Genomic DNA, 40,458 nt, shown 5'->3' on the forward strand with positions numbered 1-40,458 from the left:
ATTAGTAGTACTTTTCGGCATGACTTTCGCAAAACTTAAGGCTGAAGTTGATAATCTCCGCCCGGCGCTTAGTGCTGAGGGCTTGATGCTTGTGGACTTATTCATGCCATTCTGCGAAGCTCAGCAAGCGACGATAAAGAAGCTTGAAGATAAGTTAGCGGTTACTAGTGGCAATAGTTCCAAGCCGCCAAGCAAGGATGACTTCAAGCCTACTAAGGCAAGGTCTCTACGGGAAAAGTCGGGCAAAAATCCCGGCGGTCAATCGGGGCACAAAGGAAGCAAGAGCCGCCTGATCGACAATCCCGACGAGATTATCCCCTACACGATCACCGCGTGCCCGGGCTGCGGATCTAACTTATCAGGAGTATCTCCGGATGGTTTTATTCGCAAGCAGGTGGAAGATATTCCACCGCTAAAAACGATTGTTACCGAGCACAGGATTGAAATCAAGACCTGCCCATGCTGTGCCATCCAATGGCAGGCAGCTGGTTGCCCGGAAGATATCAAGCACGAATTCCAGTACGGCCCCAGAGTCAAAGCGATCAGTGTCTATCTATCAGCTTTTCAATTCATACCTGCTTTTCGGACCAAGCAGTTACTGAAGGTTTTTGGCGTAAACTTGAGTACCGGAACGCTGGACAACTTTCGCAAGAGTGCTGCACGCCAATTACCGGAGTTTCTGGAGACGTTACGCTTTTCCATAATAGCATCCCTGTGCGGCTTTTTTGACGAGACGGGTATGAAGGTCAAAGGTATCGGACACTGGGTACATGTGGCGGCAACGGAATTGTTCAGTTTGTTCATGATTCATCCCAAGAGAGGACGTGAAGCACATGATGAGATGGATGTGCTCACTTGGTTTGAAGGAATCCTGCACCGGGATGACTATCACTCTTATCATGCCTATCCCCAAGCCACTCACTCCTTATGTGTTGCCCATCTGCTACGTGACCTTATCTATGCTATTGATCGGGATAAACAGGGAGAATGGGCCGATCCCTTCATCAAACTTTTGCTCCAAGTAAAGCGACAAAAAGTCGAATCCTCCACCAGTGTCGTTGATCGCCGATGGCAGGGCCGCCACCGAAAAAAATACCGCGAGCTCCTTGCGATCGGGCTGAAGCAAAATCCTCCGGCCGTTAAAGAGGACGGGAGTACGCGCGGGCGAACAGCTCAAACCAAAACGGTGAACCTACTGCTGCGACTAAGAGACAATGAAGACGAAGTGTTACGTTTTATGACGCATGCATTGGCTCAGTTTGATAATAATCAGGCGGAAAGGGATCTGCGCATGAATAAGGTCCGTCAAAAAGTATCTGGAGGCTTCCGTTCGCTGGTCGCCGCCCAGGAATTTATGGACATTCGCTCCTTTGTTGCTACTGCAATAAAGCGGCAGGCGGACCCGGTAGAAGAACTCGTTAACCTCTTCACTCCGGGAAATTGTGACTATATGAGGCTGGCTCGACACCCTGAATAGTTACGTTGTAAGTTCTAATACCCCAAGTCTTGCCATAGCGGCCCGGACTTACCCCCCACTCGTTCCGAACCACGCTGAAGTCGACTTACAGTATCGAAACTTCCGACTTAACCCACTAATCTGTGTCATCTAAATAATCAGCATAAAAATCGGAATAGGCGTCAAATAAATAGTCGTGAAAACCCCAACCAATATTACTGGAGTCACTTACGACTTTACCTGCTCGGTAGGCAAAGTCGTTAAGCAAATTTTCTTTTCTCATCAGCTTCAATGCAGTAACATAAGTTGTCTGCATACTCAAATAAAACCCCTCGTCAATATCACCAAATTCGTTCGTAAACTTCACACCAGTTTCAACGTAAAAGAGCAATAAATCTGCAACTAGTTCAACAGATGGTTTATTTTTTTTTAGTCGCTAATGGCTTGTTTTCCATCCTTCAGTTTGTAGCCAAAACCACGCTTTGGATAGAAAGCTTCAAATACTTTATCACGGTACTTTTTAAAAAGTTCCAAATCATTTGGCTGAACGTAAAAGTCAAAAAACTCTTTAGCCGATTTGTTATTTTTATACAAATCGACAATTAGGTTTATAAGTTTATCCTTATCAAGTTTTTCAAGTTCCATTTTGACTTCTCTCAGTCCCATATTAATAATTTTGTACAATCGGCCTAGGATTTGAAGTGTTGCCCAGGCGGTGTATGGCATCAGGCAAATGGGAGGTTCCTCAGCACGGACAATGATCAGCCAATAACCAAATCTATGCTTTCCTCTCCGCCCATCCAAATCTTCAGGCTCAAAGCCATGGCCGATCACGCTTTTGCTCTTACTTCTCCAGCTGGAAGCTGCTGAGCCTTCGAGGAGATTCGGGCAGCAACTTGCGGCCCGGCTCGTTCCTTACAAGTGAGGGGTAGTGGTGGCTAACTACCCTATACCCCCAACTATCAGGAAGCAAAAATCCCAACAAGCTCTTATATCACACCATACTACCCTACCCCTCTACACCATTCAAACGTAGTTGCAAAATTCCAGGCGGATGGGAATCTTAACGATGACCAACCGCCCCCGGAGGGGTCGAACCTTAATAACCTCGGATGTAGGATGCAACGCCTCCGTAATCCGGGGAGAGGAGGAACGGAAGATACACCGCATCCAGAATCCTAGGCACTCAGAGGCAGACCACCGCCAAGCGCAGTAAATCCATCAATGGGCAGAAACGAACCTCCGGTCCAAATAGTCAGGCTAAAGCCGCGACAATAACCACAAATAACTCCCTGGGTAAAAAAAGGACCACCAGTCCAAACATCCAGGTAACAGCAACTACTTAGTGCAACCTTAGTGCCCTTAGTGATATAAGTGGTTCAAAAAAAGAACTGCGCAGCAGCCAAGGTCGGGCTGAAGCCGCCCCGATACCTTCAAAAACCCCTACCGCTTCCCCCAAACCTCATGAATCGGCACCCCTTTGCTGCTCAAGCCCCGGTGCACCCAATCCCCGTTTTTGAGCGCAAAGTCGAAGCTGAGCTGCTGCCCTACCCTACTCGCATCCCGGCTAAAAAATTCGATTTTCTCAATGTACAGGCCATTCTCATCGGTGGTGTACCGCCCGCCGCCAGTGCCCATAAACTGCCGGGTCTCGGTGTTGTAAGCGATCCACTGAAAGCGGGTGCCGGAGAGGATTTTCATCGTTTTGCGCGGACCGCTCCGGCGGGCACTGAGGTCTTGCAAAGTTTCCCCCTGCATCCGGCCGATGATTTCCCATGCTCCGGCCAGCGCGCCCGGGGCGTTGTCGTCTACACGGGTCCAGACCTTGTCCTGGTTGAAAATAAGCACATCACCCGTAAGCTGGTAGGGCATCGTAGCAACGCCGCCCACCTGCAGGGAGTCGGAAGAGTCAAACTCGTACGTGATGCTGAACTTCTCCCAGTCGGCCCGCCAGCTGCCACCCAGGGTGGCTATGAAGTCTCCATCCTCCGGGTTATAAGCCGCCATGCTCAGGTAACCATCGGCAATGATCATGCTGAGCTTGGAGTTGCGTCCCTGCCCGTCAACGAAGTCCGACTCCCAGGCCCCCAGAAATTTAGTGGCGGCAGACTGGGCCAGCAACGGGCAAAAGCCGCCAAAAAGCAAGCAGAAAAACAGAATAGTACGCATGGTTTGCCAGAATTTACGGAGCAAAGGTAAGCCATCCTCCAAAGCAAAGAACCACGCTCGGCCCATACTTAGTATCTTTGCGGTGAACGAAAAGTATTTTCTCCCGTTACGCAGGTATAGCCTCTCCCCTTCGGTAGAGCATCCTCCAACGGTACACGCAATTATCTTCCCTTGGGTTTACGTAAAACAGCTCGCCTCATCATCTACCGCTTCCGCGAGCGGGGCCTCGAAGTGTTCCTGCTCAATAAGTCCGACGAATGGGGCCTCCCCGGTGGAGACCTAGACATGGAATCCGGCCAGGACCTCATTGAACTGGAGATGAGCGACGAAAGCGAACACGCCGTTGCCGTCGAAGGCGATTGGCACGAAATCCCCTCTCTCAAGCAGATGCTCTTCGAAGAGTCCGCCGAATTCGCCGAACGCCTTAAAGACCTCGAAGCGGGAACTTTCGTAAGCATCAAAGAGGCCCTGAAGAGCAGACTCACCCCGGGCCAAATCACCTTCCTCCGCGAACTCCGCGAAGTGATCACCGACCGCAATTCGGTCCGCGACCTTTAGCCGTAGGCTGCTGCGAAACCCCACTTTTTCACCACTATGGCATTAAGGGCACTGAGCTACACTAAGGGCTTAAGTCAGCAAGAACACCGTGAGCGGTTCAACAACCCCTGACCCCGGTAGGAATACCCATCCTCCCTCCTGACCCCGGTAGGGGTACTCAGCTTCCCTCCTGACCCCGGTAGTCGTAATTCGCAACGCGCAAATCATAGACGGCTTGGGTACTCAGCTTCCCTCCTGACCCCGGTAGGGGTCGAACCTTAATAACCCCGGATGAAGGATGCGAAGCATCCGTAATCCGGGGATCCCCCACAAAGCTCCAGCAGGAAGTCATACCAAACACCACTCACCCAGCCAAAGCCTCCAAAACCCCAAACCACCCCCCGTCAGTGATCAATGCCCCCTCCTCCATCAGCAGGAATAGATCCTGGTCGCGCCCAATCGGCAGGTAAGCCCGTTCGGCGGCGTACAGTTTGGGGCGGACGCCCGCCGACCTCAGACGCGCAAACAATTCCTTAGCGGGAAGGTCTTCCTGCGTAAAGTCGAAGCTCGTTTCCTCCGGGAGAAACACGCCCCGCATCTCGATCTTGTCCGGCCCCGTTTTGTAGGTCCGCAAGTCCTGGGGACGGACGTGCAGGAGGTACTCCACTTTATCAATCACCCCGGCGAAGATGGTCTGCGAAAACTGCAGGATAAAACCTTCGGCCCGTTCCGGGTCGGCGGTCTTCATTTTTTCCCAACTGCCAGCGTCAATGCCGTGGACGCTCAGGAATTTGACGAACTGAGGTTTCAGTGGCAGGAGTTCCTCCAGGGTGAGGCGACGAAATTTGCTTTCTTTCATGGAGGGGCAAACATAATAAGTTTGGTGTAGTTTTGCCCTTCGGGTGGGCAATTCCCGGGAGCTAAGCCAACAACTGACCGTTTGTTGCGGTTCGGGGAAATTGACCGCCCGCAGAAATTGCCCTCCGTACACGATACCCAACTGAGAAACTATGTTTGAATTACCCGATTTTGGCAGTGGTGCCGTCTGGCTTTCCATGCTGACCCTGACTTTCCTTGAAATCGTTCTGGGCATCGACAACATCATCTTCATCTCCATCGCTTCCGGGAAACTGAAATCCGAGGCCGATCGGAAACGGGCGACCAACATCGGCTTGATCCTGGCCATGGCAATGCGCATTGCCCTGCTCTTCGGGGTCTCCTGGCTCATTTCGCTGGAAGAACCCTGGCTGGAGTTCGACTGGGGCTGGGCCGAGGCCGGCTTCAGCGGCCAGTCTCTGATCCTCATCGCCGGGGGCATATTCCTCCTCTACAAAGCCACTTCCGAAATTCACCACAAGCTGGAAGGGGATGAACATTCCGACGGCGACCCCGGCACGAGCAGCAAGGCCGCCAGCCTGCAGTCGGTCATCGTTCAGATCACCATCATCAACATCGTCTTCAGTTTCGACTCCATCCTTACGGCCGTGGGGATGACCAACGGCATCGTCGGTGCCCTGGTCATCATGATCGCCGCCGTAGTGATTTCCGTGCTGATTATGATGCTTTTTGCGGTACCCGTCGGCAATTTCGTCAACCGCAACCCCACCATCCAGATGCTGGGCCTCAGCTTCCTCATCCTCATCGGCTTTATGCTCGTGGCGGAGGGCGCACACCTCGGCCACCTCAAAATCTTCGAAAGCGAAGTCGGCACCATCCCCAAAGGCTACCTCTACTTCGCCATCGCCTTCTCGCTGCTCGTCGAATTCCTCAACATGAAGATCCGTCCCGCCACCGAGCCCGGTAAGCAGGTAAAACTGAACACTTACGCTCAGGAGGCGGCCAAGCCCGACGGTCCCTTGTAGCACAGGTGGGCGCTGTCGCAGGTGCAAGATTGCGTAATAAGGAGCAAGGATTGTCTTTGGAGAAGACGGCCCTTGCTCCTTGTCCTGACTCCCCCCATCGGGGGGCCGGGGGGGAGCACCTGCGACCGCGCCCTCATCAAACGGCTGTAATGGTTAAAGAAACGTTAGGATAGGTTCCGGAGGTTAAACCAAGGCAGGTTGCATCCGTCCAAGCAGGGTACCAAACAAAAAATACCAATATGCGTACCTTATTCTTCAGCCTGCTGCTGTTTTTTGCAGCCACATTCACCCTTTCTGCCCAAGGTGCCGAGCGCCCGGGCCGCGACAAAGTCCAGGACCGCGTCGAAAAAATGTACGGCAACCTGAACCTTACCGACCTCCAGAAGCAAGAGATCAAAGCCCTCTACCAGGCGGAAAGAGACCAGCGCAAGGCAGAGCACAAAGCCTTCCAGGCCAAAGTTCACGCCCTGCTGACGCCGGAGCAACTTGAGCAGCTCAAAGCCAACCAGGCTGCCGCCATGGAACTCCGCAAAGCCCAGGGCAAGCCCACCCGCGAAGGCATGCAGGAGCGCTTCAGCAGCCTGAACCTCAGCGAGGAGCAGAAGGCTCAGATCAAAACCATCATGGAAGAAGGCCGGACGGGCGACCGCAGCCCCGAAGCCCGCAAGGCCCGGCAAGCCAAAATTGAGGCCGTCCTGACGCCCGAGCAGCGGGCCCAACTACAGGAAGAGCGCAAAGCCGCTATGGAGACCCGGCGGAGCCAGGGCGGCGGTCGCGGACCTCGCGGTGGCCAGCGCTAAGCACCGGAACACATCCCGATTCAACGAAAAATGCCCGGGCGACTGTGAAGTCACCCGGGCATTTTCTGTTAGTGGGAAGGAACTGGATTATTTATCGACGAAGGTGATCGCTTCACCGGTTTTGCCGGCGCGGCCCGTCCGCCCCACGCGGTGGATGTACACATCGTAATCCGTCGGGGCTTCGAAGTTGATGACGTGGGTGACGTCGTCGATGTCGAGGCCGCGGGCGGCAACGTCGGTTGCGCAGAGAGCACGGATTTTGCCGCGTTTGAAATCATCGAGGGCTTTTTGCCGGTAGTTCTGGCTTTTGTTGCCGTGGATTTCGTCGGCGGGGATGCCTTCCTGCTGGAGCTTTTTGGTCACCTTTTTCACACGGTGCTTCGTCTCGGCAAAGATCAGTACCCGCTTGAGCTCAGGCTCGCGCATGAGGCGGACCAGCTCGTCGAGTTTGTTTTCAGGGTCCACGTACCGGACCGTCTGGTTGATGTGTTCAGCGGAAGCCTCTCCGCTGCTCACCTTGAAGGTGACGGGGTCGGTAAGGAAGTGATCGATGAGTTTCTGCTGCGACTTATCAAGGGTGGCGGAAAAGAGCATCGTCTGGTCGCGCTGGCCCATTTGGTCGGCCAGGAAAACGACGTCTTTCTGGAAGCCCATGTCGAGCATCCGGTCGAACTCGTCGAGGATGAGGACGGAAGCTTCTTTGAGGTCGATCTTGCCCTGGCCGTGCAGGTCCTTGAGGCGACCGGGCGTGGCCACGATCAGGTCGTAGTCGCGCTTCAGCTTCTGGATGTCGGTATTGATGTTGCGGCCGCCGATGAGGGTCAGGGAGGTGAAGGTCATGCCCTTGGTGAGGGTGATGAACTCCTGCTCGATCTGGAGGGCGAGCTCGCGGGTGGGGGCCAGGACGAGGGTCTGGAAGGGTTCATCCTTCAACAGGGCATCGATGATGGGGATCAGGAAGGCGCCGGTTTTGCCAGTACCCGTAGTCGCGATGCCCATGATGTCCTTGAGCTGCACGATGGCGCTGAAGGCTTTTTCCTGGATTTCGGTGGGGGCCTTGAAGCCCGCCGCGCGCAGGGCGATTTTCAGCTTGGGGTGGAGGTCCCAGTCGTCGTACTTCGTTTCGGAGACGTAGGTAACGTCTTTCATGGGCACGGCTTCGTGGACCATGAGGTGGGCGTCAATGGGTTTGTAGACGTGGGTTGAGCGACGGTCGCCGCCGCCGCGGGGACCGCCGGAAGGGCGGGATCCACCGCCGCCGTTGCGACCGCCTGCTGGTCGGCTACCGCCGGGTTTATTACGACGGTTAGCGGGACGGCCCTTGGTGGCGCCGCCTGAACGAGAATTTTCCATAAAAAGTAAAAGAGGAGGGAGGAAAGCCGAGAACTGTGGGATTACATCACGCTCGGGCGTCCTGAAATTGGATGGTTGTGGGGTCGGAAGACACAAACCGCCGGCAGCAATCCACGCGCATAAATACGCGTTCGCCGGAATTTGGTGCAAAAATAGGGCTTTCCAGGCACATTAACAAGTAAAATGACAAAGACTTGGATAATTAGCGTTTAAACGGCCAATTCAGAGGGCGCAAGGTGAAATAAAAAACCCACACGCGCCCCCGGAGTGGTTTGACTCCTCGACAAAAACATGGTTGGGATAGCTGGGCTGGTTCGGTAATCCCCTTGTCTGCCACGAACCGGGGTCCGTTTGAGAAACCTGACAAGTCAAAGGTTTTGAGGCCCGCCCTAGACAGCCCTAAGTCACTTCCCAATTTAGATAAAATGTAGGGTCAACCAAAATTTCGGAGCGACGTGTGGTTGGGGGTTATAACGCGGCGGGGGGCTTTTGGTTTTGGTTGGATCCGGACCTCTGGTCCGGCTTTTCTTAGCCCATGGAGTGACATGGAGTTTTGCTTAGAGTTACCTGGAGTTTGGAGAAGTGGAGATGTTTCCCCGAGACCGGGCCAAATCTTAGTGCTCTCAGTGCTCTTAGTGTCCTTAGTGTTTCAAAAAAAGAGCGAAGCTCCAAAAAAACCAGTGGTTCAAAAAAGAACGAAGCTCTTCCTTCCTCATACAACGCTCCAGGGCCCAACGACGTCCTTTAACTGACATTTAACTGACCCCCAGGTGGCAGTTTCGTGACATAACCAGTAACTTTACGCTAAACTCCCAGCATATGCACCGTTTACTTACCCTCTTTGCTATTGTTTCCCTGTTTCTGCTGACCGCCTGTTTGCCGGAGTCATCCACGATTGACGCTCCGCGGGTAGATGGGTTCAGCGACCCCGACGATTTGCGGTTCAATGATGAGGAGTTTGCGACCTTGAGTGCCCAACTCAACATCCCCCGGGAAATTCCCCAGCCCATAACGCGTTTGCCGCAGCACATTGGCAATTCTACGGGGATGAGTGAACTGCTCACCTCCTCTTCCGACGCCCGCAAGGCCCTGCTGGGCCGGGTCCTTTTCTACGACAAGCAACTCTCCGCCACGGGCGAAACCAGCTGCGCCACTTGCCACCTGCAGGAAAAGGCCTTCTCCGACGACAAAGCCTTTTCCGACGGCATCAACGGTGCGGTGACCAAGCGCAACTCCATCGCCCTGGGTTCCGTACCCACCTTTGCCCCGGCGGTGAGCGGTTACGGCAGCTCCGACGACGGCGAGAACCGGGCCGTGGAAGGCCGCGTAAAGTTTTTCTGGGATGAGCGCGCCGCCACCATCAAAGAACAAAGCATCGCCACCATCCAGGACCCCATCGAAATGGGCAAAGACCTGCACCAGCTTTCTTCCGAGCTGCGCAACCAGGAGATTTACCGCATCCTCAGCGTCAAAGCCTTCGGTACCGCCGACCTGACGCCCGACCGGATCACGCTGGCCCTCGAAAAATTCACCGCCTCCATCATGTCCATGAACTCCCGCTTTGACGAGCTCGTCGACGCTGAACAACGCGGACAACAACTCAACGGGCGATTTACTGATTCAGAGCTGGCGGGGCGCCGACTCTTCCTGGTAAACTGCGCCAGCTGCCACAGCCCCAGCCTGACGGAGCCCTTGGTTCCCGTGGCCAACAACGGCCTGGAAGTCACTTACGCCGACCAGGGCGTAGGCGGCAGAACGGGCAGCCCCTTTGACAACGGCGTCTTCAAGGTTCCTTTCCTGCGCAACGTTGCGCTGACCGGGCCGTACATGCACGACGGCCGCTTCGCCACCCTGCGGGAAGTTATTGACCACTACAGCGACGGCATCCAAGACCACCGCAACCTCCACCCATTGCTGCGGGACGCGAACAACCGTCCCCGTAAGATGCGCTTCAGCGAAGCCGAAAAGCAAGCCCTGCTGGACTTCCTGGCGATGACGACCGACGAAAGTGTGCTGCGCGATCCCGCGCTGGCGGATCCTTTCCGGTAGCCAAATCGCGCCACTTAATGGGGCAAGGTTTCGTAGGTACGGCTAATTTGCCTTTATTTGGCCCCGCAGGTTGCGGCAGCGCTGGGCGAATGTTCTCCCCGGTTGCGCTAAACCGCCGTCTTGCCCACCCGCCATGCTTGCCCACCTTACCTCCCCTACCCTTTTGCTGAGTGAAAGTAAAGTCCGCAGCAACCTGCAGCGCATGGCCGAGCGGGCTGCGCGACACGGCCTTGACCTGATCCCCCACTTCAAAACCCACCAATCGGCGACGGTGAGCGCCTGGGCGAGGGAATACGGCGTTCGGGAGGTCACCGTGACCAGCCTGCGCATGGCCCAAGACGCCGTAGAAGCGGGCTGGAAGCGGATCACTATTGCCATGCCGCTGAACGTGCGGGAGTTACCGGCCCTCGCGGAGCTGGCCCAACGAGTCAATTTATCGGTTTTTCTCACTAACGCGGTAGCCGCCGAGGCCTTGGCGGCAAGGCGGATTCCGGGGCTTCGCTACTTCATTGAAGTGGATGCGGGCTACGGGCGCTCGGGAGTCCCCTGGGACGCACGGGAGGAGATTGAAGGCATCGTAGCGGCGGCCGGGGAAGCGGGCTTCCGGGGATTTTACGTGCACTCCGGCCATACTTACGCGGCGGGCGGAGCGGCGGAGCTGGCGCGGGTCCACCAATCTTTACTGGACATCATCGTGCAAATGCGGGAAGGCTTTGGGGGCCGGCCCCTGGAATTTGCCGTGGGTGACACGCCGGCTTGCAGTACGCAGGAGGATTTCCGGGGGGTAACGAGCATCGGCCCGGGCAATTTTTTCTACTACGACCTGGTGCAGACGGAGCTGGGGGCCTGTACATTGGAAGATATTGCCGTTTGCCTGGCGGTGCCGGTCGTGCAGGTGATTCCTGCACGGGGCGAAGTCATCGTCCACGGTGGCTGGGTGCAGTTGGGGGCGGATCGCCTGCCGGACGGGCGTTACGGGGCCGTGGTTCGGCTACAACCCGACGGCACCTGGGAGGCCCGGGTAACGTCGGGGGCGTACGTAAAAAAACTGAGCCAGGAGCACGGTACCTTAGCACTGCCAGCTGCTTGGCTGGCGGAAATGAAACCGGGTGATCTGTTGGGGGTCTTACCCGTACACGCCTGCGCCACGGTGCACGGGATGCGGGCAACGGGGGAAACAGTGGTGGTACCCTGAATGACAAACGCTCTGCCACAGCAACCTGGGACAGAGCGTGTAAATCGCGTTGAGAGACGCTATGTACGCCCAAATTAATACATTCATAGATAAAATAAAAACAGAAATGAGGGAAATGACATCGACCGACGCAGATACAGGGGCCGAAACAAAATTAAAAGGTGATGAACGACCCAATATTACCGTCCAAAGGATTAATTTTTTATCCTCCCCCCGCAACATCAGCACGGCATTGATGTACAGTTTCGCGCAACACCCCGAAGTAGCGGTGGTTGATGAACCCCTGTACGCGCACTACCTGCGGCACCAGACGACCGTAGCCGAGCATCCGGGTCGGGAGGCCGTATTGGCCAGCCAGGAAAACGATGGCGAGAAAGTAGTGGCAGCCATGTTGAACGACGACTACGGAAAACCCTGCGTCATCTTCAAGCAAATGACCCATCATTTAATCGCCCTCGACCTGGCATTTTTAGACCGGATGCAAAATATCCTGCTCATCCGCGATCCCCGGGCCATCCTCAGTTCGTACGGCAAAGTAGTGTCGGAGGTGAGTGCTCAGGACGTTGGCATCGGGCAACAACACGAGCTCTACCACACTCTGAAGGCAGCGGGTAAGTTAACGGCCGTGGTAGACAGTGCACGCTTGCTCCAGAATCCCGCCGGGGTACTTTCGCGGCTCTGCGCAGCCATCGGGATAGCATATACCCCTGCGATGTTGCAATGGCCAGCCGGGCCGCGGCCCGAAGACGGCGTGTGGGCCCCGTACTGGTACGCCAACGTGCACGCCAGCACCGGCTTTCAGCCCTACGTTCCGAAAGACTACCCCCTCCCTCCCCACCTGGAAGCGATTGCCGAAGCCTGCCAGCCGCTCTACGCCACGCTTCTGGAGGCGGCGTTGTAGAAGCTTCCGTGCACTTCTTCAGAATAGCTTATTCTTGTCGCCAAAATCGACGCGCTTAAGGTGCATCAACATTTAGTTTACAACCCATGCTACAACAATTCAATGCTGCCAACCGGGACATCCTGGTGTACATCGACGGGGAACTGCTGCACCGCGACGCGGCCAAGGTGAGTGTATTTGACAGCAGCGTCCAGGGCGGCGATGCGGTGTGGGAAGGCCTGCGGGTGTACCGGGGGAAAGTCTTTACGCTGGAGGCCCACCTGGACCGGCTTTTCGATTCGGCCCACGCCATGCTTTTCCGGGGGATTCCCAGTCGGGAGGAAGTAACCCGGGCCATCTACCGCACGCTGGAAGCAAATGACATGACCGATGGGGTGCACATCCGCCTGACGCTTACACGGGGACGCAAAATTACCTCGGGCATGGACCCGCGTTTGAACCAGGAAGGTTGCACCCTGATCGTCCTGGCCGAACACAAACCACCCGTGTACCCGGCGAGCATCAGGCTCATCACCACCAGCGTGCGGCGGAACAGCCCAATGAGTGTAGACAGCAAGATCCACCACAACAACCTGATCAACAACATCTTCGCCAAAATCGAGGCCAATAACGCCGGGGCGGACGCAGGGTTGATGCTCGATAAAGACGGCTACGTGGCCGAGGCCAACGGCGTAAATGTCTTCTGTATCCGGCGCGGAACGGTTTACACGCCCTACGCCGATTACTGCCTGCCGGGCATTACCCGGGCTACGGTGATGCGCCTGTGCCGCGAAAATGGCATCCCCTGCGAGGAAAGACGCCTTTCACTGACCGAGTTTTATACGGCCGACGAAGTATTCACCACCGGCACCATGGGTGAACTGACGCGGGTAGACCACATCGACGGAAGGGAAATCGTCAATAAGCACGGCAGATCGGTGCTCGACCGGCTCCAGGAGCTGTTTCGGGCCCTGACGGAGCAGTAAGCGGCCTTCTTTTTTTTGCGGCTTATAAAAAACTTATCTTACGCAGCCTGGCTAAAGAGGGATAGACGTCATTCAGTTGGCCATTCCCTGCTCCTTATCCTTACTGTGAGCACCTGCGGCCGCGCCCGTAGAAAACAGTTTCCCGGAATAACAAAAACTGCGTAAGATGGAAAATAAAAGCAACGAAACCTCTACTGTAGCGGCCTTACTGGCGAAGAAAAAGACCCTGCGGACCATCGTCATGGTGCTCTCCCTGCTGATTTTGCTGTACGGTATTTACTTCGTAGCAAAGCTCGTGGCGGGCACCTGGGAGGCTAACAACACGCTGGGGATCGTTGGGCTCGGTGTTATTGTGGTTGCCCTTTCGCTGGTCACGACGCAGTTGACGACGGTGGAAAAAGAACTGAAGGAAAGGCAGGCGAAGGAATAAACCCCGGGCTTAGGCCCCCTTACAGCAGCGGAAAAAATACCGCCTGAGGACATCCTTTATCCGGCGATCCCGTAGCTTTGTCGCCTCCGGCCTGACCGGAAGGCAAAAGCCCACTACCCGATGCATTTAGTTGCCCCATCCCTGCTCGCCGCCGATTTTCGCCGCCTCGACCAAGCCATCGCATTGATCAACGACAGTGAAGCCGACTGGTTCCACCTGGACGTGATGGACGGCAATTTCGTGCCCAATATTTCTTTCGGACAGTTCATCATTGAGCAGGTGGCCCGGGACGCGAAAAAGTACTGCGATGTTCACCTCATGATCGAGCAACCGGAGCGCTACATTGAGAGTTTTGCCAAGGCGGGTGCGCAGGGCATTACGGTGCACGCCGAGGCGACCAAGCACCTGCACCGCGTCGTCCAGCAAATCAAGGAAGCGGGTTGTAAGGCGGGCGTTGCGCTGAATCCCCATACGCCCGTTAACGTCCTGGAAAACCTCATCGAAGACCTCGATCTGGTGCTCATCATGACGGTTAATCCCGGCTTCGGGGGGCAGAAATTTATTTACCAGAGCATCCCGAAAATCCGGCAGGCGCAGGAGTTGATCACCATCCACAACTCGCCCGCCCTGATTGAGGTCGATGGCGGCATTGGTTTGCACAACGCCCAGAAGGTGCTCGAAGCCGGAGCGCGGGTCTTGGTGGCGGGGAGCTCCGTTTTCGGGGCGAAGGACCCGGCGGAGACGATCCGGCAGTTGAAGGGGATTGCGGGGAACCCGGTGGCGTTTGTTTAAGGGGGTAGAGGGGTTGGCAGAGGCGGTACTGTCGCGGCTTTAGCCCGCCCCCCTCTTGAGCGCAGCTCAACCTTTTCCCTAGGCCTAAGTCGGGCTGAAGCCCGAGAGGCTTAGTCGGGCTAAAGCCGCGACAATACCTTAAGCGACAACACCTTACTCAAAGTAGTCCTCCACCCCGGAGGGCGTGTGCAGGCGGACAGTCGGCTTTTCCGCCGCCTCGACGTAGCCCACCACCTGCGCGGCAATGTTGAAACCCGCGGCAATATCGATCACCGCCTGCGCGGCGCTGGCCGGCAGGTAGACCTCAAGACGGTGGCCCATGTTGAAAACCTGGTAGAGTTCGCGCCAGTTGGTCCCACTTTCCTGGTGGATGAGCTGGAAGAGCGGTGGTGGGGCGAAGAGTTGATCTTTGACGATGCGGACGTCGTCGATGAACTTAATGACCTTGGTTTGGGCACCACCGGTGCAGTGGATGATGCCGGCTATTTCGGCTTGCAACTCGGCCAGCAGGACCTTGAGTACCGGCAGGTAGGTCCGGGTGGGGCTCAATACCAGCTTGCCGGCGCTCATGCTTTGGCCGTTCCCGAGGTCGATGGGCTCCGTCAGGGACCGGCTGCCGGTGTAGACGACCGAGCGGGGCACTTCGGGGTCGAAGCTTTCGGGGTATTTATCAGCGTAAGCGTGGTGGAATACGTCGTGGCGGGCGCTCGTCAGGCCGTTGCTGCCCATGCCGCCGTTGTATTCGTCTTCGTAGCTCGCCTGCCCGTAGCTGGCCAGGCCGACGATGACGTTGCCCGGCTGGATGTTATTGACGAGCAATTTATCGCGGCGCAGGCGGGCGAAGGTGGTGTAGCCCACGTCGATGGTTCGCACGATATCGCCCACGTCGGCCGTCTCCCCGCCGGTGAGGTGGAGGCCTACGCCGTGCTGGGCCATGCGGTCGGCAAAGCGCTGGGCGCCGTGGATGATGGTGGCCAGGACTTCGCCCGGAATGCGGTTTTTGTTGCGGCCGATGGTGGAGCTGATCAGGATGTTATCAACCGCGCCGACGCAGCCCATGTCGTCGAGGTTCATCACCAGGCTATCCTGGACGATGCCTTCCCAGACGGAGAGGTCGCCGGTTTCCTTCCAGTAGAGGTAGGCGAGGCTGGTTTTGGTGCCGGCCGTATCGGCGTGCATGATGTTGCACCAGGCGGGATCTCCTCCCGCTACGTCGGGCAAAACTTTGCAGAAAGCCCGGGGAAAAAGGCCCTTATCCAGGCCCTTGATGGCTTCGTGCACCTCGGATTTGGTGGCGGAAACGCCGCGTTGCTCGTATTTGCTTGGCATGGGCGCGAAGATAGAACGAATGTTGGCGAAAGTGCGGTAGTGAGGGTGGATGTTTGCGCGGTCGCAGGTGCAGGGGAAGTTGGCCCCCCAACCCCCAAAGGGGGAGCAGCGGGGTATCGACTACTGGAGCCGGGGCTCTGGTTAGGCTGTTTTTCGCCCATGGAGTTGCTTGGGGTGGGGCATGGAGTTTGGGGTGGTGGAGGCGCAGCCCTATTATTTTATAATTTTAGTCCCTCTTCGTGTCCTTAGTGGTTCAAAAAACGCAAAATGTGTGGGATGAAGGGTGTCTTTACCCGAATCGTGGATGTTCGGGTGGGGACACCCTCAACCGGGTCTTCCTATTTGAGTTGGGACTCCCTCAACCAGGTTTTCCTGCCATACCATAGTCCCTCTTCGTGTACTTAGTGGTTAAAAAAAGAGGACCTGCAAGGTCGAAGGGAAAACGAGGCAAAGAGAAGAAAAGCCTTTGATAGAGTACCTTGCAGCCCAGCCCAAAATTGTCCCTGATGACCAATGCAGAAATTGCCGCCCACTTTAATGAACTGGCCAAGTTGATGGAATTGCACCAGGACAATCCCTTTAAAATCCGTTCTTACGCCGCGGCGTACAACAAACTGCGGAAGGATGACCGTCCGTTGGCCACCCTGACCGAGGCGGAGTTGCAAACGATGGACGGCATTGGCAAGGCCATTGCGGGCAAGATCCACGAGCTGGCCACGACGGGCAAGATGGCGGTGCTCGAACAATTTCGCGCCCAGACGCCGCCGGGCATCCAGCAGATGCTGGCCGTACGGGGTTTTGGGCCCAAAAAAGTGAAGGCCGTTTGGGATGGGCTGGGCGTCACGACCGTCGGGCAACTCCTCTACGCGATCAACGAAAACCGGCTGGTGGAGCTCAAGGGCTTCGGGGCAAAAACCCAGGAAGACCTGCGGGAGAAACTCGAGTTCTACCAACGCAGCCAGGGGCAGTACCTCTACCGTACGTTGGATGCGATAGCGGAGGACCTCCTGGCCCGCCTGGAAAAGGCCTTTCCGGCGGAGCGCTTTGCCCGGACGGGCACACTGCGGCGTTGCTGCCCGACGTTGACCCACCTTGCCTTTGTCACCACCCTGGCACCTGCGGCCGCGCCCGATATTGAAGGCCTCGAAGATTTGGCCGTCGATGGTGAAAAAGTGACGGCAAGTTTCGAGGGATTTGCCGTGGTTTTGCACTGCTGTACGGCGGAAAATTTCGGCTCGCGGCAGTTTCGGTACACCGGCGCACCAGCGTTTTTGGAGGCCTTCGTGGCGGCTTACCCGGGAATCGACTTCACGGGATTGGCGACGGAAGAGGACGTTTTTGCCAAAGTGGGCTTGCCGCCCATTCCGCCGGAACTTCGCGAAGATGGCAGCAGCATTGTGTTGGCGCAGGAAAATCGCTTGCCGAAATTGGTGGAGGTGGGAGACGTCCGTGGCGTGGTGCATTGCCATTCTACGTGGTCGGACGGCATCCATTCCGTCCGGGAAATGGCGGAGGCGGCACGGGAGCGGGGCTTTGCTTATCTCGTGTTGACCGACCATTCGCAGAGCGCTTTTTACGCCAATGGTCTCAAAGAAGAACGGGTGCGGGCGCAGTGGGCCGAAATTGACGAATTGAATGCGGAGTTGGCGCCTTTCCGCATTTTTAAGGGGATTGAAAGCGACATCCTTCCCGACGGTAATTTGGATTACCCGGACGATATTTTAGCGGGTTTTGAGGTGGTGATTGCCAGCATCCACAGCCAATTAAATATGGACGAAGAAAAGGCCACCGAGCGGCTTTTGAAGGCAATTGCCAATCCCTTCACCACCATGCTGGGGCACCCTACCGGCCGGCTGTTGTTGAGTCGGTCGGGCTACCCCATCGATCACCGGCGGATCATTGAGGCTTGTGCGGAACACGGGGTGGCCATTGAGCTCAACGCGAATCCTTACCGGCTCGATATGGACTGGGCGTGGATTCCCTATGCGGTGGAAAAGGGCGTAAAAATCAGCATTAATCCGGATGCGCATTCGGTTTCGGGGATTAATGATATCCGGTACGGGGTACTGGCGGCGCGGAAGGGAGGGCTGCGGAGGGAGGATGTTTGGGATTTACAATTCACAATTTAAAATTTACCATTTAGCATTGGGGGCATTCGCCGGGAGGTTTTATTTTAGTAGCCCCGTCGAAGCCTCCGAAGAGCGGTGAATACTGAGCCAACCGAACTCGCGCGCCAGTTGTTGGGGGAGGTATGGCAGAGTTTATCGATTACTACAAGACGCTCGGTGTAGCAAAGGACGCGGACGAAAAGGCGATCAAACAGGCCTTTCGTAAGCTGGCGCGCAAGTACCATCCGGACGTTAACGCAGGCGATGCGGAGGCGGAGCGGAAGTTTAAAGAGATTAATGAAGCCAACGCCGTGTTGTCGGATCCGGAAAAGCGCAAGCAATACGATAAATACGGTAAAGACTGGGAGCACGCGGAGGCCTTTGAAAAGGCGGGAGGCCAGGGCCGGTCGGCTGGCGACTTCCGGGGCGGCAATCCTTTCGGGGGCGGACAAACGTATACTTACACGAGTGGGGGTGGTGAAGATTTCTCCGATTTCTTCAGCCAGATGTTTGGTGGGGCCGGAGCCAGGGGCTTCGGTGGTGGGCGGAGGGCTTCGTTCCGGGGCCAGGATATTGCCGCCAGTCTGGCCTTACGAATGGAAGACATTCTGGAAGACAACAAGCAGGTGCTGACGGTGAACGGGAGGCAGTTGCGCGTAACCATTCCGGCGGGGGTGGAAGACGGACAGACCTTGCGGCTGCGGGGCCAGGGTGGTCCCGGAGCGGGCGGTGGGCCGGCGGGGGATTTGCTGATTACCTTTCAAGTCAGTCTGCCCGATGCCTATACCCGCAGCGGAGCGGACCTGTACAAAAACCAGCCCGTTGCCCTCACGACCATGGTGCTGGGAGGCAAAATAACGGTGGAAACGCCCAGTGGTGCCGTGAGCGTCCCCATCCCGGAGCTGAGCCAGAATGGTAAGCGCATTCGTTTGAAGGGGAAGGGTTTGCCGGTCTACAAAAAACCGGGCTTCGGCGATCTGTACCTCGATCTCCAGGCCGTTCTTCCCACTGCCCTGACGGAGCGGGAGCGGGAGCTTTACCAGCAATTGGCCGAGGGCCAAGGTTAATCTACTTCATGGCCAATAATATTTTTGATTATGTCCTCCATCACCTACGTTACACTTCAGCAATTTTGCAGTTTTCACCAGTGTGAGACGCTGATCCTCGAAGATTTTCTGGACCACGGCATCATCCGGGTAGAACGTCAGAACGATATTGTGTTGATCCCGGAGCCGGAATTGCCGAAGCTGGAAAAGGCGCTGCGTTTGCACCTGGATCTGGGCGTGAATGCGGCGGGGATTGATATTATTTTGAATTTGCTGGAGCGAATGGAGGGGGTAATGGAGTAAAGGGGGAAAGGATTAAAGGGGCTACCGCAGTGGGGAGGGATGAGAAGGGACAGGGTTATTTTTTTCACTGGTAAGGGTATTGCTTTGGGGAGCTTCGCACTCCTTTTTGAACCACTAAGGACACGAAGAGGGACTAAGCTGTAGGGTGAGCTTCGCTCTCCTTTTTTGAACCACTAAGGACACGAAGAGCACTAAGTACACTAAGAGCTTGTCTAAATTTTTACTTCCTGATAACCAAGCACTTATGAACCTGGCGTCACAAAAAATGGCTTACGTAGTTCACTATGCGCGCAATTTTTTGTCTAGCCAGAACCATAAGTCATTGATTATCAGTTCTTAAAAATTTTAGACAAGCTCTAAGTTTTTGGGGCTACGCCTGGTAAAGCCGTTGTACGGCGAAGGGGCAAGGTTTCTACTTTCTAGGGAAGCTTTCTCATTGGGGGTTACCGTCGACGTGGAACGTCTCCACCTCAGGGTTCCACCTCACGTCTTGCTTGGAGAATAGGGGGAGGTGGTGCAACTTTGCACAGCAGCGCAGGGGTTGCGACCAATAACTTTTGCGGACAATCAATATGACGATGGGAGAAGAACAACAACTAGGGCCTCAAGCGACGGAGCGGCTGCGTTTTCGGCGTTGCACGGTGGACGATGCGGAATTTATCCTGGCCCTGGTGAACAGTCCGGGCTGGCTGCAGTACATCGGCGACCGGGGGGTGTACACGGTGGAAGAGGCGAAGGATTACCTGTTGAACCGGATTTTTCCGGCCTACGAGCACGTGGGGGGTGGGCCGCAGGTGTTGGTCAGGCGCAGCGACGGGGCCTTGTTGGGGACGGTGGGCGTTTATAAGCGGCCGGAGCTGGAGTCGCCAGATTTCGGCTTTGCCCTGCTGCCGGAGTACCATCGGCAGGGTTACGCCTACGAAGCTTCTTTGGCTTGCTTGGACTATGCCCGCGCCGTGGGGCATACGGAGTTGCTGGCCATTACGCTGCCGGAAAATGCGGCCAGCAACGGGCTGTTGCAAAAGCTGGGGTTTCGGGAGAGTGGAGAATTGGTGCGGTTGCCGGGCGATTCGGCGGAGCTGAAGATTTACAATTTACAGTTTACAATGTAAAATTGAACATTAGCTGCGCTGCTACTGCGTGGTTAGCTTGCGCGGAGGGAAGGAGCTGGGTGGCTTTCCTTGCTCCTTAGTACGGTCTGAGCACCTGCGGCCGCGCCCAGGCCCCTAGCCCCCAAAGGGAGAACTGGACAGGGCGCGAGCGGAAGGAGGCGGGAAAATTTTAACCGATCCTGAAACCGCACTATCTTTCCGCCTTGCCAAAACCACCGCCTAGCATGATCGATCTGCTCCCCATCCACGAAACCCACCACGCCGATATTTCCTACCGCCACGTAGGGCGCACTGATGTGACGCGCTACGAGAAGATGCACGTGGAGGTGTTTGCGGACAGCGGCGACGCCTCCGTGGCCGTGGCCCACGAGATCGCCAACCTGATCCGGGCCAAGGCTTACCAGCGCCAAAAGTGCGTCCTGGGCCTCGCCACCGGCTCCTCGCCCATCCGGGTGTACGACGAACTGGTGCGGCTGCACCGGGAAGAAGGACTGAGTTTTGCTAACGTCGTGACCTTTAACCTCGACGAGTACTACCCCATGGAGCGGACGAGCACCCGCTCCTACTGGTACTTCATGCACGAGCACCTGTTCAACCACGTCGACATCGACCCGCAGAACATCCATTTGCCGGACGGGCTGGTGCCTTTGCAGTCGGTGTACCAACACTGCATGGACTACGAAGAAGAGATCAACCGCCACGGCGGGCTGGATTTTCAGTTGCTGGGCATTGGCCGGACGGGCCACGTGGGCTTCAACGAGCCGGGCTCGAACTCCCGCAGCCTCACCCGCCTGATCACCCTCGATCACCTGACGCGGGTGGACGCCGCGCCGGATTTTCAGGGGCTCAATAACGTCCCAACCCGCGCCATTACGATGGGCATCGATACGATCCGCAAGGCCCGCCGCGTGGTGTTGGTGGCGTGGGGACATAAGAAAGCGTCCATCGTCCAGGAAGCCGTGGAGGGCGAAAAAACCAGCGTTTTACCCGCCTCCTTCCTCCAGGAACACGATAACCTGACGGTCTTGCTGGATCGCGAAGCCTGCTCGGAACTCCGGCGCTTCAAAACGCCCTGGCTGGTGGGCCCCTGCCAGTGGGACGAAGACCTGACGCGCAAGGCCATCGTTTGGCTGAGCAGCAAACTCGAAAAGCCGATCCTGAAACTGACCGAGCGGGACTACAACAACAACGGGATGTCGGACCTCCTGGCCCTGGGCAACTCGGCCTACGACCTCAACATCCGGATGTACAACAAGCTCCAGCACACGATCACGGGCTGGCCGGGCGGCAAGCCTGGCGTGGACGACAGCCAGCGGCCCGAGCGGGCCGACCCGGCGCGCAAGCGGGTGATTTTGTTCAGTCCGCACCCCGACGACGACGTCATCAGCATGGGCGGCACCTTCCTGCGGCTGGTGGACCAGGGCCACGAGGTACACGTCGCCTACCAAACGAGCGGCAACATCGCCGTATCGCACACCGACGCCCGGCGCTTCGCCGAATTCTGCCACGAAATGAACCTGCTGAGCGGCGTAGAAAATGCCCAACTGGACGCGGCGCTGGAAGCCTTGAAACACCCGGACCAGTCGGCCGAAAAAGACCCCGACCTGGTCTTGAAAATCAAGGGGCTCATCCGGCGCGGCGAAGCCGCGGCGGGGGCGCGCTTCTGTGGATTGCCGGATTCCCAAATCCACTTCCTGGACATGCCATTTTACGAAACGGGCAAAAGCAAGAAAAAGCCGCTGGGGCAGGCGGACATCGACCTGGTGAAAGAACTCATCCTGCAGGTCCGGCCGCACCAGATTTACGCGGCGGGCGACCTGGCCGATCCGCACGGCACCCATAAGGTGTGCCTGGACGCCATCTTCGCCGCCCTGGAGCAGTTGAAGGGGGATAAGGCCATCAAAGACACCTGGCTTTGGTTGTACCGTGGGGCTTGGCAGGAATGGCCGGTCCACGAAATCGAAATGGCTGTGCCGTTGAGTCCGCAGGAAGTGGACAAAAAGCGGCAGGCGATCTTCTTCCACCAGAGCCAGAAAGACGGGGTGATGTTCCAGGGCGAAGACGACCGGGAATTCTGGCAGCGGGCGGAGCAGCGAAACCGGGAGACGGCGCGGCGGTATAACCAGCTGGGGTTGACGGAGTATGAGGCTATTGAGGCGTTTCGGCGGTGGCGGTTTTAATGGGTTAATGAGTGAATGCGTGAATGAGTGAATGAGTGAATGCGCTGCCGCACGGGATAGGCGGGGTGTTTTTTGGGCCCATGGAGTTTCATGGAGTTGGGGCATGGAGTTGATGGAGTTTTTTTGGCGGGCTGCCCATAAGCCATTTCAAAAACAACCCTACGCAGCAATCTCTCACTTAACTAAGCCAAAAACAAAACAACATGCCCACCCTCACCCTCGAAATAATCGACCCTCGCGTAATTCCCCTCCTCGAAAACCTGGCCAAGCTGGACCTAATCCGGATCAAGGAGGAAGAAGCCCCTTTTACCCGCTTTGCCGCCCTACTGGCCAAGCTCAGGTCCCAGGAAGACAATGCACCCAGTGAAGCGAAGATTCTCTTGGAAGTAAAAAAGGTCCGCAACCAGCGCTAATGTCCCACCCCCTCCTCCAACTCACCCACCACCGCCCCTGGCCGCTCCCTGAGCAAAGCTGGCAATTCTACCAGGAGTGGAACGACGCCATTTTTCTGCACTATCCGGTGGAGCTCGCCGAGCTGAAACAGTGGGTGCCAAAAGAGTTGGAGATTGACCTGTTTGAGGGCCAGGCCTGGGTATCGGTCGTGGCGTTTACGATGGAGAATATCCGGCCCCGGGGGCTGCCCGCGTTTCCGCCGCTGTCCGATTTTTACGAGGTCAACATCCGGACCTACGTGAAGGCGGAGGGTAAAACGGGCGTCTATTTTTTGAGTATTGAAGGTGGGAAGGTGTGGTCTTGTCGGGTAGCGCGGTGGGTATCGGAGCTGCCCTACCGCTTTTCCGTAATGGAACGAAAGGGCCAGCACTACCGGTCGGACAACCCAGTATTCAAGGATCGGCTGCGCATCACCTACACCACGGGAAAGGCGCAGGCCGAAAAAACGGACCTGGACCGCTGGCTCACCGAGCGGTACGCGCTGTTTCAGGATACGGCGGATGCGATCAACGCCTTTGAAATCCACCACCCGGAGTGGCCGCTGCAGGAAATAGTGATCGGGGAGCTGGAGGTGGCGTACCCGAGGTTTGCCAAATTACTGGGGGCGGAGCCGAGTAAAGTGCAGTATTCGCCGGGGGTGCAGGTGTTGGCGTGGGGGAAGCAGAAAAGGGTTCCCCCATCCCCCTGACTCCGGAGGAGTCACCACCGAAGGTAGCAGCGCAGCTAAACCTTAATAACCCCGGATGGATGATGCGCAGCATCCGGAATACGGGGTATCTCGCAAAGGATCAAGCACCGCATCCGGAATCCGGGGTAAGGAAAAAGAGCATTTCCCCTAAATAAACGAAATCAGCCTCCTCCCTTCGCTCCATGTCCCTACTCCCCCCTTCGGGGGGGCGGGGGGGAGCACCTGCGGCCGCGCCCCTTGCATATTCTCTTTGGACTATTTCACCCTCAATTGATTAATATCCACCCCTTCCGTTACCACCGGCAACGCCGTAGCATCAAAAATGCTGAGCTGGGCCTGTCCTTCATTTCCCTTGAAGGTGAGCGTTATCATCCCCACATTATTTTGCGCAATGGCCTTCCCCCGGCGGTACTTGTTTGGCTCGATGATGTCCCAGGTCTGGGTAATTCCGCTGGAAGTAACGTCATAAATCGGGTACAAACCGGCGCTTTCCATCCGGGATATTTCCCCCCAGTGTACGTCTCCGGAAATAAAGAAAATGCCATTGGCTTTGGTGGAGCGAATGAGGTCGAGCATCCGTTGTTGTTCGCGGGGTACGTTGGTCCAGCTTTCCCAGCCGTTGTATTCGTGGCTGAACTGGTTGCTGCTGGCGATGATGCGCGCGTCGGCCGGCATTTTCAGCTGTGCTTCGAGCCAGGTCCACTGGGCGGCACCCAGGAAAGTACTGTCGGCGCTGAAGTTCGGCACGTAATCGTTCTTGAAGACGGTGTCTGATTTGTCGCGGTGGAGCAATTCGTCGCGGAAAGTGCGGGTATCCAGTAAGATGATTTGCACCTTACGCCCATCGCGTTCGAGCCACTCGGTGCCGTAAATGCCGGGATGCTGACGACGTTCACTGGTGGCGGGTACCTCCCAAAAATCCAGAAAAATTTCTTTCGATGCTTCCTTGAACGGGAAATGCCGGCCGGCGTCGTTCCAGCCATAATCGTGGTCGTCCCACACGGCCAAAAGCGGCGTGGAAGCTTTCAGGCGCTGGAATTCGGGCTTCGCAGCCAGGCGACCGTACTTAGCCCGCAACGTATCCAGCGTGTATGAATCGCCGTAGATGTTGTCGCCTAAATAGACGAAAACGTCGGGAGAAAGCCCGGTGGCAACGTCCAGCAAGGGCTGCGGTTTATCCTGGTGGGCACAAGAGCCAAAGGCAATTTTGAAAGTCGTCGGGGCGGCCAGTGTGGGGCCGGAACGCTGGCACCCGACGAGCAGGAAGCAAAGCAGCAGCGGGATAAAAATACGCATCTGGAGAGGGGTGTGGACCAGCGCACCGGCTGGCGTAGGGCAAAAGTACTGCGTTGCGGGATGCGCCGCAGGAAGAAATGAGGGTTTGGCGAGAAAATGGCTTGGGGAGTTGGCGGGACGCTTTGTAGATCATGATCCGTCGGATGACTTCCCACGGGGGTGCAGGTATTGGCGGGGGGGGGAGCGAAAATACGGGAGATCAGCATTTTTTTGTAGATCTTGGCGGCGCGATCCCAACGGCAGTTCGCCGCCAAAAACAATGGCTTTCAAAGCTAAAAAAATAGCAACAACATGTGGTCCATAGAAAAATTACAGCAAGCCTGGCACCTGGCGGCGCGCCTGCACGAGGGGCAGAAATACGCCGGACCGGATGAGGGGGAGCAATTTGAGTACCTGAACCACATCGGCAGTGTGACTTTTGAAATCCTGAACGCCCTGCAACAGGCGGAGGACCTGGACGCGGACCTGGCCATCCAGTGTGCCGTCTTGCACGACACCATCGAGGATACCCAGCAATCTTACGCGGGGATCGTGGAGCACTTTGGCGAAGCGGTAGCGAATGGCGTAATGGCCCTTACCAAAAACGAAGCCTTACCCGACAAAGCCGCCATGATGCAGGATAGCCTCCAAAGGATAAAAGAACAGCCCAAGGCCGTCTGGGCCGTCAAGATGGCCGACCGCATTTGCAACCTGCAGCCCCCACCCTATTATTGGACCAGGGAAAAGAAAGAAAAGTACCGGGAAGAGGCGCGCTTGATCCACCGGGAACTGCGGGAGGGCCATGCGTATTTGGCCGCGCGGCTGGCGGCGAAAATTGAGGCGTATGGAGGGTATATTGGGTAGGCATTTACAGCCCTGAGGAACTTTTGCCTACCAAAATCATCCCCTCCGAAATCATTTTTCTTATTGCAAACGGCAAAACGGTAGCCGTTTTTGGGCGCGGCCGCAGGTGCAGGGAACGGGATAAAAAAGCGATGGTAGGCCCCGAAGGCTGATGCACCACCCCGTCACAAATCCTACTACGCCGCAGACAAAAAATCCTGCAAAGTCTTTGCACTTGCTTCGTACCTCGGTCAAAAGAAAAAGTAGGGCGCGGTGCCGACAGCAGGCAGGCCGGAAGGCTACGGGCGGGTGGTGGTTGGGGAGTGTCGGAAAGGGACATTTCATCGCCAAATTTTTACTCTGCTCCGAAAATCCAAGCGTGCGGCACTAACTTCACCTAGCGGGCGAGGGCCGGGCCAAACCGCCGGGCCGCCCCTCCTCTAAACAGCTGACGATGAATGAAATAGTAGCGCAGGCCAAAGAATTTGCCACTGAACTTTTGGGAGAAAAACTACCTCCTGCCTTCACCTACCACAATCTGGAGCATACGAGCACGGTAGTGGAAGGGGTGCAAGAAATCGGCCAGGCGGAAGCGCTGCGTGCGGAGGAAATGGATATTTTGCTGATTGCGGCGTGGTTTCATGACACCGGGTACGTCCACACGCAAGATGAACATGAACAGGAAAGTGTCCGGATTGCCACCACCTTTTTTAAGCAAGTGTCGGCCGATGAAGCACTCATTGCGAAGGTGACCGCATGCATTTTGGCCACCAAACCGGGCAGCGTGCCGGCAGATAAGCTGCAACAAGTACTGCGTGATGCGGATATGTTTCACTTGTCGAAAAACAATTATTTTGACCGTAATAACGCGCTCCGGCAAGAATGGGCTGCGCTCTACGGAAAGCAATACGCTGACCTTGAATGGGCCCAACTTAACCTGGAGTTTCTCTCCCAGCATCAATTCGCAACGAAATACGGAAAGGACCATTTAGCCAAGGAAAAAGAAAAGATCATAAAAAAAATCCGCAAGGAGATTAAAAAATCCGGACAAAAAATCAATGCCGCATTGATCCGAGACCTGGGGATAAGCGAATCAGACCTGAAGGACCTGAAAAAGAAATTACTGAAAGCCGAAAACCGGCCGGAACGGGGCATTGAAACCATGTTTCGTTTGACTTCCAAGAACCACATTGACATCAGTGGGATGGCCGACAGCAAGGCCAACATCATGATTTCTATTAATTCCATCATCATTTCAGTGCTTTTAGGCGGATTGATGCAAAAACTGGACAGCAACACGCACCTCATCCCCCCCACCATCATCCTGCTGGGGGTTACGCTATCTTCGATCGTCTACTCCATACTATCCCTGCGGCCAAACATTACCTCCGGAAAATTCACCAAGGAAGACATTGCTAATCACGATACCAATTTGCTCTTTTTCGGTAATTTCCACAAGATGAAAAGAGAGGACTACCACTGGGGGATGAATAACTTGATGGAAAATTCCGCCTTCCTCTATTCCAACCTCATCGATGACATTTTCTTCCTCGGCGTGGTGCTGGCAAAAAAGTACCGCCTCCTGAGAACGGCCTATAATATTTTCATGTACGGAATTGTGGTCGCGGTTTTCGCCTTTGTCGTAGCCATCCTCTTCTTCAATGCGAGCGGCGTTTATGGGTAAGTGCGGATGCGGCTGGAACCCTTCCCGCGTGCGTACGAGCGCACCGCTATTTCTGGGAAACAAGCCCACGAGCAACGCAAATCATCTTCTGCATACCACTAACAATTAAATACAATGGACATTGCTAAAAATAGAAAACGCCTTGGTAGCCTATTGCTTAAAAGCATGACTCTATGCCTGGTGGCTGTGCTGTCCTCCTGCGCCACTTATCAACTCAATTACAGCAGTGAAGGGGAAAACTGGGCACCGGCCTTACCCGATAAACCCGTCAGCCAAACCATTTTCTTAATTGGCGATGCTGGTAATGCCAAAGACGGAAAAATTCCTCCCGCCCTAAGCTTGCTGGGGCAGCAGTTGAAGCGGGCTCAAAAAAACAGTACCCTTGTTTTTTTGGGTGACAATATTTACCCCAATGGTATGGCACCGGCGAAGAAGGAAGAGGAAAGGGCGGATAATGAGTTTCGCTTGCGTGCGCAGTTGGATATCCTCAAAGATTACCCTGGGAAGACCTACTTCATTCCGGGAAATCACGATTGGTACAAATACGGGGTTGATGGTTTGAAAAGGCAAAAGAAATTTATTGAGGACTACTTGGATGAAAAGGATGTGTGGCAGCCCGACTGCGGCTGTGGCGACCCCAAGGTGGTGGATGTAACGGATGACTTGGTGCTGATCATGATCGATTCAGAATGGTGGCTCACCGATTGGGAGGGTGAAACGGAAATTAACCAGAACTGTGAGGCAAAAAGTCGGGAGAATTTCAAGCTATTGTTCGAGGCTGCCTTAAAGAGCAACCGGGAAAAAAACGTAATCGTTGCCTTGCACCACCCCCTCTACTCCATGGGACCGCACGGAGGAGCCTTTCCATTGAAAGACCACCTCTTTCCGCTCACCAGAGTACATAAAAACTTGTGGTTGCCTCTGCCAATAGTCGGCTCCGTTTATCCCTTTTACCGATCTGCCATCGGGACAAAATCGGATATGGCCCACCCCGAATACCGGGCCTTCCGCGATTTTGTATTGAGTGTGGCCCAGAAAAATGGTCAGTTCATCTTTGTCTCTGGCCACGAGCACAGCCTGCAATATACTGAGGCCGGTAATCAGTTTTTTATTGTAAGCGGTGCTGGGTCAAAACGAAGTCCTACCCGCGCGGGGCAAGGCACCCAATTTGCCTACGGAAACTACGGATTTTCGGAATTGATTGTCTACGAAGATGGCTCCGTGTGGGTGCAGTTTTGGTCAGTAGATGCCACGGATGAAGCCAAAGGAAAAGTCGTTTTCCGGAAACAGGTAAAAGGGCCTTTGCCTGGTAAACAATCGCTCAGTGCGCAGGATATTCCCGCCCTGGATACGGAGCAAAAGGAGATTAGCTTACCCATCTTCAACGAAAGTGTAGACCGCAAAGGGCTGCGGAAGGTGTTCTGGGGAGCGCATTACCGTCAGGCCTATAACACCTTTCTGGACTACCCGGTATTAGACCTGAGCGCTTACCAGGGAGGCGTTACACCCGTCAAGAAAGGCGGCGGCTATCAAACCAACTCCATTCGTTTGGAGGCTCCCGACGGCAGGCAGTATACCATGCGTTCCATCATCAAAGACGCCAGCCGAACCATTGCTTATCCCCTGAGCCAGTCCACCTTAATCCAAAATGTGTATGCCGATGCCTTCAACTCCGCGCACCCCCTTGCTGCCCAGGCCGTGCCTCCCCTCGCCCGGGCGGCAGGGGTTTACCACACCAATCCGCGCATTTTCTATATCCCCCAACAACGGGCCTTGGGTAACTATAACGAAGACTTTGGCAATGCCCTTTACCTGGTAGAAGAACGCCCCGATGGAAAGGGTTGGAAAGACCACCCCAACCTGGGCAACCCCGACGAGATCATCAGCACCCACGACGTAATTGAAGCCATAAAAGAACACCACAATCATCGCATCGACTTCCGGGCCGTAGCCAGGGCCAGAATCTTTGACCTGTTGATTGGTGATTGGGACCGGCACGATGACCAGTGGCGCTGGGCCAAAATCAAGGGGCCGGACCAAACCCTGTACCGTCCAATTCCACGGGATCGTGACCAGGCCTTCAGCAAATACGACGGGGTGGTTTATTCCCTGGCCCGAAGGCTGGTACCGGCTTCGCGTCCGCTGCGGGCATACGCTGCCTACGAGAAAAAGATCCACTGGTCCCACTACGGGGCCCGCTATTTTGACCCGACCTTTCTCTCGGGAGCGACCTGGGAAATTTGGGAAAAAGAACTGGAGGAAATCCAAAAAAGCCTGACCGATGAGGTCATTTACCGTGCATTCGAATCCACGTGGCCAGATGATCTTTATCAGCTGGATGGGTACCGGATTGCCCAGACCATGATCGAACGAAAGAAAAATCTGGCGCAGATGGCCAGGTCTTTCTACGCCTTCCACGCTAAGAAAGTCGACGTGCTGGGCACCCACAAAAAGGACCTCTTTGAAGTCGTCCACGCTAAGGACGGAACGACCCGGATCAGGGTGTATGACACCAATAAAGAGGGAAAGAAAGGGCGGATGATGTATGAACGCACCTTTCGCTACCCGGAAACCAAGGAAATCAGATTATACGGACTCGACAACGACGATGTGATCCAACTGAGCGGCGATGGCCAAAAAGGGCCGTTGATTCGCATCATCGGCGGAGAAGGAAAAGAAGACATCCGGGACGCATCGAAAGTGAAAGCCATCATTTACGATGACGAGGGAAAAGACCTTACCATTCAGCGCGGACCGAAAACGAGCGTAAAGACCTCCGAAGACCCTAAGTTCAATACCTATAATCGGCTCTCCAAAGACTACGAATTTGACTATGCTACCGTCGTGCCCAGTGTTGGGGTCAACCCCGATGATGGCTTTTTGCTGGGTTTGAGCACCACTTTTGTAAATCATGGATTCAAAAAATCGCCGTTTGCCGATCGCCACCAACTTTCCTTAAAGTATGCCTTTGGCAGTGCGGGGTGGGAGTTCAAATACCAGGGAGAAATCGTTGAAGCCATTGGCAAGGGGAATCTGCACCTGGCCACTACCCTACGCAATCCACTCTACGCATTTAATTTTTATGGATTGGGGAACGAAACCGAAAACAGGGAAGACACCTTTGGGGTGAACTATAACCGGGTCTTACAGCGCTACATTGCTTTGCAGCCTACCTACGTGCGCCACTACAACCGCGCTTTATCGGTGGGGTTCGGCCCTCTATTTGAATCGATTCGTATCGACTTATCGGATGACGAGCGGCTGATCAATCAGCTGGAGCCCCAACTCAACCCGGAAATATTTGAGGGATCAGAATACCTCGGCGTACAAGCCCACGTCAGGTTAGAAAACCTCAACGATCCGGTTTTCCCGACCCGCGGAGTTAATTTTCACGCTAACGTAGCCTGGACTACTTCTCTGGACGACGGAAACAAGCATTTCCCTTCTTCCGAAGGAGCCCTCGCCATTTACCAACAGCTGACGGCCAATGGCAAACTCGTTTTTGCCACCCGCGTTGGGGGCAAACATATTTTTAACAACGACTTTGAATTTTTTCAAGGCGCTACCCTCGGCGGAATCGGGCCGAACAGCAATCTACGCGGTTTCCGCCGGGAACGCTTCACGGGAAGATCCGCTTTCTACCACAATACCGATTTGCGCTGGAAGGCAGTTTCGTCGCAAAACAATATTCTACCTTTTTCCATGGGCTTACTCGCTGGTTACGATTACGGACGCGTCTGGCTGGACGGCGAGGACTCCGACTTGTGGCACTACAGCTTCGGTGGCGGCATTTGGATCAGCCCCCTGGACTTATTAGACCTCAAATTTTCCCTTTTTCAAACGGACGAAGGAATCATGCGCTTTTCTTTCGGCGGGCAATTTTTCTTCTAAGAAGACCGTGCAGCCTATCCGCCGGACCAGAGGTCCGGATCCCACCCAAAAACTCCATTAACTCCATGCCTTACTCTATGCAATTCCATGGGCTAAAAACCAGCCGGACCAAAGGTCCGTATCCCACCCAAAAACTCCATTAACTCCATGCCTAACTCCATGCAACTCCATGGGCTAAAACTCCACGGGCTAAAAACCTATCAAACCTACCACGTGCGGCAGCCCATTAGCTTACGCTGCTGCCTACGGCGGTCACGCATTCACTCATTCACGCATTCACTCATTAAAATAACCCCGAGCATTCCCATAACAAACCCCCGCCACAATTTCCCCCAGTAAAGCCTCATCCGCCGGTATTTTCCCTTGCGCCGCATCTTCCCCCAATAAATTACACAGCAGGCGCCGGAAATATTCGTGGCGTGGAAAACTCAGAAAACTCCGCGAATCCGTCAGCATCCCCACGAAGGTGGCCAGTACGCCCATATTCGAAAGCGTATTGAGTTGTTCGGTCATGCCGTCCCACTGGTCCAAAAACCACCAGGCGGAGCCCCACTGCACCTTGCCGCGTCCACCGCCGCTGGCAAAATTGCCGATCATCGTCGCAAAAACGGCGTTATCGGCGGGATTGAGGTTGTAGAGAATGGTTTTCGGCAGCTCGTGGGTATTGTCCAGGTGGTTCAAAAACCGGCTCAGGCCGCTGGCTTGGGGGAAGTCGCCAATCGAATCAAAACCCGTATCGGGCCCCAGTTCCCGCAGGCCGCGCGCATTGTTATTGCGCAGGGCCCCGAGGTGGAGTTGCATCACCCAGCCCCGGGCGGCGTACCTCCGCGCCAGGTCGGTCAGCAGGGTCACCAAAAAGGTTTGGGCGCGCAACGCAGGTGCGGGGGACGTCTTGGAAAGCAATGCCTGTCCACACACCTCCCGGGCTACTTCCAGGTCGTAGGCGACGTCGGGCAAATGGCTCAGTCCGTGGTCGGAGATCGTACAGCCGTGGGCGGCGAAGTGGTCGAGCCGGCGGTCCAGCGCCGCCAGCAGGTCGTCGTAGCCGCTGATGCTGGTCCCCGTCAGCTCCGCCAGCCGGGCCACGTAGTCGGTCCAGCCCGGCGCGCCGATGAGCAAGGCCTTATCCGGCCGCCAGCCCGGTAGCATCCGGACCGGGCAGTCACTCCCCGCCAAGGCCGCGTGGTGGGCCAGGTCGTCCGCCGGGTCATCGGTAGTACACACCATCTCCACCTTTTTATCGGCCAGCAAGCGCCAGGTGCCCCCGGCGGCGGTGTTCAAAAACGCACTGGCTTCGTCGTAGACCGCGTCGGCGTTCTGGGCGTTGAGGGGGGCCGTGATGCCGAAGTAGCGGTCCAGTTCGAGGTGGCTCCAGTGGTAGAGCGGATTGCGCAACGTGTAGGGCAAAGCGCTGGCGAAGGCCCGGAATTTGTCGCGGGGGGCGGCGTCGCCGGTAATCAGTTTTTCTTCCACGCCCAGCATCCGCATGGCCCGCCATTTGTAGTGGTCGCCCGCCAGCCACGCCGCGTGCAGGTTGGCAAAGCGGTGGTTGCTGGCCAGTTGCTCCGGGATGAGGTGGTTGTGGTAATCGATGATGGGCTGGTCTTTGGCCACGCCGTGGTAGAGCCTACGGGCCAGGGGCGTGGAAAGCAGCCAGTCTTCGTGAATCATGGTAAGAAGTAGAAAAAGACGAAAAAATGGATAGCTTGGGCAGCCTGCTAACGCGCCTGCAAGCCCGTGCGAAGGCCTTCCAACTCGGCCAGCCCCTTCATGCGTCCGTAGAGGCTGTAGCCGGGGTTGGTCCGCCGCCGGCGATCGTCGAGGATGGTAAAGCCGTGGTCGGGGCGGTAGGGAATGTTGCGGTGCAGCAATGCTTTCATCACGGCGGCCATGTTGACGTCGCCCTGCAAATGCCCGCTTTCCACGAAGCTGCCGTGGGCTTCCCGCGCCACGTTGCGGAAATGGAGGAAGTGAATGCGGTCGGCAAAAGCCCGCGCCATGGCCGGCAGGTCATTGTCCGCCCGCGCGCCCAGGGAGCCGGTGCAGAGGCAAAGTCCGTTGGCGGGCAAGTCCACCATGGCCAGCAACTCGGCCAGGTCGGCGTGGGTAGAAACGATGCGCGGCAGGCCCACGACCGACCACGGCGGATCGTCGGGGTGGATCGTCAGGTGAACGCCTTCCTGCTGCGCGACGGGCACCACCGCCTCCAGAAAACGCCGGAGGTTATCGCGGAAGCGCGCCCGGTCGATGTGCAGGTACGGGGCAATCGCCGCCCGAAAAGTATCCATCACAAAACTCTCTTCCGAACCCGGTAATCCCTTGAGCATGACTGCGGAAACCTCTTCTTTGTCCGCTGCCGTCATCCCCTCCCAATGCACCTGCGCCAGCGCCCGCACTTCCTCCGGATAGTCCTTTTCCGCACCGGGCCGGGCGAGCATATAAAGGTCAAAAGCCGCCAGATCGAGGCCGTACAGGGCCACCGTAGTGCCGCCCAAAACGGGCACGGCCAGCCGCGTCCGCGTCCAATCGAGGACGGGCATAAAGTTGTAACAAATCGTCGTCACCCCCTCCGCCGCCAGGTGGCGGATGCAGGCCTGGAAATTTTTGAGCAGCTGCGGGGCCGCCGCCGTGTTTTGCTTGATGCCTTCGTGCACGGGCACGCTTTCCACCACCGACCACGGCAGGCCGGCCAGCTCCGCTTTGCGCTGCCGGATGGCCTCGCGCGTCCACACTTCCCCGTTCGGAACGTGGTGCAGCGCCGTCACAACTCCCTGAGCGCCAGTAGCTTTGACTTCTTCAATGTCGATGGGATCTTGCGGGCCGTACCAGCGCCAGGTGGGAAACATATGGATGAATTGATGGTCAGATTATCAGACGAAAGTAGCGTGTAAAAACCCTTACCAACAGCCAATTTTGGGCGCGGCCGCAGGATGCAGGGGAAAGAACACCCCCCAACCCCCAAAGGGGGGGCAGCAAAGAACGTCTGGCCGACACAACCCCGGGCCCCCTAAGCCGTTAGAGTTTCTATTTATTATCTTGGTCCCCCGATGACGCGATTTTTTACCCTGCTGTTGACCCTTCTGCTGCTGGGCCCCCTCAGTGCCCAGCGCGGCCTGTTGATGGCTGATGCAGGAGCGAAGACCGAACGCTTAGTCCCTGCCCAGGCCTATCCTACCTACGATCACTACCTTCAGATCATGAAGGGGCTGGCCAAAAAATACCCCGACCGCTGTGCGCTGGAGACCTGGGGAACACTGCCCTCCGGCCGCAAAATCCTCACGCTCCGCCTCACTTCCCGCGTGACGCTGCCCAACGCCCGGCCCCGGGTGCTGTGCAGCGCGGCAATGCACGGCGATGAAACGGCGGGCTACTGGCTGCTGCTGCAAATGGCCGAAGAGGTCTTGCGCGAGAACCCGGGTAATGTGCTGGGCGACGTCGAACTTTTCATCAATCCGCTGGCTAACCCCGACGGGGCCTTCGCCGCCGGCAACCACACCCTGGACGGATCGCGCCGCGGCAACGCCAACGGCGTAGACCTGAACCGCAACTACCCCGACCCCGACGACGGCAACCACCCCGACGGCAATGACTACCAACCCGAAACCATCATCTTCATGCGGGCGGCCCGGGAAAAGGGCTTCGACCTCGCCATCAACCTCCACGGCGGCGCCGAGGTTTTCAACTACCCCTGGGACACCTACCGCAACCGCCACGCCGACAATGCCTGGTGGCTTCGCGTGAGCCGCGACTTCGCCCGGCGCGCCCAGACCGCCAGTGGCCGCGACACCTACTTCCAGGATCGCCACAGTGGCGTTACGAACGGCCACGACTGGTACCCCATCGCTGGCTCCCGCCAGGATTACATGAACTACTACCACCGTTGCCGCGAGGCCACCCTGGAAGTGAGCAACGCCAAACGCTTTCCCGCCCAACAACTGCCCGAGCTCTGGCGCTACGTCGCTCCCGCCCTCCTCGGCTACGTCAACGAAGCCCGCTACGGCCTGCACGGCACAGTAACGGATTACCACACCGGCCAGCCCGTTGTGGCCAAAATCAGCATCCCCGGCCACGACCGCGAAAACTCCGACGTCTTCACCGAAGCGAAATTGGGCGACTTCCACCGCTACCTCGCCGCCGGGGCCTACCAGGTGGAAATTTCTGCCCAGGGCTACGAAAGCCAGTGGATCCCCGTCATGATCTACGATGGCCGCCGCACCGACCTTAACATTCAACTGGAACGGAGTTACGCCGCCGGCCTGGACGCCCGCCGCAAACGCTAACTTCGGGCTATACTCCATGGGCTAAGAAATGCCAGACGGGACGTCCGGAGCCATCCCAAACTCCATGTAACTCCATGCTTTACTCCACGATACTCCATGGGCTAAGTCAAGCCGGACGGGACGTCCTGAACCGTCCCAAACTCCATGTAACTCCATGCTTTACTCCATGCAACTCCATGGGCTGAGCCAGTAAAAAAGCATTACCTACCTTCGCCCCACCGCATCAGCGACCAAATAAATCCACACCATGTCCAACGCCATCTACCACATTGCCGTGCCCGCCAACGAGCCGGTCCTCTCCTACGCGCCCAACAGTCCCGAGCGAAAAAGCCTCCAGGCCGCCCTGCACGCTGCAAAAAGCCACGTGGCGGAACTGCCCGCCTACATTGATGGCAAAGCCGTTTTTGCCGGGCAGGAGAAAGTCAGTGTCCACCCGCCCCACGAAATAGCCCACACGCTGGGGCATTTTTACCGCGGCACGGCCGGGCAGGTACACGAAGCCATTGCCGCTGCACTGCGGGCCAAAGCCAGCTGGGCGGCGACGCCCTGGCAGGAGCGGGCGGCGGTATTTCTGCGGGCGGCCGACCTGCTGGCCGGCCCCTTCCGCGCGCGCATGAATGCCGCCACGATGCTGGGCCAGAGCAAGAATGCCTATCAGGCGGAAATTGATGCCGTTGCGGAGTTGTGTGATTTCTTCCGCTTCAACGCCTACTTCCTGCAGGAAATTTACCGCGAGCAGCCTTTGCACTCTCCCTCCCCGACGTGGAACAAGCTGGAGTACCGTCCGCTGGAAGGCTTCGTGCTGGCCATTACGCCGTTTAACTTTACCAGCATTGCGGCCAACCTGCCGGCGGCACCGGCGCTCTGCGGCAATACCGTCGTCTGGAAGCCCGCCGAAACCCAGATCTACTCCGCCGTAGTCATCATGGAACTCTTCGCGGCAGCGGGTCTTCCTCCCGGCGTCATCAACCTGATTTACACCGACGGGCCGGTGGTGGGCGACATCGTCTTCAAGCACCGCGACTTTGCCGGCCTGCACTTTACGGGCAGCACCGGCGTTTTCCGTCACCTCTGGAAAGAGATCGGGGCCAACATTGAAAAATACCGCAGCTACCCCCGCATCGTGGGGGAAACCGGTGGCAAAGACTTCATCATTGCCCACCCCGATGCGGATGCTGAACAGGTGGCAGTGGCTTGCCTGCGGGGTGCTTTCGAGTACCAGGGGCAGAAGTGTTCGGCCGCCAGCCGTGCCTACCTGCCAGCCAGCCTCTGGCCCACCATCCGTGAACGCCTGCTGGCCGACCTGGCCACGCTGAAGATGGGCACCGTTGAAGACTTCAGCAACTTCATCAACGCCGTCATTGACGAGCGGGCCTTCGATAAGATCGCGGCCTACATCGACGGCGAAAAAGGCAAGGCGGGCCGGGAAATCATTGCCGGAGGCGGCCACGATAAATCCAAAGGCTACTTCATCGAGCCTACGGTGATCCTAACCGAAGACCCCCACTCCACCACCATGGAAGAAGAAATTTTTGGGCCAGTGCTGACGGTATACGTTTACCCCGATGCCGACTGGGAGAAGGCCCTGGAGCTGGTGGATACGACCTCGCCCTACGCGCTGACGGGGGCCGTGTTTGCCACCGACCGCAACGTGATCGACCAGGCAACCCGCGCACTGGCCAACGCCGCCGGCAATTTCTACGTAAACGACAAACCCACCGGGGCCGTAGTGGGCCAGCAGCCTTTCGGGGGCGCGCGGGGCAGTGGGACGAACGACAAGGCGGGCTCGGCCCTCAACCTTACGCGCTGGATCTCGCCACGCCTGATCAAGGAAAACTTTGCGGCACCGCGGGATTACCGCTACCCTTTCCTGGGCGAGTAAGGGGCTCGCGCCTTTCATCGCTGTTGGTTCCGGGGCCAGCACCTGCGGCCGCGCCCCACAGAAAAGACCGGACCACGCTATCCGTCCCGGGCCGTCCGCAGTTGCCCCTTGCGCGCACAGTGGGAAAAATTTCCGATCTTTGCCCGGGATTTGTTTTAAATTAACCTTCATGGACCGGATCAAGGAGTTTTTGTTTAAAGACATTGAGCACGCCGGGCACCGCCGTACCATCCAGTGGCTGTGGCGGGGCATCCTGTTGCTGCCCATCGTTTTCATCTTGCTTTTCCTGGGCCTGAGTTTCACCGACCTGCCCTCGGTGGAAGAGCTCGAAAACCCGAAAAACAACGAAGCCTCCCGGGTTTTGGCCGAAGACGGCAGCATTCTGGGCCGCTACTTCCTGGAAAACCGGGTGATGGTCGACTTCGATGAGCTGGGTCCCTACCTGGAGCCCGCCCTGGTGGCCACCGAGGATGAACGCTACTACCAGCACAGTGGCATCGACTACAAGGCCCTTGCCCGGGCGGTGGTAAAGACGGGAATTTTGCGGCAATCTTCCTCCGGTGGAGGTTCAACGATCACCCAGCAGCTGGCCAAACTCCTGTTCACCGAAGGCGGGGAAGGCAGCAAGAACATCGTAGAACGCCTCTTTCAAAAGCTGCAGGAGTGGATCATTGCCGTGCGCCTGGAACGGAAGTACACCAAGCAGGAAATCATTGCGATGTACCTCAACCGCTACGATTTCATCAACGGTGCCCAGGGCATCCGCGCAGCCAGTGAGAACTACTTCGGTGGCAAACGCCCCCACGAACTCGAACCCCAGGAAGCCGCTACACTGGTGGGAATGCTGAAAAACGCCTCCCTCTACAATCCGCTGCGGCGCGAGGAGCTGGTTCGCCAGCGCCGCAACACCGTCCTGGCCCAGATGAAACGGAACAACTACCTGACCCAGGAAGAATTCGACCGCCTGAGTCAATTGCCCCTCGGCATCAAGTTCAGCCGGCAGATGCACGATGACGGGGCGGCACCCTACTTCCGTATGGTCCTCAAGGAAGAAGCCAAAAAAATCCTCAGCCAGCCGCAGTACGCAAAGTCTAACGGAGATCGCTACGACATTGACCGCGACGGCCTCACCTTCCATACCACCATCAACCCCGCCATGCAGCGGCACGCGGAGGAGCAGGCCCTCATCCACATGAAAAAGCTGCAAAAGGAGTTTTTCAACCACTGGAGGAAACTGGACCCCTGGACCTACGAAAGCCCCTCCAGCAAAACCGAAATACCGGTAGAGTTGCGGCAGGAGAGCCTGCAACGGGAAATTCGTCGCTCCGACCGCTACCAACAGTTGCGGGCCAGTATTCTCCTGCCCGTCTTGCAGGAAATAAATACCAAAAACGACCTCACCTTCCACGAAGACGACCGCGAGGTGGCGCGCATGATGCAGGAGTTGAAGGAACCAGGTACCCTGCGGGAACTCGTCCGTGCCGACCTCATCAGCAACAAGCTGGCCGACAAACACCAGCAGGTGATGAAGCTGCCGGAGTTCAAGGACCTGGAAACCGCCTGGGAAAAGCTGCAAGCCAAAGCCAAAACCGAGTTCGATAAACCCGTCAAAATGCGCGTATTCACCTACGACCGGGTGCGCATGGAGACCGATACGACGATGACCCCGCTTGACAGTATCCGCTATCACAAAATGATTTTGCAGATTGGCAGCATGAGCATGGAGCCGCAAACGGGATTTGTGAAAACCTGGGTGGGCGGTACCAACTTTAAATGGTTTCAGTTCGATCACGTAACGACGCACCGGCAGGTAGGCTCTACCTTCAAACCTTTCGTCTACGCGGCCTCCGTGGATTTGCGCGGCATCAGCCCCTGTTTCGAAGTACTGGACCAACCCATCACCATCGCTCCGGGCGACGGCAGTTTCTACCTCCAGGAGCCCTGGACGCCGCGGAATGCCAACAACGTCTACTCCGGCCAATTCATGAACCTCTACCACGGCCTGGCCAACTCCGTCAACACCGTATCCGCCTACCTGATGCAGGAACTGGGGTCAACGGAGCCGGTCAGGAACCTCGTAGCCAGCATGGGGATTCAAAAAGAGGACATCCCCGCCTACCCTTCCATTGCCCTGGGTGCAGTGGACCTGACGGTGCAGCAAATGACGGGAGCCTACACCACCTTCGGCAACAACGGCGTTTACCAAAAGCCCGTTTTCCTGACCAAAATCGTCGATCGAACCGGTCGCGTCGTATACGAGTACGTACCCGATGACCGCCGCGCGATCAGTCCGGCCGCCAATTACGTGATGTTGGAACTGCTCCGCAAAGCGGCCGGTGGAGGACTTACGGGCATCAAAGGCCCGGTGGGGGGCAAGACGGGAACGACGAACGACCAAACCGACGGCTGGTTCATGGGGGTAACGCCAGAACTGGTGGTGGGTACCTGGGTGGGTGGCGACGCCCGCTGGTTGCGCTTCCGCGACCTGGGCCTGGGCAGCGGAGCCCACATGGCGAAGCCTTTCTTTCGCGAATTCGTCAAAGCCACCCAAAGCGACGAAAGCATCGAATGGGATACCAAACGCGATTTCACCCGACCCAAAGGCGACCTCGGAATCGAACTCAACTGCGGCAGCTACAATGGCAACAACGACGATGTCTTTGGCCGGCAGGATTCTCTGTTCCTTGATGATCAATTTGGCGGGGGGATCAATAACAACCCGGACTTTTAGGGAGGGTCGCGAGGACATGCTGCTGCGCAGCTTTTTTTGAACCACTAAGGGTAGGCTGTCTAATTAGCCAGGCCGCAGCCGTACTCACTTTAGCCAACCGGGGAGGCTCAAGCGCTTAATAGGTCGAGACCCTCTGGGTCGTAG

Annotated in this window: 32 protein-coding genes; 23 read left to right on the plus strand and 9 right to left on the minus strand. The window is 56.6% G+C overall.

The annotated features are described in order from the left end of the window. Positions 1–1,477: IS66 family transposase (gene tnpC, locus H9S92_RS18615; protein ID WP_222936018.1), on the plus strand; the 1,477-nt coding region annotated here is incomplete at its 5' end. Between the two features lie 115 nt (positions 1,478–1,592). Here the strand turns inward: tnpC and H9S92_RS22060 are convergent. The 3 genes from H9S92_RS22060 to H9S92_RS18625 form a co-directional block, all read right to left on the minus strand. Continuing rightward, positions 1,593–1,847: a hypothetical protein gene (locus tag H9S92_RS22060; protein ID WP_222936172.1), complete on the minus strand. Its 255-nt coding sequence runs from the start codon at positions 1,845–1,847 to the stop codon at positions 1,593–1,595. A gap of 38 nt (positions 1,848–1,885) precedes the next feature. Beyond that, positions 1,886–2,290 carry a hypothetical protein gene (locus tag H9S92_RS22065; protein ID WP_222936173.1) on the minus strand — a complete coding sequence of 135 codons (405 nt, stop codon included), beginning with the start codon at positions 2,288–2,290 and terminating at the stop codon, positions 1,886–1,888. A gap of 609 nt (positions 2,291–2,899) precedes the next feature. Continuing rightward, a complete protein-coding gene (locus tag H9S92_RS18625; RefSeq protein WP_187468209.1) occupies positions 2,900–3,625 on the minus strand; it encodes a membrane or secreted protein in 726 nt (241 codons plus the stop codon). 171 nt (positions 3,626–3,796) lie between these two features. On the opposite strand from H9S92_RS18625, the gene H9S92_RS18630 reads away from it, so the two are divergent. Beyond that, positions 3,797–4,183, plus strand: a complete 387-nt coding sequence (locus tag H9S92_RS18630; protein ID WP_187468210.1) for a hypothetical protein — start codon at positions 3,797–3,799, stop codon at positions 4,181–4,183. A gap of 343 nt (positions 4,184–4,526) precedes the next feature. On the opposite strand, the gene H9S92_RS18635 is transcribed toward H9S92_RS18630, so the two are convergent. Continuing rightward, positions 4,527–5,021, minus strand: a complete 495-nt coding sequence (locus H9S92_RS18635) for a DUF6495 family protein (RefSeq protein ID WP_187468211.1) — start codon at positions 5,019–5,021, stop codon at positions 4,527–4,529. 151 nt (positions 5,022–5,172) lie between these two features. Here H9S92_RS18635 and H9S92_RS18640 point away from each other — a divergent pair, with 151 nt between their 5' ends. Both H9S92_RS18640 and H9S92_RS18645 read left to right on the plus strand, forming a co-directional pair. Further along, positions 5,173–6,024, plus strand: a complete 852-nt coding sequence (locus tag H9S92_RS18640) for a TerC family protein (RefSeq protein ID WP_187468212.1) — start codon at positions 5,173–5,175, stop codon at positions 6,022–6,024. Between the two features lie 239 nt (positions 6,025–6,263). Then, positions 6,264–6,824: a hypothetical protein gene (locus H9S92_RS18645; protein WP_187468213.1), complete on the plus strand. Its 561-nt coding sequence runs from the start codon at positions 6,264–6,266 to the stop codon at positions 6,822–6,824. Between the two features lie 87 nt (positions 6,825–6,911). Here the strand turns inward: H9S92_RS18645 and H9S92_RS18650 are convergent, their stop codons facing one another. Beyond that, positions 6,912–8,177: a DEAD/DEAH box helicase gene (locus H9S92_RS18650; protein WP_187468214.1), complete on the minus strand. Its 1,266-nt coding sequence runs from the start codon at positions 8,175–8,177 to the stop codon at positions 6,912–6,914. Between the two features lie 819 nt (positions 8,178–8,996). On the opposite strand from H9S92_RS18650, the gene H9S92_RS18655 reads away from it, so the two are divergent. From H9S92_RS18655 to rpe, 6 genes are all read left to right on the plus strand, one after another. Continuing rightward, positions 8,997–10,226 (plus strand): cytochrome-c peroxidase, encoded by a 1,230-nt coding sequence (locus tag H9S92_RS18655; protein ID WP_187468215.1) that lies wholly within the window; start codon positions 8,997–8,999, stop codon positions 10,224–10,226. A 133-nt stretch (positions 10,227–10,359) separates the two neighbouring features. Next, positions 10,360–11,421 carry an alanine racemase gene (locus H9S92_RS18660; protein ID WP_187468216.1) on the plus strand — a complete coding sequence of 354 codons (1,062 nt, stop codon included), beginning with the start codon at positions 10,360–10,362 and terminating at the stop codon, positions 11,419–11,421. A gap of 106 nt (positions 11,422–11,527) precedes the next feature. After that, positions 11,528–12,322, plus strand: a complete 795-nt coding sequence (locus tag H9S92_RS18665; protein ID WP_246463990.1) for a sulfotransferase-like domain-containing protein — start codon at positions 11,528–11,530, stop codon at positions 12,320–12,322. A gap of 86 nt (positions 12,323–12,408) precedes the next feature. Further along, positions 12,409–13,287, plus strand: coding sequence for an aminotransferase class IV (locus H9S92_RS18670; protein WP_187468218.1), 879 nt, complete (start codon positions 12,409–12,411; stop codon positions 13,285–13,287). Positions 13,288–13,453: 166 nt separating this feature from the next. Further along, entirely contained in the window at positions 13,454–13,717 is a 264-nt protein-coding gene (locus H9S92_RS18675) for a hypothetical protein (RefSeq protein WP_187468219.1), read from the plus strand. Positions 13,718–13,837: 120 nt separating this feature from the next. Continuing rightward, positions 13,838–14,509: a ribulose-phosphate 3-epimerase gene (gene rpe / locus H9S92_RS18680; RefSeq protein WP_187468220.1), complete on the plus strand. Its 672-nt coding sequence runs from the start codon at positions 13,838–13,840 to the stop codon at positions 14,507–14,509. Positions 14,510–14,662: 153 nt separating this feature from the next. Here the strand turns inward: rpe and H9S92_RS18685 are convergent, their stop codons facing one another. After that, a complete protein-coding gene (locus tag H9S92_RS18685; protein WP_187468221.1) occupies positions 14,663–15,838 on the minus strand; it encodes an AIR synthase related protein in 1,176 nt (391 codons plus the stop codon). A 506-nt stretch (positions 15,839–16,344) separates the two neighbouring features. On the opposite strand from H9S92_RS18685, the gene H9S92_RS18690 reads away from it, so the two are divergent. The 7 genes from H9S92_RS18690 to H9S92_RS18720 all read left to right on the plus strand — a co-directional run bounded on the left by H9S92_RS18690 (position 16,345) and on the right by H9S92_RS18720 (position 23,728). After that, complete coding sequence (locus H9S92_RS18690) at positions 16,345–17,967, plus strand: helix-hairpin-helix domain-containing protein (RefSeq protein ID WP_187468222.1); 1,623 nt, start codon at positions 16,345–16,347, stop codon at positions 17,965–17,967. A 122-nt stretch (positions 17,968–18,089) separates the two neighbouring features. After that, the gene (locus H9S92_RS18695) at positions 18,090–19,013 is read left to right on the plus strand and encodes a DnaJ C-terminal domain-containing protein (protein WP_187468223.1); all 924 of its coding nucleotides are present in this window, start codon (positions 18,090–18,092) and stop codon (positions 19,011–19,013) included. Between the two features lie 30 nt (positions 19,014–19,043). After that, entirely contained in the window at positions 19,044–19,295 is a 252-nt protein-coding gene (locus H9S92_RS18700) for a chaperone modulator CbpM (protein WP_187468224.1), read from the plus strand. Between the two features lie 557 nt (positions 19,296–19,852). Then, on the plus strand, positions 19,853–20,407 hold the full coding sequence (locus H9S92_RS18705; RefSeq protein WP_187468225.1) for a GNAT family N-acetyltransferase: 555 nt from the start codon (positions 19,853–19,855) through the stop codon (positions 20,405–20,407). Between the two features lie 224 nt (positions 20,408–20,631). Then, a complete protein-coding gene (nagB, locus tag H9S92_RS18710; protein ID WP_187468226.1) occupies positions 20,632–22,587 on the plus strand; it encodes a glucosamine-6-phosphate deaminase in 1,956 nt (651 codons plus the stop codon). Positions 22,588–22,790: 203 nt separating this feature from the next. Next, positions 22,791–23,000 carry a hypothetical protein gene (locus H9S92_RS18715; RefSeq protein WP_187468227.1) on the plus strand — a complete coding sequence of 70 codons (210 nt, stop codon included), beginning with the start codon at positions 22,791–22,793 and terminating at the stop codon, positions 22,998–23,000. Continuing rightward, the gene (locus tag H9S92_RS18720) at positions 23,000–23,728 is read left to right on the plus strand and encodes a YqjF family protein (protein ID WP_187468228.1); all 729 of its coding nucleotides are present in this window, start codon (positions 23,000–23,002) and stop codon (positions 23,726–23,728) included. The genes H9S92_RS18715 and H9S92_RS18720 overlap by 1 nt, the downstream gene beginning before the upstream one ends. Positions 23,729–23,983: 255 nt before the next feature. Here H9S92_RS18720 and H9S92_RS18725 read toward each other — a convergent pair whose 3' ends face one another. Continuing rightward, entirely contained in the window at positions 23,984–25,024 is a 1,041-nt protein-coding gene (locus H9S92_RS18725; RefSeq protein WP_187468229.1) for an alkaline phosphatase D family protein, read from the minus strand. A gap of 291 nt (positions 25,025–25,315) precedes the next feature. Here H9S92_RS18725 and H9S92_RS18730 point away from each other — a divergent pair, with 291 nt between their 5' ends. The 3 genes from H9S92_RS18730 (at position 25,316) to H9S92_RS18740 (ending at position 31,421) form a co-directional block, all read left to right on the plus strand. Beyond that, positions 25,316–25,867, plus strand: coding sequence for an HD domain-containing protein (locus H9S92_RS18730; RefSeq protein ID WP_187468230.1), 552 nt, complete (start codon positions 25,316–25,318; stop codon positions 25,865–25,867). Positions 25,868–26,300: 433 nt separating this feature from the next. Continuing rightward, complete coding sequence (locus tag H9S92_RS18735; RefSeq protein WP_187468231.1) at positions 26,301–27,530, plus strand: Pycsar system effector family protein; 1,230 nt, start codon at positions 26,301–26,303, stop codon at positions 27,528–27,530. 165 nt (positions 27,531–27,695) lie between these two features. Beyond that, positions 27,696–31,421 carry a metallophosphoesterase gene (locus H9S92_RS18740; protein ID WP_187468232.1) on the plus strand — a complete coding sequence of 1,242 codons (3,726 nt, stop codon included), beginning with the start codon at positions 27,696–27,698 and terminating at the stop codon, positions 31,419–31,421. Positions 31,422–31,697: 276 nt separating this feature from the next. Here H9S92_RS18740 and uxaC read toward each other — a convergent pair whose 3' ends face one another. Further along, entirely contained in the window at positions 31,698–33,092 is a 1,395-nt protein-coding gene (uxaC, locus tag H9S92_RS18745) for a glucuronate isomerase (protein WP_187468233.1), read from the minus strand. Between the two features lie 47 nt (positions 33,093–33,139). Next, the gene (gene uxuA / locus H9S92_RS18750; protein WP_187468234.1) at positions 33,140–34,267 is read right to left on the minus strand and encodes a mannonate dehydratase; all 1,128 of its coding nucleotides are present in this window, start codon (positions 34,265–34,267) and stop codon (positions 33,140–33,142) included. A 201-nt stretch (positions 34,268–34,468) separates the two neighbouring features. On the opposite strand from uxuA, the gene H9S92_RS18755 reads away from it, so the two are divergent. The 3 genes from H9S92_RS18755 to H9S92_RS18765 all read left to right on the plus strand — a co-directional run bounded on the left by H9S92_RS18755 (position 34,469) and on the right by H9S92_RS18765 (position 40,314). After that, on the plus strand, positions 34,469–35,701 hold the full coding sequence (locus tag H9S92_RS18755) for a M14 family zinc carboxypeptidase (protein WP_187468235.1): 1,233 nt from the start codon (positions 34,469–34,471) through the stop codon (positions 35,699–35,701). Between the two features lie 247 nt (positions 35,702–35,948). Beyond that, complete coding sequence (pruA, locus tag H9S92_RS18760) at positions 35,949–37,583, plus strand: L-glutamate gamma-semialdehyde dehydrogenase (protein WP_187468236.1); 1,635 nt, start codon at positions 35,949–35,951, stop codon at positions 37,581–37,583. A gap of 169 nt (positions 37,584–37,752) precedes the next feature. Continuing rightward, positions 37,753–40,314, plus strand: coding sequence for a transglycosylase domain-containing protein (locus tag H9S92_RS18765; RefSeq protein ID WP_187468237.1), 2,562 nt, complete (start codon positions 37,753–37,755; stop codon positions 40,312–40,314). Positions 40,315–40,458 lie beyond the last annotated feature (144 nt).

It is taken from the genome of Neolewinella lacunae (assembly GCF_014349155.1).
In the GTDB taxonomy this organism is placed as follows: domain Bacteria; phylum Bacteroidota; class Bacteroidia; order Chitinophagales; family Saprospiraceae; genus Neolewinella; species Neolewinella lacunae.

Bases quoted from the DNA above. Each gene is read 5' to 3' on its own strand.
- H9S92_RS18625 (WP_187468209.1), bottom strand. From the start codon at position 3,625: ATGCGTACTATTCTGTTTTTCTGCTTGCTTTTTGGCGGCTTTTGCCCG.
- H9S92_RS18635 (WP_187468211.1), bottom strand. From the start codon at position 5,021: ATGAAAGAAAGCAAATTTCGTCGCCTCACCCTGGAGGAACTCCTGCCA.
- H9S92_RS18640 (WP_187468212.1), top strand. From the start codon at position 5,173: ATGTTTGAATTACCCGATTTTGGCAGTGGTGCCGTCTGGCTTTCCATG.
- H9S92_RS18645 (WP_187468213.1), top strand. From the start codon at position 6,264: ATGCGTACCTTATTCTTCAGCCTGCTGCTGTTTTTTGCAGCCACATTC.
- H9S92_RS18650 (WP_187468214.1), bottom strand. From the start codon at position 8,177: ATGGAAAATTCTCGTTCAGGCGGCGCCACCAAGGGCCGTCCCGCTAAC.
- H9S92_RS18655 (WP_187468215.1), top strand. From the start codon at position 8,997: ATGCACCGTTTACTTACCCTCTTTGCTATTGTTTCCCTGTTTCTGCTG.
- H9S92_RS18660 (WP_187468216.1), top strand. From the start codon at position 10,360: ATGCTTGCCCACCTTACCTCCCCTACCCTTTTGCTGAGTGAAAGTAAA.
- H9S92_RS18665 (WP_246463990.1), top strand. From the start codon at position 11,528: ATGAGGGAAATGACATCGACCGACGCAGATACAGGGGCCGAAACAAAA.
- H9S92_RS18670 (WP_187468218.1), top strand. From the start codon at position 12,409: ATGCTACAACAATTCAATGCTGCCAACCGGGACATCCTGGTGTACATC.
- H9S92_RS18675 (WP_187468219.1), top strand. From the start codon at position 13,454: ATGGAAAATAAAAGCAACGAAACCTCTACTGTAGCGGCCTTACTGGCG.
- rpe (WP_187468220.1), top strand. From the start codon at position 13,838: ATGCATTTAGTTGCCCCATCCCTGCTCGCCGCCGATTTTCGCCGCCTC.
- H9S92_RS18685 (WP_187468221.1), bottom strand. From the start codon at position 15,838: ATGCCAAGCAAATACGAGCAACGCGGCGTTTCCGCCACCAAATCCGAG.
- H9S92_RS18690 (WP_187468222.1), top strand. From the start codon at position 16,345: ATGACCAATGCAGAAATTGCCGCCCACTTTAATGAACTGGCCAAGTTG.
- H9S92_RS18695 (WP_187468223.1), top strand. From the start codon at position 18,090: ATGGCAGAGTTTATCGATTACTACAAGACGCTCGGTGTAGCAAAGGAC.
- H9S92_RS18700 (WP_187468224.1), top strand. From the start codon at position 19,044: ATGTCCTCCATCACCTACGTTACACTTCAGCAATTTTGCAGTTTTCAC.
- nagB (WP_187468226.1), top strand. From the start codon at position 20,632: ATGATCGATCTGCTCCCCATCCACGAAACCCACCACGCCGATATTTCC.
- H9S92_RS18715 (WP_187468227.1), top strand. From the start codon at position 22,791: ATGCCCACCCTCACCCTCGAAATAATCGACCCTCGCGTAATTCCCCTC.
- H9S92_RS18720 (WP_187468228.1), top strand. From the start codon at position 23,000: ATGTCCCACCCCCTCCTCCAACTCACCCACCACCGCCCCTGGCCGCTC.
- H9S92_RS18725 (WP_187468229.1), bottom strand. From the start codon at position 25,024: ATGCGTATTTTTATCCCGCTGCTGCTTTGCTTCCTGCTCGTCGGGTGC.
- H9S92_RS18730 (WP_187468230.1), top strand. From the start codon at position 25,316: ATGTGGTCCATAGAAAAATTACAGCAAGCCTGGCACCTGGCGGCGCGC.
- H9S92_RS18735 (WP_187468231.1), top strand. From the start codon at position 26,301: ATGAATGAAATAGTAGCGCAGGCCAAAGAATTTGCCACTGAACTTTTG.
- H9S92_RS18740 (WP_187468232.1), top strand. From the start codon at position 27,696: ATGACTCTATGCCTGGTGGCTGTGCTGTCCTCCTGCGCCACTTATCAA.
- uxaC (WP_187468233.1), bottom strand. From the start codon at position 33,092: ATGATTCACGAAGACTGGCTGCTTTCCACGCCCCTGGCCCGTAGGCTC.
- uxuA (WP_187468234.1), bottom strand. From the start codon at position 34,267: ATGTTTCCCACCTGGCGCTGGTACGGCCCGCAAGATCCCATCGACATT.
- H9S92_RS18755 (WP_187468235.1), top strand. From the start codon at position 34,469: ATGACGCGATTTTTTACCCTGCTGTTGACCCTTCTGCTGCTGGGCCCC.
- pruA (WP_187468236.1), top strand. From the start codon at position 35,949: ATGTCCAACGCCATCTACCACATTGCCGTGCCCGCCAACGAGCCGGTC.
- H9S92_RS18765 (WP_187468237.1), top strand. From the start codon at position 37,753: ATGGACCGGATCAAGGAGTTTTTGTTTAAAGACATTGAGCACGCCGGG.